Here is a 54,736-nt window from a genome sequence, read left to right as displayed (position 1 = left end):
CCGGCACCATGCCGAGGTCATCGCCGGGCTGCCCTCGCCGCCGGTCGTCGTCGGGCACTCCTTCGGCGGCCTGGTGGCGCAGAAGCTGCACGGGATGGGCCTGACCCGGGCGTGCGTGGCGCTCTCGCCGGCGCAGTTCCGCGGCAACCTGGTGCTGCCGCCGGCGCAGCTGCGCACGGCCTGGCCGGTGCTGTCGCGCCCCGGCCTGCGCCGGCGCACCTGGGCCCACACCCCGGACACCTGGGCGCGCGGGTTCGCCAGCGCCGTGCCGCGCGAGGAGGCCGACCGGCTCTGGACCGACTACGCCATCCCCTCCCCCGCGCGGCCGCTGTTCCAGGCGGGCTTCGCCGCGTTCACGCCGCGCAGCGAGGCCGCCGTCGCGACCCGGCGGGAGCGCGGGCCGGTGCTCGTCGTGGCCGCCGGGCGCGACCGCACGGTGCCCGAGGCGGCCTCCCGCGCGGCGTACCGCATCCAGCGGCGGCACGGCACCGGCGTCACCGAGTTCGTGTCCTTCCCCGACCGCGGGCACTCCCTCGGCGCGGACTCGGGCTGGGCGGACGTGGCCGGCACGGTGCTCGACTTCCTGAGCCGCTCCGGCGTGGGGGCGCCCGCGCCGGTCGGCCAGGCCTGAGCGGCGCCGTGCACTCGGGTCCGACACGCACCGCCGGGATCCTCGCCCCGCTGCGCGGCGGGCCCTATCGGTGGCTGGCGGCGGTGCTGGCGCTGTCGCTGGTCGGCACCGGCACGTGGACGGTCACCTACGTCTTCCAGCTGGTGGCCACCGGCGGCGACGCCGGCGACGTCTCCGCCGTGGCCACCGCGGCGTCCGTAGGCGTGCTGCTCGCCGTGCTGGCGGGCGGCGCGGTCGCCGACCGGGGCAGCCAGCGCGCGGTCCTCGCCGGGGTGGCGGCGGTCAAGGCGGGCGGGACGGCGCTGCTCGCCGCCCTGTCCCTCGGGGAGGCGCTGACGACGCCGGTGCTCGCGGGACTGGCGCTGCTGCTGGGCCTGGCCGACGGCTTCTTCTTCCCCGCCTACTCCGCGCTGGTCCCGCGCACCGTGCCCGTCGCCCAGGTGCTCGCCGTCAACGGGCTGGAGGGCGTGCTGCGGCCGGTCGCGATGCTGGTGGCCGGGCCCGCGCTGGCCGGGCTGGTGGTGCGCGAGACCTCGCCGGGCTGGTCGTTCGCGGTCGTCGCGACCACCCAGGTGGCGGCGGCGCTGGCCGCCGCCCGCCTGCCGCGGCCGGCCCCGGGCCCGGCGGCACCCGCGCACGGGCACTCCGGCGGGAGCCTGCGCGACGTGCGCGACGGCGTCCGCTACGGCCTGGGCACCCGCTGGATCCGGACGACGCTGCTGCTGGCGAGCGCGATCCTCGTGCTGGTGCAGGGTCCGATCGAGGTGCTGCTGCCGTTCGTGGTCACCGGCGCCGGCGGCGGGCCCGGGGCGTTCGCGGCGGTGCTGGCCGCGTTCGGCGCCGGCGGGGTGGTCGGCGCGGTGGTGGTGGCCTCGCGGCCGCTGCCCCGGCGGGACCTGTCGTTCCTCGCGCTCGTGTGGGGCCTGGGCACCGCGCCGATGGCCCTGGTCGGCGTCGCGGACGAGGTCTGGCTGGTGGCCCTGTGCACGGCCGTCGTCGGGGCGACGTACTCGGCCGGCGCGGTCGTCTGGGGGACGCTGCTGCAGGTGCGGGTGGCGCCGGAGTACCTGGGCCGGGTGTCGAGCCTGGACTTCTTCGTGTCACTGGCGTTCCTGCCGGTGTCGATGGCGCTGGCCGCGCCGCTGGGGTCGCTGCTCGGCACCGGGTGGGTGTTCCTGCTGGCCGGCACGGTGCCGCCGCTGCTGGCGCTGGTGGCGGTCACCGCCGGTGGGCTGCGCGCCGACGAGACCGCCGCCCGCCGGGAGCCGGTGGCCGGGTGAGTCCCGGCCACCGGCCTGCGGTCAGCCCGGCTCGACCACTCCGGGGACCCCGCCGGGCACGACGCCGGGTACGCCCGGGCCCGCCGCGCCGGTGGTGAGGACGACGGTCGCCCGGCCGGCCTCGACCGCCTGCAGCGTCCGCAGCGAGAGCAGCGCCGGCTGCTCGGCCACCATCCGCGCGGCGTTGGCCATCGCCCGGGTGGCGGCGACCTCGGCCCGCGCCCGCTCCAGCGCCGCCTGGCCCTGCGCCCGCGCCGTCGCGGCCTCCGCCGCGGCGTGCCGCAGCTCCGCCGGGACCATGACGTCGCGCAGCCAGACCCGCTCGAGCACGACGCCGACGGTCTCCGGCGCGGTGCCCACGCGCTCGCGGACCTCGTCGGCCAGGGTCGCGCGGGCGGCGAGCAGCTCGTCGAGGGTGCGGCCGGCGACCACCTCGCGCAGCGCCACCTGGACCGTGGCGTAGACCAGCGCGTCGGCGTCGTCGACGGCCTCGTGCCAGCGCCGCGGGTCCGCCGTCCGGGCGGTCACGGTCAGGCTGACCCGCACCGACAGCCCGTCGGCGGTGAGCACCTCCTGACCGGGGACGACGAGCAGCCGCGGGCGGACGGCGACCCGCACGAACCGCCGCCTGCGGCGCGCCCGGCGGTGCCGCCCGGTGCCCAGCTCCTCGGCGAAGCGGCCGTCCCGGTAGACCAGGACCCGCTCCCACTCCTGCACGACGACCCGCACGTCCCCGCCTCCTCCCGCTCGCTGACCGGCCGCGCCCGGACGCGGACCGCCCGGCGCCCGGCCGGGCCCGCGGCGGGGGACGCGCGCAGCGCCGCAGACCGCCGGGGGCCGGGATGGCCGGGCGCCGGACGGCGTCGGGAGTCGAACCCGTGCGTCCACAGCGCAGTACCCCTACAGGTGCCCGTGGCCGACGCGCAGGACCTGCGGCGGCGATGCCGCCCGGCTGCTGACCACGGGCCGCAGGAGCGTGCCACGGTCGTCCCCGTCCCGCCGCTGCATTTCCGGGCCGGTTGGCCCGGGGGTCGCGGGGTAGGGGCCGTCGGATACGCGGTGCGGCCGGGCCAGGAGGGCCCGGCCCTCAGGTGGGGAGACGCGATGACACTGCCCGACAGGGACCAGGTCACGGACTGGATCGGCAAGACCGTCGTCGACCGCGACGGCAACGAGATCGGCACGGTGACGGCGCTGCTGGCCGACGAGGACACCGGGCAGCCCGAGTGGCTCTACGCCGAGCACTCCGGGTCGACCGTCGTCGTCCCGCTGGTCGGCGCCGCCGGCTCCGGGGAGCACGTGCAGGTGGCCGTGGAGCGGGGGCTGGTCGACGGCGCGCCGCGCTACGGCGAGAGCCGGGAGCTCAGCACCGATCAGGAGGCCGCGCTCTACCGGCACTACGGCATCCAGGCGACGACGTCGGAGTCCGACAGCCTGCTGCCCGCGGAGGGCGCGGAGCCCGAGGCGGCGACGGTCGTCGGCGGCCCGACCACGGACCCGGTGCCGCTGCCCGACGCGCCGGCCGACGCCGCGCCCGTCGCCGAGGAGCTGCCGGCCCCGCCGCCGGTGGCGCAGCCCGGTGACCGCGACTTCGGCCGCACGGAGCAGCCGGCGGGCGGTGCGGCCGGCCGGATCGGGGCGGCCGTGGCCGCCGCGCTGGCCGTCGGCGCCGTCGTGTTCGCCCTGCTGCGCCGCCGGCAGCAGCCGACGGCCCGGGTCTCCCGGGGCGCGCGGCGGACGGCGCGGAAGGCGCAGCGCTCGGCGTCCCGCTCGGTCTCGCGGGCCGGCCGGGAGACCGGGCGGAAGGCGGCGAAGGCCGGGCGGAAGGCGGCGAAGGCCCGGCGGTCCGCCGCCTCCGTGCCGGCCACCGGCCGCGCGCGCCTCGAGCAGGTGACGGCCGCGGCCGCGCCCGTGGTGACCGGCGCCGTGCACCAGGTGCGCGAGGCGACCCGCTCCGGCGCGGCCGCCGCCGGCCCCGCCGTGAGCGGTGCCGTGCAGCAGGTGCGGGAGGCCACCCGCTCGGGCGCGGCCGCCGCCGGGCCCGCCGTCAGCAGCGCGGCCGCGCAGGTCCTCGGGGCCACCCGCTCCGGCGCCGCCGCGGCCGCTCCCCTGCTCGCCACCACCGGCCACGCGCTGCAGACCGGCGCGAACGCCGGCGCCGAGGTGGCCCGGCAGGCGCTCGGCGCGGGTGCGGGGCTCGCCGCCGCGGCCGTGACCAAGGCCGCCGAGGCCGGCGCCGAGCTCGGGCAGACCGGGCTGCGGGCGGCGATGCGCGCCGAGCGCGCCGTCGGGCAGGTGCCCGAGGAGGTCGCCGAGGCCGGCCACCGGCTGAAGAAGAAGGGCAAGCGCCTCGTGCGGATGACCGCGCTCGGCGCGGGCCTGGGTGCCGGGTACGTCGTGGGAGCCGGCTACGGCGACTACGGGCAGATCCAGCAGCTCGCGGGCCGGGTCACCGGCCGGAGCTGACCGCCTCGAGGTCCGGCGGGTGCGCGGCCAGGAACCGCCGCGCCCGCCGGACGTCGAGCGTCACCGGACCGCGGTGGCGTGGCGGCGGCGCCGGCGGCCGACCAACCGGATCGCGACGAGCGCGCCCAGGCCCCCGGCCACTGCGCCGATCACCAGGTACGCGACGTCCGCACCGTCGGCCCACACCGCGAGCGCGACCAGGGCGAGGACGCTGACCGCCCACACCGGCCAGGCCGCGCGGGCCCGGCGGGCGGTACCGGTCGCGTCGTCCGTCATGCCTGCCGACGGTAGGGCGGCCGGGCGCCGAGCGGGCCGCTGAGCAGCTCCGACACACCTGACCGGGTGAGCTGGGACACGAGTGGCGGGTGTGACGACCGCGTTCTGCGCGGGAGCGCCGTCCGCCGATGGAACGCACATGCGCGCCAGCCACGTCGCCACCGCCCTCGCCGCCTTCGCCGCCGGACTGACCGCCGCCTCGGCCCTGCACCGTCGGGCCGCCCGCCCGGTCGCCGCGCCGGCCGCCGTCGCTGCCGCTCCCGCCGTCGCGGAGCTGACGGTCGTCGTCGAGCAGGACGCCGTCGTGCTGCCCTTCCCCCGTCCGGCGCAGCCGGTCGAGCAGGTCGTCGAGGCGCCCGCCGCCCCGGCCCGCTGCGGCGACACCGGGGGCGTGACGAAGGCCGGCGCGCCCTGCGCCGCGCGCGCCACCAGCGGCGGCCGCTGCCACCACCACCCCCTGGCCGCCTGACAGCTGTCGGTCCCCCGCGGTAGACAGCGGGGGTGGGCACGCGCCGGGGAGCCGAGGTGCTCGGCCGGCGCGCGCTCAACCGGGCCACGCTGGCCCGGCAGCTGCTGCTGCGCCGCGACGAGCGGGACGCCTTCGCCGCCGTCGACCACCTGGCCGGCCTGCAGGCGCAGGAGCCGCAGGAGCCGCACGTCGGCCTGTGGTCGCGGCTGGCCGGGTTCCGCCCGGCCGAGCTCGACGGGCTGCTCGAGTCGCGCCGGGTCGTCCGGACGCAGCTGATGCGCCGCACGCTGCACCTGGTCACCGCCGAGGACTGCCTGGCGCTGCGGCCGGTGCACCAGCCGATGCTGCTCGCGCGGATGACCGGCACGCTCGGCCGCCGCCTGCCCGGGGTCGACCTCACCGAGCTCGCCGCCGCGGGAGAGCCGCTCTTCGCCGAGGAGCCGCGGCTGCTGCCCGAGGTCGGCCGGCTGCTCGCCGGGCGCTGGCCCGACGCGGCGGCCCGCGACCTCGGCGACGCGCTGTCGAGCCTCGTGCCGCTCGTGCAGACGACGCCACGCGGGCTGTGGCGCAGGCAGGCGCCGGCCCGCACCACCACGGTGCGCGCCTGGCTGGGGCGCGACCTGGCCGACGGGCCGCACGACGACGTCCTCGAGGCGCTGGTGCTGCGCTACCTGCGCGCCTACGGCCCGGCCGCGAGCGCCGACCTGCGCGCGTGGTGCGGGCTGTCCGGCCTGCCCGCCGTCGTCACCCGGCTACGACCGCGGCTGCGGTCGTTCCGCGACGAGCGCGGCCGCGAAATGCTCGACGTCGACGACGGACCGCTGCCCGACCCCGGCGAGCCCGCCCCGGTGCGCTTCCTGCCCGCCTTCGACAACGCCGTGCTCGGCTACGACGACCGGTCCCGGGTGGTCGCCGACGAGCACCGCGGGCTCAGCGTGGCGGGGGCCCGCTTCGTGCTGGTCGACGGCATGGTCTCGGCCACCTGGACCAGCGCCGGGCGCGACGACGGCGGCGTCGACGTCGCCGTCTCCCCGCTGCGCGCGCTCACCCCGGCCGAGCGCACGGAGGTCGAGGAGGAGGGCACCCGGCTGGCCGCCTTCCTGGGCGACGGCGTCCCCGGCGCGCTGACGGTCGGCTGACCTCAGCCGGGCACGGGGCAGGCGGCCGCGCCGTCGGCCGCCTCCTGCTCGGTCAGCCCGTCGTAGGGCGACCAGTCCGCGCCGGCGAGGAACTCCGCCCGGGTCACCGGCGGGTCGGGGGCGAAGCCGGCGCCGACGAGGCAGTCCCGCACCGCCAGCAGGTCGGCGTAGCCCGGTGGCGTCGCCGTAGGGGTGACCGAGGGCTGCACGGTCGGAGAGGGCGTGCCCGACGGCGTCGTCGCCGGCGCGCTGGTGCCCGCGGGGCCGGCGCCCTCGCCGTCCGGGGCGGCCAGCCGGCCCGCCAGCAGCGGCAGCCCGCCGACCAGCACGACGACGGCGAGCGCCACCGCGGCGACGGTCGCCCGCACCTGCCGGCGGCGGCGGTGCGCGGCGCGGACCCGCTCCGGGGTGACGACGCCCGGGTCGCCGGCGAGGTCGTCGGCGAGCGCGGCCAGGGAGGCGCGCACGCGGTCGTCGTCGGTCATCGGGTCCTCCTCGGCGGCGCGGTCTCCTCGCCGGCGGCCAGCACGGTCCGCAGGACGGCCAGCCCCTTGCGGACGTGGTTGCCGACGGTGCTCACCGAGCAGCCCATCAGCCGGGCGGTCTCGACCTCGCTGTGGTCGGCGAAGTAGCGCAGTACCAGCGCGGTGCGCACCCGCGGGGACAGCCGCCGCAGCGCGCGGCGCACGTCCTCGGTGACCGCGTGCCCGGTCTGCGGGTCCCCTCCCCCGGCGTCGGGCACCGTGTCGACCGGCCGCTCGGTGCTCGACAGCCGGCGGCGCCAGCTCAGGTGCGCGTTGACCATCACCCGGTGCACGTAGGCGAGCGGGTCGTCGGCGGCCCGCACCCGGTCCCAGCGCGAGTAGCTCCGCAGCAGTGCCAGCTGCACGAGGTCCTCGCCCAGCCCGCGGTCGGCGGTGAGCAGGCAGGCGGTGCGCAGCAGCGCGGCACGGTGCTCGAGGACGAAGTCGGTGAAGCCGTCGTCGTCCCCGGTGCCGCGCATCGGGGACGACCTCACCACGGGACCACCCCCGCGGTGGCGAGGACACCCGCGAGGCAGACGGCCGCGAGCAGCACGACGGCCGCCCGCTCCCACCGGAGGAGCGGGCGGTCGTCGAGGCCCCGCCGCGGACGTCCCACACCAGGGAGACGCGGTGACCCCCCGGTGTGGGCCTACTCCGTGCCGCGGACACGCCCCGCCGGTGCGCCGTGACGGCCGGTGGCGGCCCGGCGGGACCGCTCGTCATCGGCGTCCGGACCCTCCCCGCCCGGGGAGCGCGCGAGGACCCTCGCCGGGGACGTCACCGCGATCCCGGGAGGTCCCGTGCGAACCGTCCGCGTCCTCGTCGTCGCCGGTACCGCCGGCCTGCTCGCCCTCGCCCCGGGAGTGGCCGCGGCCGCGCCCGGCGGCTGCCAGGCGTTCGGTGCGAACGTCAGCACCCTGGCGCAGGCCCTCGGTTCTCAGTTCGGCGCCACGGCCTCCGGGGTCGCCTCGTCGGCGCCCGGTGCGTTCCCCACGCTCGTGGTGCGCCCCGAGCAGGCGAGGTTCTGCGGGACCGGGTGACCGGCCGCGTACCGGTCACCCCGTCCCGCGTCGGTCAGCGGCTGCCGCCGCCGAGCATCGGGTCGTCGCCGTCCCGGCGCGTGCCGTGCTCGACGCCCTCGGTGGACGGGCCCGCCGTGTAGCCCTGGTCGTCGGCCTCGGGCACCAGGACGTCGTCGCGCACGACCGCGTCCGGCGGCGGCTGCTCGACGACGGTGACCTCCTGCGGCTGGACCACGCCCTCCGCCGTGGTCGTCCCGGCCGTGGGCGTCTGCGTGGGCGTGGGCGTCTCGACAGGCGTCGGGGCCGGCGTCGTCGTCTCCTGCTTGCCGGACGTCGCCGCGGCCACCCCGGCCACCGCGGCACCGGCCACCGCCGCCACGCCGGCCGCGACCGCCGTCGGCGAGATCCCCGCCTTGCCCTTGTCACCCGCGGAGCCGTAGGCGTCGTTCACGCCCGGGGTGCCGACGTCGATGTGCTCGTTGACCGACCCGCGCCAGGAGCCCGACGCGTAGCCCTGGCTCTCGACCAGCGACTTGAACCGCTCGAGGTCCGAGCGCACCTGCCGCTCGACGATGCCGAGCTTGTCGCCCACCTGCTCGACCAGGCCCTCCGGCTCGTACTCGAGCTCCAGGTACACGATGGTCGAGTCGGGCCCGGCGGCCTCGAAGCGGACGGCGCCGGCGTTGGTCGCGCCGCTGGTGGCGGCCCAGGCGACCTTCCGGTCGGGGTCCTGCTCGAGGACGGCGGCCTCCCACTCGCGGCGCACGCCGGCGATCTCGGCGACCCAGTGCAGCCGCTGGTCGGTCAGCTGCCGGACCTCCTTCACCCCGCCCATGAAGTGCGGGAAGTCCTCGAACTGGGTCCACTGGTCGTAGGCCGTGCGCAGCGGCACGTCCACCTGGATCGACTTCTCCACCTTGGTGGTCATCGCCATCCCTCCGTCGTCCGACGTCTCGGGAGGGATGTGACCGGCACCACTCCGACCGAAACGGGGATGGGACCCCCGCACGGGGACTTCCCGTGCAGGCACCTGCGCGTCAGGGTGTCGGGGTGACCTCGGAACTGCGGCTGACGACGACCCTCGAGCGGCGCGGGCCGGCGGCGGCGATCGTGCTCACCGACGAGCAGGCGGCCTCCCTCGGCGGCGGCGCCAAGGCCTTCCCGGTGCGGATCACCATCGGCGCCGCGACCGTCGAGGCGCGGCTCGCGCGGATGGGCGGCGAGAACCTCGTCGGGCTGAGCAAGGAGCGCCGGGCCGCCCTCGGGGTGGACACCGGCGACACCGTCGACGTCGTCCTCGCCCACGACGCCGTCGAGCGGACCGTCGAGGTGCCGGACGACCTGGCCGAGGCGCTCGCGGCGGCCGGCCTGCGCGAGGCGTTCGACGCGCTCGCCTACTCGCACCGCAAGGAGCACGCCCGCTCGGTGACCGAGGCCAAGAAGCCCGAGACCCGCGCCCGCCGGGTCTCCGCCGTCGTCACCGCCCTCTCGGGCTAGGCCCGCTCCGCCCGGCCGCCGGAGCGGCCGGGCGCGGGGTGCTCACACGCGGCGCGCGGTGAGCAGCAGGTACTCCCAGTCGAGGACGAGGCCGTCGGTGCCGCGGTCGTAGCGCGCGGCGAGCGCGGCCAGGTCGCGGTCGAGGGCCGCGACCCGGTCGGGGTCGTCGGCGATGTGCCGGTAGACGGCGATCGTCGGCCCGTAGACGGTCTTCCAGTGGTCGCGCCACGCCTCCGCCGAGGGCCAGCCACTCGCGGTCACCACCTGCCGGCGCGCGACGACATCGGTGACCCGGTCGCCGAGCAGGTCGCGGACGTGCTGCTCGTCGCCCCACAGCGGTGGCGGCTGCGCGCCGGGCGGGGGCGGCGGCGCGTACGGCTTCATCGTCGTGAACATCTCGCCGACGAAGCCCTCCGGCGTCCAGCTGACGAGCCCGATCCGCCCGCCGGGACGGCACACCCGCACCAGCTCGTCGGCGGCCCGCTGGTGGTGCGGCGCGAACATGACGCCGACGCAGGACAGGACGACGTCGAAGCTCGCGTCCCCGTACGGCAGCGCCTCGGCGTCCCCCTCCTCCCAGGTGAGCTCGGCGCCGGCGCGGGCGGCGGACTCGCGGCCGGCCTCGAACAGCTCCGGCGTCAGGTCGGAGGCCACCACCTGCGCGCCGGTGAGCGCGGCCGGGACGGCGGCGTTGCCCGTGCCGGCCGCCACGTCGAGGACCCGCTCGCCGCGGCCGATCCCGGCGGCCTCGACCAGGACGCGGCCCAGCTCCGGGATGAGGTCGCGGGCCACCGACGGGTAGTCGCCCAGGCCCCACATCGCCCGGTGCTTCGCCTTGAGGGCGCGGTCGGCGGCGACCGCGTCGAGGGTGTCGGTCATCTCTGTCGTCTCCTCCGTCGTCTCCCGGGTCGTCCCGGCACGCGTCGACGGTGGCCCCGGTGCGTTGCAGATCGGCTGCACCGGGGATGCACGGTCACGCCCGGCCGGTCGCGAGCTCCCCGGACAGGACCCGGCCGAGCGCGGCGCGGGCGGAGGCGACGGCGGCGGCCTCGGCCGCCCGGGGGTCGGCGCGGCGTCCGTTCCCCGGGGCGGTCGGCGGACCGAGCGGCGAGGGCTTGCCGGCGGCGACGAGGTGGCGGTGCAGCGTGGCGGCGTCGGCCGTGGCGGAGACCCGCTGCAGCAGCCGGGCGACGTAGCGCAGGTTGAGCCACTGCTGGGTGGCGTCCCCCACCCGGTCCCAATGCGCGAGGACGGCGACCAGCGCCCGCGCGGCCTCCACCGGGTCGCCGTGCACGGCCCGGGTCGCGGCGCCCTCCATCATCGCGATCCCCTGCCACCAGAAGTTGCGGACGGCGGCCGCCAGTTCCTCCGCCTCGTCGAAGAGCGCGAGGGCGGCGTCGGGGTCGGACTTCTTGAGCACCAGCCCGAGGGCGTAGCGGGCCATCGACAGGGCGGTCGGGTTGGCGGTGGCCTCCGCGACGTCGAGGCTCTCCCGCGCCGCGGCCAGACCCTCCTCGGGGTGCCGGCCCACCGCGTGGCAGACCGCGACGTAGTACAGCGTCCAGACCAGCCGGATGCGGTCGCCGTCGCCGCGGGCCCGCTCCGACTCGGCCACGTAGTGCGCCAGCGCGCGGGCCACGTCGCCCTCGTACAGCGCCACGTCGGCCAGCACGTCGTGCGGGTAGGCGATGCGCGGGGTGCCGGGCGGTGGACGGCGGTCCCCCGCCAGCCGCGCCGTCGCCACGGCGTGCGGGAAGTCGCCCCGGTTCCACGCGCCGCGGGCCGCGGCGCCGACGGCTGCGGCGTAGCTCGGGTGGCCGGGGTCGACCACCGGCAGCAGCTGCTCGGCCCAGGCGTAGGCCTCGTAGCCCACGCGCAGGTGCACGAGCTCCGGCACCGCCGCGACCAGCCGCACGGCGAGGTCCCACTCGGCGTCGGCGGCCGCCCGGGTGAACGCCGCCCGCAGGTCGTCGTAGACGCCGAGGGCCTCCTCGGCCCACGCCCGCTCGTCCGGGCTCTGCAGCCCCGCGCCGGCCCGCTCGGCGTAGTCGACGTGGTACTCCACGTGCCGCCGGGTGAGCGCGGCGGTCTCGCCGGCGTCCGCGGCGCGCGACCGGCCGTAGGCGCGCAGGGTCTCCAGCAGCCCGTAGCGGCTGTGCACCCCGCTGCGGGCCACCACCATCGACCGGTCCACCAGCCGGGTCAGCCGGTCCAGGACGTCGTCCTCGGCGGCGCCGGGATCGGCGACGCCGTGCACCGCCCGGAGGTCCGCCCCGCCGGCGAACACCGACATGCCGCGGAACAGCCGCTGCTCGGGCCCGGACAGCAGCCGGTAGGACCACTCGATCGCGGCGGCCAGGCTCTGGTGCCGGGGCACCGGCCCGCGGCCGCCGCCGAGCAGCGGGCCGTCCTCCAGCCGGGCGGCCACCTCGGCCGGGCTCATCACCCGCATCCGCGCGGCCGCGAGCTCGATGCCCAGCGGCAGGCCGTCGAGGCGGGCGCAGATGGCGGCGACGGCGTCCGCGGCGGCGGGGTCGAGCCGGAAGTCCGGTGTCGCCGCGCGGGCGCGCTGGACGAACAGCGCGGTGGCGTCCGCGAGCGGCAGGGGCGGCACCGGCCGGACCTGCTCGCCGTCGACGCCGAGCGGCTCGCGGCTGGTCGCGAGGACCACGACGCCGGGACAGTGCTGCACGACCTCGCCGACGAGGGCGGCCGCGTGCGCCAGCACGTGCTCGCAGTTGTCGACGACGAGCAGCAGCGACCGCGGGCGCAGGTACTCCAGCACCGTCTGCTCGACCGACAGGCCCGACCGCTGGCGGATGCCCAGTGCCGCCGACACCGCGTCGCCCACCGGGCTGTCCTCGGGCAGGGCGGCGAGCTCGCACAGCCACGCCCCGTCGTCGAAGCGGGCCCGGTCGCGGCCGGCGACCTCCACCGCGAGCCGCGACTTCCCCGCTCCCCCGACGCCGGTCAGCGTGACCAGCGGGCCCTCGCGCAGCGCGGCCAGCACGCCGGCCGACTCACGCTCGCGGCCGACGAAGCCGCTGGCCCGCCGGGGCAGGTTGCCCGGTCGCGGCGTCGCGGTGAGGGCGGGGTCGTGGACGAGGATCCGGCGGTAGAGGTCCTGCGCGGGGGCGGCGGGCTCCACGCCGAGCTCGTCGTCGAGGCGGGCACGCAGCTCGTGGAAGGCGGCGAGCGCGTCGGCCTGGCGCCCGGTCGCGTAGCGGGCCCGCATGAGCGTCACGGCGGGCCGCTCCCAGGACGGGTTCGCGCGCACCAGCGCCTCCAGCTCGGGCACCGCCTCCGCGGACCGGCCCAACGCCACCAGCTCGTCCGCGCGGTCGGCGGTGGCGCCGGTGCGCAGCTCGGTGAGGCGGGCGGCCTCGGGGGCGGCGAACTCCTCGTCGGCGAACTCGGCGAGCGCGTCGCCGCGCCACAGCGCCAGCGCGGCGTCGAGGTCGGCCAGCGCCCGCGCGTGGTCGCCGGTCGCGGCCGCCGCCCGGGCGCTGCGGACCCGCTGCTCGAAGTCGGCGGCGTCCAGCGTCGCCGTGTGCAGGGCCAGGCAGTAGCCGGGCGGGCGGTGCCGCAGCGGGGCGGCGTCACCGAGGACGCCGCGCAGCCGCGAGACGTAGGCCCGCAGGGCGGTCATCGCGCCGTCGGGCGGGCCGTCCCCCCACAGGACCGAGACCAGCCGCTCGGCCGGCACCACCTCGCCGCGGGCGACGAGCAGGGCGGCGAGCAGCGTCCGCGGCTTGTGCCCGCCGATGGCGAGCGCTCCTCCCGGGCCCTCGACCGACAGCGGTCCGAGGACCCGGAAGTGCACGTGTGCTGCGCCTGTCATCGCCGCCTCGTCCCGCACGCGGACCGCTCCCGGCGCGGCCGACCCTAGCGACGGCGCGGGGCGCTGGACAGGCTCCGCGGAGCGCGGGCCGCCGCCGCGGGGGTGGACCCGGCACGGGCTGGGTAGCGGCGTCGGGACGGAGCCCGGCGGACCGAGCCGGGCCGGCGGAGATCGGAGGAGCCATGGGCAAGCTGACGCTGGGGATCGGGCTGGGCATCGGGTACGTGCTGGGCGCGCGGGCCGGCCGGGAGAGCTACGAGCGGATCGTCTCGTCGGCGCAGGGCCTCCTGGGCCGCCCGGAGGTGCAGCAGACGCTGGACAAGGCGCGCGAGGCGGCGCCGGCTCCCCTGCAGAGCAGCATCGACAAGCTGGCGAGCTCGGCCTCGGGCGGCGGCACGTCGTCGTCGGGGACCTCGTCGTCGGGGACCTCGTCGTCCGGCACGTCCTCGAGCGCGCCGTCGTCGTCGGGGACCGCGTCGTCGGGGACCGCGTCGTCGGGGACGGCCTCCAGCGGGACCGCCGCCCTCGGGACGCCCGACGTCGAGACGATCGCGGAGGCCGCCTCCGGGCAGGCCGCGGCCGGGTCCGGCGGCGTGCCGGACCCGCTGGTGCCGCCGGCGAAGTCGAACGGCGGCACCACCCGCTGAGCGGTCACCGCACTCCCCGTCCGCCGGCGGGGGACGACGTCCCCTGCCGGCGGACGAGCCACCAGCCGTACCCGCCGGTCGCGACGACGGCGGTCAGCACCGCCGCGTAGGCCCACAGCGCCGGGCCGGCGACCAGCTCGTCGCGGAACCGGAGCAGCACCGCCCACTGGAAGACGCCGAACGCGGTGTAGGTGACCGCCGGGACGTGCAGCCGGCAGACGTCGGTCTCCCGGACCACCAGGGCGGCGCCGACCCCCAGTGCCACCAGCCACGCCCCCACCACCTGGGCGCTGAGCGGGGTCAGGGCCCACGGCCAGGCGCTGCCCGTGACGTGCGTGCCGTGGTGGGCGCTCAGCCCGCTGGTGAACAGGACGGCGCCGACGGCGCCGAGCACGAGGCCCTGCGCGGCGAGCACCGCCCGGACCCACCGGGACAGGGCGCGGCGGGCGCCGTGCCGGTGGGCCGGCTGCCGCAGGAGCACGACCAGCCCGGCCACCGGGACGGCGAGGTAGACCGCCGTCCAGACCCAGGCCGCCGAGCGCGCCAGCGGGTCCGCGGCGGTGAGGTGCAGCTTGTGCGCGTGCCAGTACGTCGCGGCCAGGGTGAGGACCGTGAAGACGGTGACCGTCACGACCGCCACCCGCACGTGCGCCCAGGAGCGCTGCCGCAGCGCGGCGACCGAGAGGACGAAGCCCGCGGCGTAGGCGGCGCCGAGGAAGGCGACGGTCGGCCGGGCCTGGATGGTCCACGCCCAGGCGTGCTCGGTGTGCCCGCCGAGCCGCAGCAGCTGGTGCGCGGCCAGGGCGGTGAACAGCGCGAACGCGGCCAGCAGGCGCCGGGGGCCGGGACCGAGTCCCGCCTCGCCGGTCTCCGCCGGCTGCTCGCGGACGTCCTCGGGCTCCTCCAGGGTGTCGATGGTGTCGGCCTCGTACAGGTGTCCTGCCATGCGAGGACGGTGGACCCCGGGCGTTGCAGGCCGTCTGCAACGCGGATGGGGCCCTCTGCAACTGGGGCTGTCACACCCGGGGCCGCGGCGGTGTCTCCATGACGACAGCGCCGCACACCCAGGAGGAGACATGGCGAGCAACACCCGCGTCCCGGCGACCCGGATCACCGGCCTGTACGGGGCCCTGCTGAAGGCGGTCAGCCGCCGGATGCTCGGCCAGGTGCCCGAGGGCGCCGCGGTCATGTGGCACCACCCGGCGGTGCTCAAGGACTCGATGTCGTTCGGCCGGAAGGTCGACGGGTGGAACCGGCTCGACGCGGCGCTGGCGACCTACGCGGCCATGGCGTCCGCCGCGACCATCGGCTGCGGCTTCTGCCTGGACCTCCACCACTTCCTCAGCCGCGGCCGCGGGCTCGACGAGGCCAAGGTGCGCGAGGTGCCGCGCTGGCGGGAGTCCGCCGTCTTCACTCCGCTGGAGCGCCGCGTCATGGAGTACGCCGAGGCGATGAGCGCCACGCCGCCGGCGGTCACCGACGAGCTGTCGGCCGCGCTGCTCGACGAGCTCGGGCCGGCCGCGCTGGTGGAGCTGACCGCCAGGATCGGCTTCATGAACGCGAGCGCTCGGGGCAACGTCGCCCTCGGCATCCGCTCGCAGGAGTTCGCGGTGTCGTGCGGCCTGGCGCCGCTGGCGGTGCGGTCGGCGGACGGCGTCGTGCCCGCATGATCGAGGACCCCTTCGCCGCCCACCGCAGCCTGCTGTTCACCGTCGCCTACGAGATGCTCGGCTCCGCGGCCGACGCCGACGACGTGGTGCAGGAGACCTGGCTGCGGTGGGCGGAGGTGGACCGGGCGGCGGTGCGCGACCCGCGGGCCTACCTGGTGCGGATCGTCACCCGCCAGGCGCTCAACCGGCTGCGCACCGTGGCCCGCCGGCGCGAGGAGTACGTCGGCGAGTGGCTGCCCGAGCCGCTGCTGACCAGCCCCGACGTGGCCGACGACGTCGAGCTGGCGGAGAGCGTGTCGATCGCGATGCTCACCGTGCTGGAGACGCTGTCGCCGACCGAGCGGGCGGTCCTCGTACTGCACGAGGTGTTCGACGTCCCCTACGACGAGATCGGCGAGGCGGTCGGGAAGTCGGCCGCCGCGGTGCGGCAGGTGGCGCACCGGGCGCGCGAGCACGTGGCCGCGCGGCGCCCCCGGACGGCGGTGAGCCGGGCCGAGCAGCAGAGGGTGGTGGACCGCTTCCTCGCCGCGGTGACCTCCGGCGACCTCGAGGGGCTGCTCGACGTCCTGGCGCCGGACGTCGTCGTGGTGGCCGACAGCGGCGGGCTGGCGCCGGCGGCGCTGCGCCCGGTGACCGGGCGACTGCGGGTCGCCCGGGCGCTGGCCCGCTTCGCCGAGCTGGCGCCCGGCGTAACGATCACGACGCCGCTGGTCAACGGCACGGTGGCGGCGCGGATCGACGGCGGCGGCCCCTTCGACACGGCGATCACCTTCGTCGTCGAGGACGGCCGGATCTCGCGCATGTACGCGACGCGCAACCCGCACAAGCTGCGCCGCCTCGACGAGCCCGTCGCCCTGCGCCGGTGACTGCTAGCGGATTCCGCGGAGCTCGGGCGGGGGACGACGCGCCCGGCGGGATCTATCGATCCTCGATGGATAATGGGCGTTGGTCGATGTACCGTCGCCGCATGAGAGCAGCCGTCATCGCCGTCGTCGCCCTCCTCGCCGTGGCCATCGGGATCGCCGCCGTCGTACTCGGGGAGGCGGACGACTCCCCCGGCCTGCAGGGCCTGGGCGTCCTGTTGGCCCTGGGTGCGGTCGTGCTGGGCGTGCGGTCGGGACGCCGTGCGAGGTCGCGAGCGGAGGGGCGCCCGGTCAGACGTTGAAGCGGAACGAAGACGGGGTCGTCGGTAGGGGTTGGGCACCGACGAGAAACGCCACTGACCAGCACCTTCTCGGTTGAGCGGTGTTGGCCCTGAGTGGCCAATTTGGGCCGAGTTGCGGACTTCCTGCGGACTGTCTGTCACGCGTTCGGGCGAGTCGCCCCTGCCTCCGCCTCGGTCCACGCGGCCGGCTCATGCGCTGAGCGCTTGAGCATTGAGGATCGACGCACTCGCATAAAGCCGCCCATGCTCACGTGGCTCGGGGCCGGGGTGGCAGCCCTCGCCCACTCCCGTCTGCGATGCCGTCGCCACCTTTGCGACTTCCGCATCGCGGCCCGTCCGTTGCGGAGTAGTCGCCTCATCTGGCCACTCTCGACGACGGAACTAGCACTCCCCACACTGACCACAATCCGGCGCGATCGCATCGCGCTCGGAGCGGTTGCATTGCGCGAACTCAGGCACCATCCTGTAAATCGGATCGTCCGCGAGGGCGCGTTATCGATCATGGGCGCCCCTCACCGGGACATGCGCTTGCGGGCCGAGATTCAGCCGAGGAAAGATGCAGCGATGCGCAATCAGGCAGCCCGAGCTCGCAAGGCCCGCAAACATCGAACCCGTAACGCGCGCTCACAACGGTCAGTTGTGCTTCTACGCTCATTTAAAGACAGCAGCCCGACTTGGACCCTAGCGCTCAACCTTTCGGCACTTCTGGCCGGCGCCAGACTCACCCTTGTCGGATCAGAGGCCGAAGGGCAGGCGTTGCGCGACGCCTGGTCTCAAACTAGGCAAACGCAAGATTCGTTCGAACAGCACATTGAGTTTGTCGCCGCAGATGAAAAATCGTGGCGTAGGCACGTGGTGCAGGCGCTGGGAAAAGCCGACTGCGTCATCCTTCATCTTGCTCCTAAAGGCAGGATGTGGCCAATGATGAGGTTCCCACGCATGCGCGGAGAAGGCTTCGACGACTTCTTCTCCGCTCCACTCATGGAGCTTGTCGCAGGACCCAGCGTGCTCCATGAAATTGGCTACCTGGAGCAACTAAACTTACTGCCGCGCACAATCCTGTGGGTTCATCGCTCTCATGCCGGCTACTTACTCAGACTTATGGCGCACGCGCTTCCCCGTGGCAGGGGTTGGTTCAAGAGGGTTGACGCCACGCATGTTCGTGCGCTTACTCCTAGACTCTCGGCACGTAACCGACAAGTTGGAAAATTGTGCGGGACCCATGGCATGGTCCTGCACCGATCACGCGACGTGAAGAAGTACCCGCGGCGATCCAGGAGTCTACTAGAGCTACGCGACCAAGTTCTGCTGGTCCTTGCTAAGGACGGGCGCATTAAGGATCACTTTCACCCTGTGGCCAGTGACCTTATCGGAAGATCTCCACTGCCCCGACGCCTACCGCCGGATGGCCAATTAAAGGTCATACAGTTCGTGAACGTCGAGGACTTGATGCGAATCCCACCCTTCCGCATCAGCGACGTCGACCCGACTACGGTCTTGAGGTCATTGTCGGCTGAAACGTCAGCGCTTGGATGCCCCTCATGCCGCTGTCCTGTCGAGAAGATCTTTTTCTATACTCGAGATCGCGAATCCTCCATCGTGAGGGGGCGGTGTCAGGAATGTGAAGGTTACATGACACTGGAAGAGGATGGCACACTATTCCTCGTCACGAATCTGCTGTAGGCGATCACCTGTCCATGTCCAATCGGCCGACGACGGAACGTTAGCCGTGCCACTACTGGTTGGCCATGATTGACGCCTCCCGGAACCGGCAGGAGGTCTAGCGCCGACTGGCCCCGTCTGGCCAGACAATTCGAATGTCTCGTCCTCGTGCGCGGGCGTAGGCGACGACGTCCCCAGTACCTCCCTTTCCGGCCGCTTGCTTTCCGTCCCAGACCGCGATCAGGATTTCGCAGCGGTCGGCAACGTCGTGACCGGCGGCCAAGTAGGCGTCTTCGTTCGGTGTCGAGAAGGGCAGGATCGTGGTAGCACCGGCAAGGGCTCGCAAGGCGGTATAGGCGTCCCGCGACGGGGGGGAGACGAAACTCCGCTCATAGCTCTCGCTGGGGATGATGGCGTGCAGAAAGCCGCCGGCTGCTAGGACTGCGAAGCCAAAGATTTGGTCAGCGCCCTCCGCGAGGCTCGTGAGGCCGGTTAAGTCATCCTTTCCCTCGACAGCAAGGATGTCGGCGATGGCCACCGCGACGTTGCGTCGGGTGGCCGACGAGAGACTCTGGTGACCGGTACACCCAATGCGCGTCACAGCAGACCCTTATCGGCCAGTCGCCAGAAATACCGCCCAAGCGGCGTCAGATAGACGTGACCGCTATCCATGGCCACCCAGTAGTGATCCCGCCGCTCGTCTGTGGTGACCAAGTTGGCGTTCCGGAGTCGTCCAACGTAGTCAAACTCTTGCTGCTCGACGCTACCGGGGGTGCCCGGCGGTAGCGGTCGGCCTTCACCCTCGTGGGCGGGGGTCAATTGGAGGCGGTGATGCTCTGACGGGAAGTGATCAGGGAGTCTGCGCAGCAACTCACTGTCCAGCCATGGTGGTCCGATACGCAGTAGCACGGGCTCAGTAAGATAGGTCTTTAGCACCGGACGCTGCTCCCAGGCGTCAAATGCCGGGCTGACGTAGCCATATAGACTGAGCGCAGTCACGTTACCGCGGTGGTCGGTTGCGCCACCCTCCAGACCGTCCAGTAGTATCCGGGTGAACGCGCCATGCCCCCCAACTTCTTGCGCGGGCTCGGTTCCGCGACTAGCAGCCATGATGGTGACATTCTCTCGCACGACGGCCTTGTTGAGGCGGAAGTTTTCGGCCACTCCGGCGGCCTGAAGTCCCGGAGTGTTCCCCGTATCACCGCTAAAGCAGCAGTCGAGGAGGATGGTGACGCTGCGAGCAGGCGAGTCATTGGCTAAGGTGACTAAGTCGTTCATCGAGACACCAAGGCTATTTGGCGCTGCGTCCTGAGTGACGAGGTCTGCACCCCACAAGGTCTGCGCCCCGTGCCCCGCGAAGAAGAACAGCAGGTCGGCGTCGCGGGCATTGGCGAAGAGCGCGGTCAGGGCGCCGCGCAGCCTGTGCCGCGTTATGGTCGCCGAGCCCGCTTCACCGGTGATCAGTTCAGTGCGCCAATTGGGCGACCCGTCGGCGTGCCGAGCGAGCAGATGGCTCAACGCGGTGGCGTCGGCGACACAGCCGGTCAACGATCCGACGGTCGGGTAGTGATCAATCCCAACGAGCAGCGCGCGCTTCACGCGTTCTTCCCCTCGTCCATCATCTGATCAACAGCGGCGGCGATGACATCCCACTTCCACGCGATGGTGCGGTTGCGCTGCAGGCCTACCGGCAGCGCGCTGTTGCTGCCGGCCCCGTCGACATAAACGCCGAAGACGGGAACGTCGAGGTCCTTCGCCATCGCGATCTCCTTGACCACTCCGGTTGCTGTGGCCATGAAGCGTCCGACTAGCACGATGCACATGTTGGTGCTCGCCATCTTGCCCTTGACCAGCCGCTCCCACTCCGCTTGGGGCAGGGCCGTCTTGCTCGACCAGTCATGGACTGTGAAGGGCGTAGGCGAATCGCTCTTCGCTTGGCCGACGAAAAGGATCTTTGAACGCTCGTCATGATCGAAGTCGAAGCTGACAAAAGCGCGGGGGTCGGACATGGGCTCCTCCAGGGCCGAGACAGCCGCTTGATACCACAGCAAGCACTGGCCCAAACACGTAGAGTTACCAACTATCCGAACTGGCGCGGTATCGGATGTCGCCATCGAAGGGGGTGCTTGCGCCACTGGAGCCCGACCATCAAGAACATCAAGTGTCCGCTTCGTCCGGCCTTCCCTGCGGGCCGCCTTGCCGGAAGCTCCGTTGAACCGTGGTGATCTACAGGGTGATGCGGCCAGCCCTCGACCCGCAGGCTGACGGGCAAGACGGGTGGCGTGCACCTCTTGCTGTGAGGGCTCAGCGCGCCTGGGTGACCGCTGGCACAGCACCGAGCGTGCCTCGCGGTAACCCGTCACAACGACTTTCGCTACGCCGAGTGCAAGAGGTATGTCAGTCGAGGTCTGTTGTTCTCGGACGGGTCAGGAGACGGTGAGTCGGGCCGAGCTGGCGGGTATGTGGCCGATGCGTTGTCCACAGGCTGAGCCTGTTTGTCCGGCTGCCCACGCAAGACCGAGGTGGCGCGCTCGAGGGCGGGGAACGGCAGGGCGACCGTCGGGGACAACGTGTCCAGGGGGACGGCGCTGTCGGCTGAGGGCGCGACCTTAACGGGGTCGACCGTCCACACTCCCCGGCATGAACACCACCCACGAAGTGACGTGTCCCGAGCACGGCGACCTCTACCTGGAGGAGCGGCCGGGCGACGACCCCGCCATCGTTTACACCCAGACCGGGCGGACCCGCGAGGACCAGCGCGACCCAAGACTGCAGCGTCGGTGCACGAGATGTTCATGGCAGGAGGACATGGACACCTGAACGGTTGAGGCACCCGGCGCCGAATCAGCCTCGGCAGCTGGAGCACTCGGCGTAGCACCCGAGTGGCGTCTACCAAGGCCGCGTGGCTCCACGGCGATGGACTGCTCGAACGGGACAATCGCAGTGAGCACCGCGGGTAGGTGAACAAGCTTGAGGGACAGGAAGCCGAGAGGGTGGGTCGCTTGCCAACTGGACCACAGCATCAGCGTTACGGAGTGGGCACGGCCGGGGCGGGCACGAGTGAAGACTGTCGCTGCACCATTGGTGAAGACCACAACGACTACGGCGTGCTTATGAGCGAGGTGAGTTTCGCTCACGACGAGGACGACCAAGACAGCGACGAGACGGTCAGCGTGTACGACGCGGCGGAGATCTGGCTTTCCCACGGCATGGACGACGACTACACCCTTGGCTACAGCGAGGACGAGTTGCGGCGCGCGGCTGGTCTGTAGGTCGCGAGGGTCACTTCAGTTAGCTAATCTTTCTGCCGCGTCTTCAGGCGCGCTGTCGGTAGCTGACCACTGGGCCCGCCGAATCCGCCGTCGGCGCCGCTTAGTGCTTCTCGGGTCAGGCGCCTACTGCCTCGCCTGCGGAAGCTCTCAGTCCACCTTGGAGTTGACGCCGAGGCAATTCAACGGTCCGGCGATGACAGTCACCGCGATCGTTGCTGCGCTGGCGCAACCGTTGTCGCCGTTGCTGAAGTACCCACGCTGATCCAGCAGCGATCGCCCCGATGACTAGCCAAGCGATCAGTAGCAGCGCCGCGATGCTTGGCCCCCGCCTCCGCCTCCGGTCTCGCCCTAGCCCCAGCTCTCGTAGTCGTCTTCGCCTCATGCAACCTGCTCTACCCTCACGAGCCCTCGCACCTAGCGCGCTTGGCCTCGAGTCGCGTCCTGCTGGCGGCTGGATCCGACCGACCGGCCCCTGACAAACAGCAGCCGCGCCGAACATCGCTCCCGCAGCCATCAGTCGAGCGGGCGCCAGCGCCTCAAACCCTCCGCCGCCGCAACCGGATGAACCAAGATCACGAGCCGTCACACCTCATGCACCGTCGGGGCGCGCAATACGTGGTGACGAGTAACTGGAGGCTGTGAGCAACCTCGCCGACATGGGCAGCAAGGGGACGGCGGACTACCGAAGGCGACGAGCCGAGGCCGAGCGCCGCCGGCGCCAGACGGTGAAGCGGGCGCATAGGGAGCCGAAGCGATTTGAAGCAGCTGACAGCAAGACGCGCATTACAGGACCGTGGGACGCGGCCACCGATTGCGCCTGGTGCGGCGGAACCATCACCCCACGCAGCCGCGGCCCGATCCCGAAGTGGTGTTCGGCCACCTGTCGGCACCGCGCATGGGAGCAAACTCGGGCCGCAGCATCCGGCCGGTCCGCCGTTGAGGTCGTCGAGCGACGCGTCGAGGTGCCCGTCCCCGTCCCCGTCCCCGCCACACCAGCACGCCGCGACTGGCCCGGCCTGCTCGCCGTGCTCGCGAGCCAAGTCGACGACGGCCGCATCTACGACCGGGACCTGATCGACCTATCCGACGCCCTCAGCACCGTCCTCGAGGCCTACCGCCGCCGCGCCTACGTGCGCAGCGGATCCATTAAGTACCAGCGTCAAGCGCGCGCCCGGCAACAAGCCCGCAGAGGCCAGCTCGGCTGAGCAACGACCTCACGAGCGGAATTGCAGCCCAACTGGAGAAGCGCCCACACGCTGGACCTCAGCTGGTCTCGGTTGACCGGCGTTGGACGCCGTCATCGTCGATTCCTGCCGCGCTGCCAACTTCGGAGGATCCACAGGCCGCACACCGACGAGTCCCGGTCCGGGAACGACCTCATGACGCTCGCGGAAACCGCGGCCTACCTGCGCACCCCGGTCGCCACCCTGCGCTACTGGAGGCACCTCGGCCTGGGGCCGGCCGGTTTTCGGCTCGGTCGGCGGGTCATCTACCGGCGCGGCGACGTGGACCGCTGGCTCTCCGAGCGGCAGGACGCCGAGACCTGCTGACGTCCGCCGTTCCTCGTCCACAGGCCGCCGCGCGTCCACAGATCGCTGTCAAAGTCACCGAACGAGCTCATGCCGCGCTATGCCCGAGGGCCCGGCCCTGCAGCGGGGCCCTTGAGGACGCAGGCGGCGCGCATGGCCAGCATCTCCCGACTGCCCAACGGCAAGTACCGGCCGCGGTACCGCGACGAGCACGGCAAGGAGCACGCCCGGCACTTCGACCGGAAGGTCGACGCCCAGCGCTGGCTCGACGAGGTCACTGCGGCGGTGGTCACCGGCACCTACGTCGACCCGAGCGCCGGCCGGCAGACGTTCGCGGAGTACTACGCCGAGTGGTCCGCTCGGCAGGTGTGGGCGCCCGGGACGGAAGCCGCCATGGGTCTCGCCGCTCGGTCAGCCACCTTCCGTGACGTCCGGATGCGCTCACTGCGGCGCTCGCACATTGAGCAGTGGATCAAGAGCATGGTCACCCGGGGCCTGGCTCCGGGCACCGTGCACACCCGCACCAACAACGTCCGCGCCGTCCTGCGCGGCGCCGTCGCCGACCGGGTCATCCCCCGCGACCCTAGTGAAGGCGTGACACTTCCCCGCCGTCGCCGGGCGGCCGCTGCCATGACCTTGCCGACGCCGGCCCAGGTCGGCGCGCTCGTCCAGTCCGCCGACGCGCCCTTCCGCGCCTTCGTCGGGCTCTGCGCCTTTGCCGGCCTTCGGCTCGGCGAGGCGGCCGCCGTCCGCGTGAGCGATGTCGACTTCCTCCGCCGCACCCTCACCGTCGCCCGTCAGGTACAGCGCGCACCCGGCGGCGCAGTCGACGTCCGGGCACCCAAGTACGGGAGCGAGCGGCAGGTCTACCTCGCGCCCTCACTGGTCGATCTGCTTGCTCAGCACGTCGCCGCCCACTGCCCGGAGGGCACCTGGATCTTCACCGGAGAAGCCGGCGAGCCGCCGCACCAGAACTCGATCGGCTACCGCTGGCGCACCACGCTGAGGTCAGCGGGTCTCGCCGGCGTGAAGCTGCACGACCTGCGGCACTTCTACGCCTCGGGACTCATCGCCTCCGGGTGCGACGTCGTCACCGTCCAGCGCGCCCTCGGGCACGCCACCGCCACCACGACGCTGAATACTTACAGCCACCTCTGGCCGACCGCGGAGGACCGCACGAGGCGCGCGGCCGAGCAGCTCTTTGCGGACAGTTGCGGACTGGGTGCGTTCTCGGGCGCCTGGACGAACCGCTGACCAGCGCGGATGCGCTCAGTCAGACGTTGAAGCGGAACTCCACGACGTCGCCGTCGGCCATGACGTAGTCCTTGCCCTCGATGCGCACCCAGCCGCGGGACTTCGCCTCGGTCATCGAGCCGGCCTCCATCAGCTGGTCGTAGGACACGACCTCGGCCTTGATGAAGCCGCGCTGGAAGTCGGTGTGGATGACGCCGGCGGCCTGGGGCGCGGTGGCGCCGACCGGGATGGTCCAGGCGCGCGCCTCCTTCGGCCCCGCCGTCAGGTAGGTCTGCAGCCCCAGCGTGCGGAAGCCGACCTTGGCCAGCTGGTCGAGGCCCGGCTCGCTCTGCCCGATCGACTCCAGCAGCTCCGCGGCCTCCTCGGCCGGCAGCTCGGCGAGCTCGGACTCGGTCTTGGCGTCGAGCAGGATCGCCTCGGCCGGCGCCACCAGCTCGCGCAGCTCGGCGATGAGCGACTCGTTGGCCAGCTCGTCGGCGTCGACGTTGAAGACGTACAGGAACGGCTTGGTCGTCAGCAGCGTCAGTTCGCGCAGCGGCGCGGGGTCCACACCGGCGCTGAACAGCGTCTGCCCCGTGTTCAGGATCTCGGCGGCGGCCTGCGCGGCGGCCAGCAGCGCGGCGCGCTCCTTGTCCTTGCGCGACTCCTTCTCCAGCCGCGGGATCGCCTTCTCCAGCGTCTGCAGGTCGGCCAGGACGAGCTCGGTGTTGATCGTCTCGATGTCGTCCGACGGCGACACCTTGCCCTCGACGTGCACGACGTCGGGGTCGGTGAACACGCGGATGACCTGGCAGATCGCGTCGCTCTCACGGATGTTGGCGAGGAACTTGTTGCCCAGCCCCTGGCCCTCGCTGGCGCCGCGCACGATGCCGGCGATGTCGACGAACGACACCGTCGCCGGCACGACCTTCTGCGAGGTGAACAGCTCGGCGAGCTTCCCCAGCCGCTCGTCGGGCACGCCCACGACGCCCACGTTCGGCTCGATCGTGGCGAACGGGTAGTTGGCCGCCAGGACGTCGTTCTTGGTCAGCGCGTTGAACAGCGTCGACTTGCCGACGTTGGGCAGCCCGACGATCCCGATGGTGAGACTCACGAGGGTCCAGCCTACGGGGCGCGGCCGGGCGGCCTCAGCGCGAGCGGTCGTGGCCGAAGAAGCCGCGCTTCTTGATCAGCGCGGCCACCTCGGTCGGGACCATCGCCTCCCAGCTCGTGTCCTCGGTCGGGATCCGCCGGAGCACGTCGCGGCTGAGGATCGGCAGGTGGTCCGGCTCGTGGTCGAGGCCGACGAAGCTGCCGCGCTGGTTGAGGTAGTCGAACAGCGGGCGCAGCTGCGGGGCGACCTCGACGGTGTCCACGGTGACCACCCGGCCCTCCTGCAGCATCGGGTAGACGTAGAGCCGCAGGTCGTTCTTCAGCAGCCGGCCGAAGCTCTCCAGGATCCCGCCGGGCAGCGCGGCGTGGGACTCCTCGTCGAACAGGTCGATGAGGCTCGGGACGCCCATGACCATCCCGATGCGGCCGTCGGTGCGCCAGGCCAGGTAGGCGGCCAGCCGGTGGTAGGCGACGTAGTCGGAGATGAGCACCGTCAGCCCGCACGCGGCGAGCAGGTCGGCGCGGGCGAGGAAGTCCCGCCGGTCGACGACGTCCCCGCCGGCCCGCAGGTTGGCCATCGTCAGCTCGCCGAGCAGCAGGATCTCCCGGCCGGCGACGGCGGGGTCGGCCTCGAACCGCGCGCGGGCGGCCTCCAGCATGGCGATGTTGACCACCGTGGGCGGCCGGAAGCTGCCGCGCTCGACCAGGATCGCCTTCTTGCGCAGCACCTCGCTGGGCTGCAGGACGTGCCGGTCGGGGCCGAACATCGCCGCGCCGGAGAGCCCCAGCTGGACCAGCTTGAGGGCCATGACCCGGTTGTCGACGGCGCGGAACTCGATGCCCGACAGCTCGATGAGGTCGACCTCGATGCGGCCGGTGGTGAGCCGGTCGAGCAGGCTCTCCACCAGCGTCTCGGGCTGGTGGTGCTGGAAGAACGCCGCGTGCAGCAGGTTGACGCCGACGACGCCGAGGGCCTCCTGCTGGAGCGCGGCCTCGTCGTCGAGCATCCGCACGTGCAGCACGACCTGGCTGGGCTCGTCGCGCGGGTGGGACTGGAACTTCACGCCCATCCACCCGTGGCACTCGTTGCCGCCGCGGTAGCTGCGGGCCACGACGGTGTCGGCGAAGGCGAAGAACGACGTGTCGTCGCCGCGCTGGTCGGCGAGCCGGTCGACGTTGAGCTGGAACTCGTGGTCGAGCATCGCCTGCAGGCGGCCCTTGGACACGTAGCGGTCGCTCTTGCCGTAGACGGCGTCGCTCACCGACATGTCGTAGGCCGACATCGTCTTCGCGACGGTGCCCGCCGCGCCACCGGCCCGGAAGAACCAGCGGGCGACCTCCTGGCCGGCGCCGATCTCGGCGATGGTCCCGTACCAGCGCGGGTCCAGGTTGACCTGCAACGCCTTCTGCAGGGTGTCGACGCCGGCGTCCATGACGATCCCCTCGCGGTGCGGCCCGGGTGCAGCGCGAGCGTAGCCAGACCCGGGCCCCGCCACCCGGTCACGCGGGCACGGCCGTGGCGGCGCGGGCGGCCCGGCGCAGCCCGGGCGCCAGCACCAGCGACACCAGCACGGACGCCGCGGCCAGCCCGGCCATCACCGCGCCGGGGGCCGACAGGTCGGCGAGCGCGCCCGCGGCCGCCGCGAACACGCCCTGCCCCGTCATCCGCAGCGCCGACTCCACCCCGAGCACCTGCCCGCGCAGTTCCCCGGGCGTGAGCGCCACCAGCCACTCCTGCTGCGCCAGGGCCGCCGCGTAGCCCACCGTCGCCACCCCCACCAGCACGGCGGCCAGCGGGATGCCCGGCGCGACCGCGAAGGCGAGGAAGGGGACGGCGAGCAGCAGTCGCAGCGCGGTGTTGCTGCGCCGGCGGGCCGCGGGCGTGAGGAAGCGCCCGACCACCAGGTCGCCGGCCATCATCCCGGCGGCGCCGGCCACCAGGAGCCAGCCGGCCCGCTCCCCCGCGTACGGCACGAACAGCGCCTCGCAGCCGACCACCAGCCCGTTCGGCACGCACAGCGCCACGAGCAGCGTGCGGGTGTCACGGTGCGCCAGCAGCAGCCGGTTGCTGCGCACGGTCTCGGCGAGCCCCGCTCGCCCGGACCGGCGCGGCGCCCGCTCGGCGACCCCGAGCCGCAGCACCGGCAGCGCGGCCGCCGACACGAGCGCGGCCAGCACGAACACCTGCGCCGTCGTCAGCGCGGTGAGCAGCAGCCCGCCGACGGCGAAGCCGACCACCTGGAACGCCCCGACGGCGACGTTCATCGTCGAGCGCGCCAGCGGGTAGGCGGCTGCCGGGACGACGTCGGTCAGCAGGCCCCACCGCGCGCCCGACCCGACCGAGGTCACGTAGGCGACGCCGACGACGAGGAGGAGCCGCACCGGCGTCGGCAGGCCGGGCAGCGCCTGCAGGGCCAGCGCCGCCGTGGACGCCGCCGCGACCAGCAGGAGCGTGCGCCGCGGCGGGCTCGCGTCGGCCGCGGACATGAGCGTCGTCGCGCCCAGCGCCTGCGCCGCGGACGGGCCGAACATGGCCACCGCGGTGAGCAGTGCCGAGCCGGTGGTCCGGTGCACCAGCGTGGCCAGGGCCAGCGACGACGTCGTCGAGGCGGCGGTCGTCAGCGCGCCCGCGGTCCACAGCGCGCGGAACTCCGGGGACGCGAACAGCGCCCGGTAGGTGAGCACGGGCCGACGGTGCGGCAGGGGACGCCGGGGACCCACCGTTTCGCCTACGGTCGAAAGGTGGGTGAGTTCATCGTCGACGCCGACGTCATGGCGCGCGCCCGCTTCGGCACCAGCCAGCTCACCGAGACCCTCGCCGCGCTGAAGATGCTCCGCTCGGCCGCGGTGCCGCCGTGGCACCGGCCGTGGGCCGACGTGCACGCGGCCGCGTTCCGCGAGCGGCTCGCCGGCGACCCGGTCGGCACCGCCCTGCTCGACGCCGCCTTCGGCCCCACCTGGACCGCCGACTTCCTGACCGTGCCGCCGTCGGCCCCCGACCTCACGATCGACGAGGAGCTGGGCTTCCTGGAGTCCCTGGACGACGGCGCCGTGCGCGCCGACCTCGAGGTGGCCACCGGCCCGCTGACGCCCGCGCTCACCGCGACCGGCCTCGCCGCCACCGCCGCCGCGCTGCTCCGGTGGACGTGGGCGCACACCGTGCGCGACGAGTGGCCGCGGCGGCTGCGGGTGCTGCGCGCCGACGTCGTCTCCCGCACCGCCCGCCTCAGCGGCGGCGGCTGGTCGGCCGCGCTCGACGGCATCTCCCCCGGCGTCCGCTGGCTGGCCAACGGGCGGCTGCAGGTCAACGCCGCCCCGTACCCGCCGCGCGACGTCCGGGGCCGGGACCTGCTGTTCATCGCCGCCACCGGGCCGGGCGGCTGGGTGAGCTGGCGGCTGCCCGACACCTACGCCGTCGTCTACCCCGTCACCGGCGTGCTCGCCGGCGGCCCGGCGCCGCTGCCGGACGCGCTGGTCCGGCTGCTGGGCCGCACCCGCGCCCGGCTGCTCGCCGCGCTCGACGCCCCGCAGAGCACGACCGCGCTCACCGCCCGGACCGGGCTGCCGCTGGGCAGCGTCGGTGGGCACCTGCGGGTGCTGCTCGACGCCGGGCTCCTGGAGCGGCGCCGGTCGGGTCGGGAGGTCCTCTACTGGCGCAGCGACGCCGGCCGCACCCTCCTGGCCGCCGCCGACGAGGGCCATTAGCGCGACAAGGGCCCTCGTCCTAGCGAGGCGCCCCCGGGCCGGGGAGGAGGCCGCGCTCGACGGCGACCATCACCGCGCGGGTGCGGTCGTCGACGCCGAGCTTGGCGAACACCCGCAGCAGGTGCGTCTTCACCGTGGCCTCGCCGATGAACAGCTCCCGGCCGATCTCGGCGTTGGTCAGCCCGCGCGCCACCCCGGCGAGCACCTCCAGCTCGCGGGCGGTCGGCGCCTCGACGGCCGGCGCCCGCATCCGCGACACCAGCCGGGCGGCCACCGGCGGCGCGAGCACCGTCTCCCCGCGGGCGGCCGCGCGCACGGCGTCGGCCAGCTGGGGCAGCGGCGCGTCCTTGAGCAGGTAGCCGGTCGCCCCGGCCGCCACCGCCCGCACGATGTCGGCGTCGGTGTCGTAGGTGGTGAGCACCAGCACGCGGACGCCGGGGTGCGTGGCGGCCAGCCGCTCGATCGCGGTCACGCCGTCCATCCGCGGCATCCGCAGGTCCATGAGCACGACGTCGGGCGACAGCGCGGCCACCTGCGCCAGCGCCTCCAGCCCGTCGCCGGCCTCCCCGACGACGTCGAGGTCGGGCTGCGCCGCCAGCCAGCCGACCAGGCCGCCACGCACCACCGGGTGGTCGTCGGCCACCAGCACCCGGATGGTCACGCGCCCGGCACCCGCACCGTCACGCGGGTGCCCGAGCCCGGCGCCGAGGCGACGTCGACCTCTCCCCCGACCTGCGCCACCCGCCCGCGCAGCCCCTCCAGACCCGAGACCGTCACCGCCGCCGGGTCGAAGCCCACGCCGTCGTCCTCCACGTGCACCGACACCTGCCCGCCCACCCGGGCCAGCCGCAGCACCACCGCCGAGGCCCCGGCGTGCCGGCGCACGTTCGTCAGCGCCTCCTGGGCCCCGCGCAGCAGCACGACCTCCTCGTCGGTGCGCAGCGCCGCCCCGCCGTCCAGGGCCGGGTCGTCGAGGGCCGCCGTGTCCACCCGCACCTCCAGCCCGGTCTCCCGGGCGAACCGCTCCGCCAGCCGGCGCAGCGCCTCCACCAGCGTCGCCCCGTCGAGCGCCACCGGCCGGAACGCCGCCACCACCGCGCGGGCCTCGGCCAGGTTGTCGCGCGCGACCTCCTCGATCACGGCCAGCTTCTCGCGGGCGGCGTCGGGGTCGGCCGGCACCAGGGCGGCGGCGGTCTGCGACAGCACGACGATCGACGTGTAGCCCTGCGCGAGCGTGTCGTGCACCTCCTGCGCCAGCCGCTCGCGCTCCGCCAGCACCCCGCGCTCGTGCTCGGCGGCGGCCAGCTCGGAGCGGGTGGCCTCCAGCTGCGCGATCAGCGACGCCCGCTCGGCGCTCTCGTGCAGCACCCGGCTGATCCACACGCCCAGCGCCAGGCTGAACCCGATGCCGATGCCGGTCTCCAGCAGCACGTCGGCGGCGTCGCGGCCGCCCGGGTCGAGCACCGGGCCCGCCGCGCTGGCCAGCCCGAGCAGCAGCGTCCAGGTGATGCCGGTGAGGGTGCCCTGGACGGCGAACCACACCTGCGGGTAGGCGAGGAAGAGCAGGAACAGCAGGCCCGGCGCGAGCCAGCCGAGCAGGCCCAGGGCGACGACGAGCACCAGCAGGTAGGCCACCGCCCGCCGCGGGGCGCCGGCGCCGATCGCGGGCACGCCGAGCAGCGCGTACGCGACGGCCAGCCCGCCGAGCACGGCCAGGGCCGCCGCGCGCCGGTCGTCGTCGACGGCGTCCCCGACGGCCGCGCTGAGCACCGCGAGCCCCCACACGACGGCGGAGATGAGGTGCACCCCGGTCACCGTGGCCCGCCACCCGCGCTCGGGCAGCGGCTCGCCGCCGTCGTCCTGCGGGGGGACGACGGCGGCGGCCAGGCGGCGGGGCAGGCTCACGCCGCCCGACGCCAGCGGAAGGTCCGGGCGCACACCACGGTGCCGATGATCACCCATGCGGCCAGCACCAGGGCGGTCCGCCCGTGCTCCCAGCTGCCGGCCTGCTCGGCGACGGCGGCCGAGTCGGGCAGGAACACCGACCGCATGCCCTGCACCAGCCACTTGAGCGGGAAGGCCGCGGCCACGCGGTCCATCCAGTCCGGGAGGTCCGAGCCGATGAAGAACACGCCGGAGATGAACTGCAGGACGACGGCGAAGGCGGGGATGCCGGTGCCGGCCGAGCGGGCGCTGCCGATGACCGTCGCCACCGCGAGGCCGAGGACGGTGCCGGCGAGGATGCCGAGCAGGACCACCCAGGCGAACGTCACCCAGCGCCCGGGGTCGGTGGGCAGGGCGACGTCGAAGGCCGTGGCGGCCACGGTGAGCAGCAGCGCCAGCTGGACGGCGGTGGTGACGACGACCTGCCCCGCCTTGCCGATCGCGTAGGACAGCGCAGGGGTGCCCAGGGTCTGCAGGCGGGCGAGGTCGCCGCGCTCGCGCTCCTCGGCGACGGCGGTGCCGACCGCCTGGAAGCTGGTGAGCATCACGCCGGTGGCGGCGATGCCGGCGAGGAAGTACTCGCGGAAGCCGATGCCGGGCAGCACGACCTCGTCGCCGAAGACCGACCCGAAGATCGCCAGCATGATCACCGGGTAGGCGAAGGAGAAGACCACCTGGCCGGGGTCGCGGGCGAACAGCCGCAGCTCCAGGCCGATGCGGGCCAGCCCGATCGCGGCGGCCGACGGCGGCGCGGGCCGGGTGGCGGGGACGGTCCGGGTGGCGGTGCGGGCGGCGGTCATCGGGTCTCCCCCTCGGCGGCGGCGACGAGCTGGAGGTAGACGTCCTCCAGGTCGGGTCGGGTGACGGTCAGGCCGGGCACGTCGCCGGTCGGCGAGGCCGCGACCAGGTCGCGCAGGACGGCGGCCGGCTCGGGCGTGGTGACCTCGCGGTACTCGCCGTGCTCCAGCCAGCGGACGGTGGCCACCCGGCGCAGCTCGGCGCCGAGGTCGGCCGGGGCGGCCACCTCGACCAGCCGGCCGGCGCTGATGACGCCGACCCGGTCGGCCAGGTGCGCGGCCTCGTCGAGGTAGTGGGTGGTCAGCAGGACGGTGGTGCCGCGGGCGCGCAGGCCCTCCACCAGCGTCCAGAACTGCCGGCGGGCGACCGGGTCCATGCCGGTGGTCGGCTCGTCGAGGAACAGCAGCTCGGGCCGGCCCTGCACGCCGAGCGCCACCTCCAGCCGGCGCCGCTGCCCGCCCGACAGCCTGTCCACCCTGGTGCGGGCGGCGTCGGTCAGGCCGACGTCGGCCAGCAGCTCGGCGGTCGGCACGGGTGCGGCGTGGTAGCGGGCGAAGTGGTCGAGGGTCTCGCGCACGGTGAGCGCGTTGCCGCTGCCGGTGCTCTGGCCGACGACGCCCAGGCGCCCGCGCCAGGCCCGGCCGCCGCGGGCGGGGTCCTCGCCGAGGACGGTGACGTCGCCGCCGTCGCGCCGGCGCACGCCCTCCAGGACCTCGACGGTGGTCGTCTTGCCGGCGCCGTTGGGCCCGAGCAGGGCGAACACCTCGCCGCGCCGGACGTCGAGGTCGACGCCGTCGACCACCGTCCGGTCGCCGTACCGCTTGACCAGCCCGCGCACGCGGACCGCCGCTCCGTCGTCGAACGCCGCGGCCGCGGGGGCCGGGGCGGGGCTCGTGGCTGTCATGGCACGAGCCTGTCGCCGCGCGCCGGGCGCGGGGACGCCCGCGCGGTGGGTCCGCCGTCCACCGTCCGGTGGACGCCCCGGGTCCGCCGGAGGGGCTAGGGCCCCAGCACCGGCCGCCCGGCGAGGGCGGAGACCACCTCGACGGCGTCGTCCCACCAGCGCTCGTAGTGGTACGGGTCGGCGTTGCGCTGGGTGCGGTGCGCGGCGATCGTCGGCTCCAGCGACCGCCAGCCGGGCACCTCCCGCAGCGCGCGGAAGAAGTTGGTGGCGCTGGTGGTGGGGTCCATCCGGTCGGCGTAGCTGCCCCAGGCGCCGTTGTCCCGCTGCTGGAACAGCCCGCGGGAGTCCGGCCCGGCGGCGTCGCCGCGGTCGAGCACCCGCAGCGACGACTCCCCCATCGCCGTCATCACGCCGATCACCTGGGCGCAGGTGTCGAGCCCCAGGTCGGCGCCGGCGTTGACGATCGCCGCGGCGTTGGCCAGCTGCTCCGGCCCCCAGCCGGCCACCGGCCCGGCCGGCAGCGCGGCCGGGTCCACCCGCACCGCCGGCCCCGCCGAGGCGCACTCCGCCGACGGCGGCCCCTCGCCCCCGGTCTGCCGGGTCACCAGCAGCGTCCCGAGCACCACGAGGACGGCCAGCACGACCGCGGCGACGGCGACCAGGCGGCCGCGGTCGGGCACGGGGGTCGGCTGCACACCCCGGTCAACGGACGACGGCGTGCGCGCGTCCCCGCGGGCTCACTGGACCGGCGCGTCCGGCGGCGGCAGCGAGTACCGCAGCTGCTCGTCGACGGAGGTGACGCCCTCGACGGCGAGCAGGCTGGGCCGGGCGTCCGGCGGCGCGGAGCCGGTGATCAGGCCGAGCGAGCCGAGCACCCGCTCCACCTGCATCCCGGACTCGCGCAGCGCCGAGGCGACGGCGTCGAGGTCGGACAGGTGGCCGTCGTCGACGGTCACGCTGTACCGCGCCAGCGGGGAGCCCACGCCGCGGAGGCTAGTCCTCCTCAGGCCGACCCGGCTCCCTCCTGGGGCGCGAGCACCAGCCCGCTGCCGATGTCGACCGACGGCTCGGCCAGCCGGCTCGCGGCCTGGGTGAGCGTGGCCCACAGCTCGTAGCCGCGCCGCCCGGTCGCCTCGGCCCACAGCGCCGCCAGCCCGGCCACGTGCGGGGTGGCCATGCTCGTGCCGCTGATCGTGTTGTAGCGCTGCGGCAGGGGCCAGGCCGAGTAGACGTCGACCCCGGCCCGGCGACGTCGACCTCCCCGCCGGGCGCGGCCAGGCTGCGCGCGGAGAACCAGGCGGTGCGCAGCGCGGCGTCGACCGCGCCGACGGCCAGCACCTCCACGCTGTTGGCCGGCGCCCCGACGAAGCCGTACTCGCCGTTCTCCCGGTCGGCGTTGTTGCCGGCCGCCGCCACGATCAGCGAGCCCTGCTGCAGCGCCCGCCGGCCCGCGGCCGAGTACGGCGGGTGCGCCTCGGCGACGTCGGCGCCCAGCGACATCGAGATGACCGCGCAGCCGTTGGCCACCGCCCAGTCGATGCCGGCCAGGATGCCTCCGTCCTCGCCGCTGCCCTCGTCGCTGAGCACCTTCCCGACGTAGATCTCCGCGCCGGACGCGACGCCGTACCGCGGCCCCTGCGGCGGGGACTGCGGCCCGCACGCGGTGCCCACGCAGTGGGTGCCGTGGCCGTGGCCGTCCTGCGCGCTGTCCACCCCGGCCACGAAGGACTCGGCGGTGATGCCGCGGCCCGTGAAGTCGGGGTGGGCGAGGTCGAGCCCGGTGTCGAGGACGGCCACCCGCACCCCCGCGCCCGTGTACGGCGACGTCGTCGCCCGGACCGCCTGCACGCCCCAGGTGGCCGCCTCGGTGTCGGCGAAGGCCGGTGGTGGGGGCACCTCCTCGCCGCCCGCGCCGGCGAGCCGGCCGGCCAGGTCGGTGACGCCGTCGCGGTAGCCGCGCACGTACTCCTCGGCGGGCAGCACGTGGTGCACCAGCTCCGGCGACACCGACAGCACCGGCGGCCCGGCCGACCGCAGCGCGCCGACCTGGTCGGGTGGGGCGGCGACGACGGCGATGCCGAGCCGGGCGAACACCGTGGCCCCGGCCTCGCGCAACGCCTGCGCGGGCACCCGGCCGGCGGTGAAGTCGCGGGAGTCGGCGACGTCGGTGATCCCGGCCGCCGACCAGTCGACCCGCGGGTCGCCGGGATCGGCGAAGACCACGACCTGCCGGCCGGTGGTGGGCGCCCCGAGGCGCCTCGCCGGGCGCTCCGGCTGACGGTTCGGCGGACGGATGCCCGGGCGCGGTCCGATCACGGTTCCCCCTGTCGACGCGGGGCCGGCACGCCGCCGTCCCCGGTGGGCGCAGTCTGGTGGGCGGCACCGACAGCCGCCCGCCGACGACGTCCGGCGGCGCCGTCCGAAATCCGCCAGTCAGGGGCTCCCGGCGGTGCCATGCTCGACGCGTGCCCACCTCCCTCGACGCCGAGCGCTGCTACCGCGCGGTCGCCAGCCGGGACGCCCGCTTCGACGGCTGGTTCTTCACCGCCGTGCGCACCACCGGCATCTACTGCCGTCCCTCCTGCCCGGCCCGCACGCCGGCCGCGGCCAACGTCAGCTTCTTCGGCACCGCCGCGGGCGCCCAGGCCGCCGGGTTCCGCGCCTGCCGCCGCTGCCGCCCGGATGCCGTCCCCGGCTCGCCGGAGTGGGACGTGCGCGCCGACGTCGTCGCCCGCGCCATGCGCCTGATCGCCGACAGCGAAGTGGAGCGGGCCGGCGTCCCCGGGCTGGCCGCGCGGCTGGGCTACTCCGAGCGCCAGGTGCACCGGCTGCTGGTCGGCGAGCTCGGCGTCGGCCCGCTCGCCGTCGCCCGCGCCCAGCGGGCGCAGACCGCCCGGGTGCTGATCGAGACCACCGACCTGCCGATGGCCGACGTCGCGTTCGCCGCCGGGTTCGCCAGCGTGCGGCAGTTCAACGACACCGTCCGCGAGGTGTTCGCCTGCACGCCCAGCGAGCTGCGCCGCCGCCGGTCGGGCGGCGAGACCGGCGCCCCGGGCTGGCTGACGCTGCGGCTGGCCGCCCGCGCCCCGTTCGACGCCGCCGAGGTGCTGCTCTTCCTCGGCCTGCACGCCGTCCCGGGGCTCGAGGAGTGGGACGGCACGACGTTCTCCCGCGTCCTCGACCTGCCCGGCGGGCCCGGCGTCGTCCGGCTGTCCCCCGCGCCCGACGGCGGCGCCGCGGTCACCGCCCGGCTGCTGCTCACCGACCTGCGCGACCTGCGCGCCGCCGTCCCCCGCTGCCGCCGGCTGCTCGACCTCGACGCCGACCCGGCCGCCGTCGACGACGTGCTCGGCGCCGACCCCGCGCTCGCCCCGCTGGTGGCCGCCGCGCCCGGACGCCGGGTGCCCGCCTCCCCCGACGCCCCCGAGACGGCGGTCCGCGCGGTCCTCGGCCAGCAGGTCTCGGTGGCCGGCGCCCGCACGCTCACCGCGCGGGTGGTGACCCTGGCCGGGACGCCGCTGGCCGAGCCGGTCGGCACGCTCACCCACGCCTTCCCGCGGCCGGAGGCGCTGGCCGCGGCCGACCTGTCGACCGTCGGGCTGACCGGCGCGCGCAGCCGCACGCTCACCGGGCTGGCCGCCGCGCTCGCCGAGGGCCGCGTGGCCCTCGACCCCGGCTGCGACCGCGACGCCGCCGTCCGCGACCTGCTGGCGCTGCCCGGCATCGGCCCGTGGACCGCCGCGCTCGTGGCGATGCGCGGCCTCGGCGACCCCGACGTCTGGCTGCCCGGCGACCTCGCGCTGCGCCGGTCCCTGGCCGGGCTCGGCAGCTCCGACGCCGACGCCGCGCGCCGCTGGCGGCCCTGGCGCTCCTACGCCGTCCTGCACCTGTGGGCGCTCGCCGCGCCGCACCTGTTCACCCGCCACCCGGCTCCCGCCCCCGCCGATCGGAGTGCGTCATGACCCCGTCCGCCCGCTTCGCCACCGTCGCGACCCCGCCGGGGCCGTTCACCGTCGTCGTCACCCCGGGCCCCGACGGCGGCGACGTCGTCCTGGCCGCCGGGTGGACCGGCGACGTCAGCGACCTGCTGCCCGTCGTGCACCGCGCGCTGCGGCCCACCTGGGTCGAGCGGGTGGAGCACCTGCCGGTCCTCGACGTCGTGGAGGCGCACGCGGCCGGCGACGTCGGGGCCATCGACGCCGTCCCCGTGCGGCAGCGCTCCGGGCCGTTCCTGGAGGACGCGTGGGAGGTGCTGCGCACGGTGCCCGCCGGGCAGCCCGACACCTACGCCGAGTTCGCCGCCCGCTGCGGTCGGCCCGCGGCGATCCGCGCGGCGGCCAACGCCTGCGCCCGCAACGCCGCCGCGCTGTTCATCCCGTGCCACCGCGTCCTCGGCTCCGACGGCGGCCTCGGCGGGTTCCGCTGGGGCACCCCGGTCAAGCGCTGGCTGCTCGACCACGAGGCGGAGCACGCCCCCGTCCCCGCGTAAGTGGGCCTTTGTAGCGCTATTGGCCTCACCTCCCCGGGGTTGTCGGTGGCGTCCTGCACCCTGCTGGGGTGGACGCCGCCTCCCTGCTGCTCGGCCTGCTCCTCGGCGTGCTGCTCGGGGCGGCCGTCGCCCTCGGCGTGGTCGCGGTGCTGTCCCGCCGCCGGCCGGCCGACGACGCGCTGGAGCCGGTGCACGAGTCGCTCGACCACCTGCACCGCCTGCTCGCCGGCATCGAGCGCGACCGCGCCACCGCGCACGGCGAGCTGCGCGAGCAGATGGGCACCGTCGGGCAGACCAGCGCGCTGCTGCGCCAGGAGACGGCGGCGCTGGTCACGGCGCTGCGCACCCCGCACGTGCGCGGCCGCTGGGGTGAGGTGCAGCTGCGCCGGGTGGTCGAGGTGGCGGGCCTGCTCGAGCACTGCGACTTCGTCGAGCAGCCGTCCTCCACCAACGACGAGGGCGCCGGCGTCCGCCCCGACCTGGTGGTCACCCTCGCCGACGGCCGGCAGGTCGTCGTCGACGCGAAGGTGCCCTTCACCGGCTACATCGAGGCCGTGCAGGCCACCGACCAGGCCGTCCGCGACCAGCGGGTGGCCGCCCACGCCCGGCAGCTGCGCACCCACGTCGACCAGCTGGCCGCCCGCCGCTACCCCACCGCGTTCCGCCCGGCCGCGCCGTTCACCGTGCTGTTCGTCCCCTCCGACGGGTTCCTCACCACCGCGCTGGAGGCCGAGCCCGCGCTGCTCGAGCACGGCTTCGCCCGCGACGTCGTCATCGCCACCCCGAGCACGCTGCTCGCGCTGCTGCGCACCGTCGCGCACTCCTGGCGGCAGGAGCGCCTCGCCCGCGACGCCGACCAGGTCATCGAGGTCGGCCGCCGGCTGCACGCCCGGCTCACCACGCTCTCGGGCCACCTGACCCGGCTCGGCTCGGCGCTGGGCACCGCGCTCACCCGCTACAACGAGACCGTCGGCTCCTACGAGCGCTCCGTGCTCGCCGCCGCCCGCCGCTTCGACGACCTCGGCGTCGGCGAGACCGCGGTGCCGTCCCCGCCAGAGGTCGAGGCGGTGGTCCGGCAGCTGCGCCCGGCCCCGGACGACGACGTCCTGCCGGCCGACGACGAGCCGGTCGCCGACGCCGTGCCCATCGCCGACGCCGTGCCGATCACCGACGCCCTCCCCCGACCCGACGAGCTGCCGCTGCGCCGGCTGCCCGGGCTGGGCCGCCCCTCCGGCGCCGGATGACGTCCCGGGGTCGGCCGGCCCCGGCGGTCGCGCTGGACCCCTCCGTCACATCCACCCCGCCCCTCACCGAGAGTTGCCAAATCGATCCGGCGACGTGTCGCGCGTCGACGACACGATGTGCCCCGGCGGGCGGCTCCCCGTCGCTACGGTGAGCACCGACATCGGCCCGCCCCGGGCCGGTCCGGACGGGGAGGTACGCCATGGCCTCGGCGAGTGCAGCCGACACCTGGCGGGACGGCGGAGGCCGCGGCGAGCGTCCCCACGCCGGCCCGCAGGCCCCGCGCCCGGACCTGCCGCGGCTCGACGCGACGCCCGCCCGCGCGGCGCGCATGTCGCTGCCTCCGGTGCCGCCGCCCCCGCCGCGCCGCTCCGGCGCCCCGGCCCCCGACCGCCGTCCCGGCACGCCCGGTCCCGCCGCGGGCCCGGCGCCCGGCTGGGGCTCCGGCCGTCCGGTCGCCGACTCGCGCCCGCCGGCGGCCCGCCCGCAGCAGCGCACCCCCTACCCTGGCGTGCACCCGCTGGCCGACCGGGACGCCCCGGAGCCGCCGCGCCGCGGCCGCGCCGCCGAGCGCCCGCGGGAGACGCCGCGCGAGACCCCGCGGGGCTCCTCGCGGACCGCGCCGGCGCCCGCGCCCGGCCTGCGCGGCAGCCTCGCCGTCCTCGGCATCTTCGTCATCACCCTCGCCGGCGGCGCCGTCGACTCGTTCCTCGACGTCGGCCTCGGCACGCTGACGCTGGTCACGCTGGTCGCGGCCTCCGCCGTCGCCACGCTGCTGGTCCGCAAGCGCGACCTGCTCACCGTCGTCGTCGCCCCGCCGCTGGTGTTCGTCGCGGTGGCCGCGGTCAACATCGGGCTGGCGCCGTCGGCCGACTTCAGCGTGCCGACGATCGCCACCGTCCTCATCCGCGGGTTCCCCACGATGGCCGTCGCCACCGGCGTCGCGATCGTCCTCGGCATCATCCGCTGGGCCGCCCGCCGCTGACGGCCCCGGAACGCACGAAGGCCCCCCTCCCGGTCGGGAGGAGGGCCTTCGTGCGTTCAGGGGTCAGCGCGCGGGGCGGGCGGACTCCCCGCGCTCGGGCCGCAACTCGCGCGGCAGCGCGAACACCAGCCGCTCCTCGGCGGCCTTGACCGACGAGACGTCGGGGTAGCCGCGCTCGGCCAGCCAGTCGAGCACCTCGCCGACCAGCACCTCGGGCACCGACGCGCCGCTGGTCACGCCCACGGTGGAGACGCCCTCGAGCCAGGCCGGGTCGATCTCGGAGGCGTAGTCGACCAGGTGCGCCGCGCGGGCGCCGGCCTCCAGCGCCACCTCGACCAGCCGCACCGAGTTCGACGAGTTGGTGGAGCCGACGACGACCACCAGGTCGCAGTCGGGCGCCATCTGCTTGACCGCCTGCTGCCGGTTCTGCGTGGCGTAGCAGATGTCGTCGCTGGGCGGGGACTGCAGCCCGGGGAACCGGGTCTTCAGCTGGTCGACCGTGGCCAGCGTCTCATCGACCGACAGCGTCGTCTGCGACAGCCAGACCACCCGCTCGGGGTCGCGCACCTGGACGTTCGCGACGTCCTCGGGCCCGTCGACGAGCTGGATGTGCGACGGCGCCTCGCCGGAGGTGCCCTCGACCTCCTCGTGCCCGCGGTGGCCGATGAGCAGGATGTCGTAGTCGTCGCGGGCGAACCGCTTGGCCTCCTGGTGCACCTTCGTCACCAGCGGGCAGGTCGCGTCGATGGTGCGCAGCTGCCGGGCCGCCGCCTCCTCGTGCACCGCCGGCGAGACGCCGTGGGCGCTGAACACGACGACCGAGCCCTCGGGCACCTCGTCGGTCTCGTCGACGAACACCGCGCCGCGCCGCTCGAGGGTGGCCACGACGTGCTTATTGTGGACGATCTGCTTGCGGACGTAGACGGGCGCGCCGTGCATCTCCAGCGCCCGCTCGACGGCCACCACCGCCCGGTCGACGCCGGCGCAGTAGCCCCGGGGATCGGCCAGCAGGACCCGTCCGCGCTGATCAGCCATGCCCCCACTGTAGGTCGCGCGCGACCCCCGGCCGGGCTGCCGAGGGGAGTCGTGACACGACGCACGCCGCCCGACCGGGTGTCCGCGGTCCGGGCCGTGCTGCCGACGCCGACGCGCTGCGGCAGGCTGGGCGCATGTCCCGTGAGATCCCCGAGCCGGTCCGCGCCGCCGCCGGACTGGCCGCCACCGTCCTCGACGAGGCCCGCCGCCTCCCCGAGACGCTGCCCGGCCTGCCCGTGCGCCTGGTCGGCATCGCACTCCAGACCGCGATGAAGCTCCAGCAGCACTGGTCGGGGCTGGTGGCCCGCGGCGACGAGCTGCTCACCGGGCTGCGCGGCGACCGCGAGCCGGGCATGGCCACCTTCGACGACGACGACGAGGACGCGCGCTCCGGCGAGGCCCTGGTCGCCCAGCCGATCGACGTCCTGCGCACCTCCGCCTTCGACCGCGCCCCCGACGTCGACACCACGGGCATCTCCGACGCCGAGGTCGCGGGACTCCCCGAGGACCCGGCCGCCGACGCGGTCGTGGCCGCCGTCGAGGACACAGCGGCCGTGCTCGACGAGACCGAGACGCTGACCGAGGTCGACGTCATGGAGATCGACGTCGACACCGACGCCGCCGGCCTGGTCGACGACGAGGTGGCGGGCCTCCCCCAGGACCCGCCGCCGGCCGCCGTCGTCGCCGCGGTCGAGGACGTCACCGACCAGGTGCTGGGCACCGAGGAGGCCGAGGCCGCGCTCGACGACGCCGACTCCGCGCTCACCGCCGAGGACGCGCTGGAGAGCGCGCTGCTCGAGGCCGAGGGCAGCGACTCACCCGCGGTGCCGGCCGTCCCGGACGACGCGCCCGCCGCCAGCGACCCGGGCGGCTCCCCCGTCGGTGAGCTCGCCGGCGCCCCCGACGTGGGCAGCGACGACGCCGCGACCCCCGACGCCGCCGACTCCGGCACGCCCGACACCGAGATCGGCACCGCCGACGACGCGGCCGGCACGGACACCGCGGGTACGGACACCGCCGCCTCCCCCGACGCCGGCGTGCTGGGCGAGGACGCTGAGTCCGACGCGGCCGCGGCCGAGGACGCCGCCACCGAGGTCGACGTGATCACCCCCGACGGCCAGGTGACCACCGTCGAGGGCACCGTCACCGACGAGGGCGTCGTCGCCCCCGAGGACGGCGACGGGCAGCCCGCCGACGGCCAGGGCACCGCGACGGGCGAGGCGAGCGACGTCGTCACCGGTGAGCACGCCCGCGTCGACGAGGAGCTCGGCGCCGAGGCGGGCCCGGGCGAGGACTCCGGCGCGGCCACCGACACGGTCGAGCCCGAACCCCTGACCGACACGCCGGCCGACACCGCCGAGACGGCCGGCGACACGGCCACCGACGAGGGCGGCACGCCCGTGGCCGCCGCGACGGGCGTGCGCACCGACGTCGGGGACGCCGACACCGCCGAGGAGGACGCGGCGATCGCCGAGGGCGCGGTCGTGGACGCCGTCGGCGGGGAGTCCGACGCCCCCACCGACGACCCGGAGGGCGGCAGCGAGCTGTCGGGCTCGCAGGCCGCCGGGGCCGCGCCGGTCGACGGCTACGACTCCTTCACCGTCGCCCAGTTGCGCGGCCGGCTGCGCGGCTACCAGCTGGCCACGGTCGGCGACCTGCTCGCCTACGAGGAGGCCACCCGCAACCGGGCGCCGTTCGTCACCATGCTGCGCAACCGGCTGGAGAAGCTCGAGCAGCAGGCGGCCGACGCGAGCCCGCTGCAGCCCCGCGGCTAGCGAGCACCGCTTCCCCTCCCGGCGACCCGGGACCCCTCGAGGGTCCCGGGCCGCCGTGTCGGTACCGCCTGGCAGGCTCGACCCCCGTGACCGCTCCGTCGACCCCCGAGGCCCCGTGGCCCGTGCGCACGGTGGCCCGGAAGGTCGCCGAGTGGATCGGCCGGCTCGGCGAGGTGTGGGTCGAGGGGCAGGTCGCCCAGCTCTCCCGCCGCGGCGCGGCCACCGTCTTCCTCACCCTGCGCGACCCGGCGGCCGACCTCTCGGTGCCGGTCACCTGCGCCCGCGACGTCGCCGACCGGCCCGGCCTGGAGCTCACCGAGGGCGCGCGGGTGGTCGTGCGCGCGCGGCCCGACTACTACATCGCCCGCGGCTCGTTCTCGCTGCGCGCCACGGAGATCCGCGCCGTCGGCCTGGGCGAGCTGCTCGCCCGGATCGAGCGGATCCGCCGGCTGCTGGCCGCCGAGGGCCTCTTCGACGCCGCCCGCAAGCGCCCGCTGCCGTTCGCGCCGGCCGTCGTCGGCCTGGTCACCGGCAAGGACTCCGCGGCCGAGCGCGACGTGCTCGTCACCGCAAGGCGGCGCTGGCCGGCGGTGCGCTTCGCCGTCCACCACAGCCTGGTGCAGGGCGTGAACGCCGCCGGCTCGGTGATCGAGGGCCTGCAGCGGCTCGACCGCGACCCGGAGGTCGAGGTCATCGTCGTCGCCCGCGGCGGCGGCTCGGTCGAGGACCTGCTGCCCTTCTCCGACGAGGGGCTGGTGCGCGCCATCGCCGCCTGCCGCACGCCGGTGGTCACCGCCGTGGGGCACGAGACCGACACGACGCTGGTCGACCACGTCGCCGACGTCCGCGCGGCCACCCCCACCGACGCCGCGCACCGCGTGGTGCCCGAGATCGGCGAGCAGCGGCGGCTGGTCGACGGGCTGCGCGCCCGCGCCCGCCACCTGGTGTCGGTGCGCCTCGAGCAGCAGGAGCGGTGGCTGGAGAACGTCCGCAGCCGGCCGGTGCTGGCCGACCCGCAGCGGCTGCTGCACGGCCGGGCCGACGACGTCGCCGCGCTGCGCGACCGCGCCCGGCGCACGCTCACCCACCGCGTGGAGACCGCCGAGCGCGACCTCGAGCACGCCCGCGCCCGGGTCGCCGCCCTCTCGCCGCAGGCGACGCTGCAGCGCGGCTACGCCCTCGTGCAGCGCGCCGACGGGGCGCTGGTCCGCGACCCGGGTGAGGTGTCCGACGGCGAGGCGCTGTCGGTGCGGGTCGCGGGCGGCCGGCTGCCCGTGCGGGTCGACAGGGAGGATGGGCAGCCGTGAGCGCACCCGAGCAGCCGACCCAGAGCTACGAGCAGGCCCGCGAGGAGCTGGCCGACGTGGTGCGCCGGCTGGAGGCCGGCGGCCTCACGCTCGAGGAGTCCCTGGGGCTGTGGGAGCGCGGCGAGCAGCTGGCCGAGCTGTGCCGGCACTGGCTCGACCGCGCCCGCGAGCGGCTGGCCGCCGCCGCCCCGGGCGAGCAGCAGGAGAGCTGAGCGGGGCTCAGCGCACCACGACGGGGGCGACGGAGCCCGCCACCGTCTCGAGCTCGTCGTCGTCGGCCGAGCCGGTGACGACCGTGGTCACCTCGCCGTCCTCGAGGGTGAGGACCGTCTCGCCGCGCTCGCTGGTCAGCCGCGTCCAGGTGCGCCCGCCGAGGTCGACGGTGCCGTCCTCGGTGGCGTCGTCGAGGACGGCGGTGAGCTCCTCGGCGCGCGGGTCGTCGGTGGTGACGAAGCCCGCGTACTCGTCCGACGGCGTCAGGTAGCCGATCTCCAGCGTCACCGGCGCCCCCTCGGCGGCCTCGCCGGCGTCGGTGCGGGCGCTGGTGGGCCGGTAGCCGTCGGGCAGCTCCGCGGGCGCCTCGAGTTCGTAGCCCGCGCGGGACGCCGCGAACTGCACGGAGCTGCCCGGGTCGACCGTGCGCACCGGATCGGTGCCGCTCTGCCGGAGGGCGATCCAGCCGACGACCAGCAGGCAGATGAGCACCAGCGGCGCCAGCGACCGGATCATGTTGGCCGCGCTCATCCGGTTGGCCCGCTCGACCGCGGTCGGCGCGGGGGGCGGCTGCTCCTGCGCGGGCTGCTGCTCGGGGGCCTGCTGGCCCGACGGGCCGGAACTGGTCATGCCCCTAGGATCGCAGCACCGATCCAGAACCCCGCCGCCCCGCATCGGGGCGGCGCCGCGCGTCCGACCGGCAACGGTGCCGGTCGATGGAGGTCCCCGTGACACTGCCCGTACCCGACGGCCCCGTGGCCCAGGCCCCGCGCGTGAGCACCTTCCGCACCGACCGCCCCGCCCCCGACCGCAACCTGGCCCTCGAGCTGGTGCGCGTCACCGAGGCCGCCGCCATGGCCGCCGGCCGCTGGGTGGGCCGCGGCGACAAGAACGGCGGCGACGGCGCCGCGGTCGACGCCATGCGCGCGCTGATCGGCACGGTGAGCATGCGCGGCGTCGTCGTCATCGGCGAGGGCGAGAAGGACCAGGCGCCGATGCTCTACAACGGCGAGCAGGTGGGCGACGGCTACGGCCCCGAGTGCGACGTCGCCGTCGACCCGATCGACGGCACCACGCTGATGGCCAAGGGCATGCCCAACGCCATCGCCGTCATGGCGGTGGCCGACCGCGGCGCCATGTACGACCCCTCGGCCGTCTTCTACATGGAGAAGATCGCCGTCGGCCCGGCCGCCGCCGACGCCGTCGACATCACCGCCCCGGTCGCGGAGAACATCCGCCGGGTGGCGAAGGCCAAGCACAGCTCGGTCGCCGACGTCACCGTCTGCATCCTCGACCGCCCGCGGCACGACCAGCTGGTGCACGAGGTCCGCGAGGCCGGCGCCCGCATCCGGTTCATCTCCGACGGCGACGTCGCCGGCGCGATCGCCGCCGCCCGGGAGGGCACCGGCGTCGACATCCTCATGGGCATCGGCGGCACGCCGGAGGGCATCATCGCCGCCTGCGCGCTCAAGTGCATGGGCGGTGCGCTGCAGGGCCGGCTGTGGCCCAAGGACGACGAGGAGCGGCAGAAGGCGGTCGACGCCGGCCACGACCTCGACCGGGTGCTGCAGATCGACGACCTGGTGCGCGGCGACGTCTTCTTCGTGGCCACCGGCATCACCGACGGCGAGCTGCTGCGCGGCGTGCAGTACCGCGCCGGCGGCTGCACCACGCAGTCGCTGGTCATGCGCTCGCGCTCCGGCACCATCCGCTCGATCGACAGCCTGCACTCGCTGGAGAAGCTGCGCGCCTACTCGGCGGTCGCCTTCGACCCGCACCACGACTGACGCAGACCGCACACACGAGGACGGCCCCGGGGCGATCGCCCCGGGGCCGTCCTCGTGTGTGCGTGGCTCAGCCGAGCCGCTCCTCGCAGGTGCCGAGGCTCTCGTAGGCCACCCGGCCGGCGCAGGTCCCGGCGTACTGCTCGTACTCCGAGTCGACCGGGGTCGCCCCCCAGAGCTCGTCGCAGGAGGCCCAGTCGCCGGCGAAGCACGCCTCGGCCAGCGGCTGGTACCGGCCGGAGGGGTCGTCGCCGAGGTCGCTCGGCGGCACCGGGTCCGACGTCGGGCCCGCGGCGCCGCCGCTACCCGACCCGAGCCGCAGCTCGCAGGTCCCGGCCTGGTACTCGACCCGGCCGCCGCAGGTGCCGCCGTACTCCTCCCACGCCGAGTCGATCGGGGTGTCGAGCCACAGGTCGTCGCAGGCGGCCAGGTCGCCCGCGAAGCAGGCGTCGGCCTGCTGCTGGAAGTCGCCCTCGGTGTCCTCGCCGAGGCCCACCGGGGGCTGCCCCGCCGGGAGGGCCCCGCCGCCGCCCCCGCCGGGGGTGGTCGAGGAGGACGAGGACGAGGACGACGAGCTCGACGAGGAGCTGGAGCTCGACGAGGAGGACGTCGTCGTCGAGGCGGTGGTCGTGGTGGTCGGGTCGGCGACCGTGGAGCCCTCGTCGTCGCGCAGCAGGAAGAACAGCAGCACGCCGAGGCCCGCGATGAGGACGACGCCGACCACGGTGAGGATGACGGCGAGGTTCTTCTTCGGCTTCGGCGCCGGCTGGCCGTAGGCGCCCTGCTGGCCGTAGGGCTGCTGGCCGTAGGGCTGCTGCCCGTACTGGCCGTACTGGGCGTTCGGGTCGTAGCCCTGCTGCCCGTACTGCTGCCCGTACTGGGCGTTCGGGTCGTAGCCCTGCTGGCCGTACTGCTGCCCGTACTGCTGGCCGTACTGGGCGCCCGGGTCGTAGCCCTGCTGCCCGTACTGCTGCCCGTACTGGGCGTTCGGGTCCTGACCCTGCTGCCCGTACTGCTGCTGCCCGTAGGCGTTCGGGTCGGGCTGGCCGAAGGGGGCGGTCTGCTCCCGCGGGTCACCCGGCTGGCCGTACTGGCCGGCCTGGAACTGCGAGGTCGGCGGCGCCGGCTGACCGAACTGCGCGGTCGGGTCGTCGGACTGCCCCCAGCCCTGCTGCCCGGGCTGCTGGCCCGCGGGGTCGTTGCCGCCCTGCGGCGGCGTCGGCGGCTGGGACATCTGCAGACTCCTCGGTTCTGGTCGCTGGCGGGGCCAGGCTAGGTCGGGCGATCGGGACGAGCGAGCACCGCCCGGTCACGGGTGAGCGGCGGAGGACGCCACCCGCCCCACGGCTCACGTCAGCCGCGGGGCCCCCTCCGGTGACGTCCCGAACGATCCCCTGACGTGCTGGAACGGACTGGTGCGCGACTTGGGCGGGCCCCCAAGCGCGGCCCCGTCCAGGGCACCGCCGCGAGCGTGCGAGCGGTGGGGAGGACGGGCTCCTCCCTCAGTCCAGTTCGGTGCAGTACGGCACGGTCCATGCCTTGACCCGGCCGCCGCAGGTGCTGCCGTACTCCTCGTAGTCCGACAGCGGCGCCGACTCCATGTAGAGGTCGTCGCAGGACTGCAGGTCGCCGTCGAAGCACTCCTGCGCGTAGGCGTCGAGCACCGGGTCGGGGCCGAGCTCGCCGGGCGGCACGGGGTCGGTCTGCTCGACCGGCCCGAGGCCGCCGACGGCGTAGGGGTCGGCGTACCAACCGGCGTCCTCGCTGACCCCGCCGAACATCGCCTGGCCGATCGCCTCGCCGGCGGCGGTGCCGGCGTCGTCGGCCGCCCCGCGCAGCAGCAGCGCGCCGACGACGGCGGCCAGCACCATGCCGATGACCAGACCCGCGACGACGACGGCGATCCCGCCGGGGCCGAGCGGGCGCGGGGCCGGCACGGCGGGCACCGGGGGCGCGGCCGGGACGGGGCGGCCGACGGCCGGCTCCCAGGTGCCCCACGGCGTCCAGCCGCCGGTGGGGGCGGTGCCGTACGCGGGGTCGTGCGGAGGTGTCACGGGGGCTCCTCGGGCGGGGTGGTCGGGCGACGCTAGCCACCCCCGGGGCCGCCGTCCCGCATCCGGACCGGAGCCTCCCCACATGGAGCGGGACCGGGCCTCTCTAGGGTCACGCCAGCAGCAGCGAACCCACCGACACCACACGGGAGCCAGCGTGGCCACCGAGCAGGAATTCCGCGTCGAGCACGACTCCATGGGGGAGGTCCGCGTCCCCGCCTGGGCCAAGTGGCGGGCCCAGACCCAGCGCGCCGTCGAGAACTTCCCGATCTCCGGCACCCCCATCGAGCGCGAGCTCATCGCCGCGCTGGCCGCCATCAAGGGCGCCGCGGCGCGGGTGAACGCCGACCTCGGCGTCCTCGACCGCGGCGTCGCCGACGCGATCGCCGCCGCGGCCGCGGAGGTCGCCTCCGGCACGTGGGACGACCACTTCCCCATCGACGTCTTCCAGACCGGCTCGGGGACGTCGAGCAACATGAACACCAACGAGGTCCTGGCCACGCTCGCCACCGAGGCCTCGGGCACCCCGGTGCACCCGAACGACCACGTCAACGCCTCGCAGTCGTCCAACGACGTGTTCCCCTCGGCGATCCACGTGGCCGCGACCCGGGCGATCGTGCGCGACCTGGTGCCCGCGCTGCAGCACCTGGAGGCCTCGCTCTCGCGCAAGGCCGGGGAGTTCCGCGAGGTCGTCAAGAGCGGCCGCACCCACCTGATGGACGCCACCCCGGTCACCCTCGGTCAGGAGTTCGGCGGGTACGCCGCGGCGGTCCGCTACGGCGTCGAGCGGCTGCAGGCCTCGCTCCCCCGCATCGGCGAGCTGCCGCTGGGCGGCACCGCCGTCGGCACCGGCATCAACACCCCGCCCGGCTTCGCCGCAGCGATCATCGAGCGGCTCGCCGGCGAGCTGGACCTGCCCCTGACCGAGGCCCGCGACCACTTCGAGGCGCAGAGCTCGCGCGACGGGCTGGTGGAGGCCTCCGGCCAGCTGAAGACGATCGCCGTCGGCCTCGTGAAGATCGCCAACGACCTGCGGTGGATGGGCTCGGGCCCGCGCACCGGCCTCGGCGAGATCCAGCTGCCCGACCTGCAGCCGGGCAGCTCGATCATGCCGGGCAAGGTGAACCCGGTGATCCCCGAGGCGGTCATCCAGGTGGCCGCCCAGGTCATCGGCAACGACGCCGCCGTCACCTACGCCGGCACCACCGGCGTCTTCGAGCTCAACGTGACGCTGCCGCTCATGGCGCGCAACGTGCTCGAGTCGATCCGGCTGCTGGCCAACGTCAGCCGGATCCTGGCCGACCGCTGCGTCGACGGGATCGTCGCCAACGTCGAGCAGTGCCGCACCTACGCGGAGTCCTCGCCGTCGATCGTCACGCCGCTGAACAAGTACATCGGCTACGAGGAGGCCGCGAAGGTCGCCAAGCAGTCGCTGGCCGAGCAGAAGACGATCCGCCAGGTGGTGCTCGAGCGCGGCTACGTGGAGCAGGGCAAGCTCACCGAGGCCCAGCTCGACGAGGCCCTCGACGTCCTGTCCATGACCCACCCCTGACGGGTCGCCGGTCCGCTCCGGCGGGGTGGGCGGGAGCCCGCTCCACCCCGCCGGGGGACGGTCGCTGTCGTCGGAGTGGCCGGACGGCGATAGCGTCGGCCCACCATGACCGAGACAGCCAGCACCCCCGAGGTATCCCTCCGGCACCCGGGGGGTGAGCTCCCGCTGCGCACGGTCCCGGCCACGGAGGGCGCCTCCGGGCTCGACGTCTCCAAGCTGATGGCGACGACCGGACAGGTCGCGCTCGACGTCGGCTTCGTGAACACCGCCTCCTGCACGTCGGCGATCACCTACATCGACGGCGACGCGGGCGTCCTGCGCTACCGGGGCTACCCGATCGACCAGCTCGCCGGGAAGGCCAGCTTCCTCGAGGTCACCTACCTGCTGATCCACGGCGAGCTACCCACCGCCGACCAGCTGGCGGCCTTCGACGACAACCTGCGCCGGCACACCCTCCTGCACGAGGACCTCAAGCAGTTCTTCCAGGGCTTCCCGCGCGACGCGCACCCGATGCCGGTGCTGTCCTCGGCGGTCAGCGCCCTGTCGACCTTCTACCAGGACTCGCTGGACCCCTTCGACCCGCGGCACGTGGAGATCTCCACCGTCCGGCTGCTGGCGAAGCTGCCCACGATCGCCGCCTACGCGTACAAGAAGTCGGTCGGGCAGCCGTTCCTCTACCCCGACAACTCCCTCGGCCTGGTCGAGAACTTCCTGCGGATGACCTTCGGCTTCCCGGCCGAGCCCTACGAGGTCGACCCCGACCTCGCCGCCGCCCTCGACATGCTGTTCGTGCTGCACGCCGACCACGAGCAGAACTGCTCGACGTCGACCGTGCGCCTGGTCGGCTCCTCCCACGCCAACCTGTTCGCCTCGGTCTCGGCCGGCATCAACGCGCTGTTCGGCCCGCTGCACGGCGGGGCCAACCAGTCGGTGCTGGAGATGCTGGAGGCCATCCAGCGCGACGGCGGCGACATCGGCCGGTTCGTGGCGCGGGTGAAGGACAAGGAGCCCGGCGTCAAGCTCATGGGCTTCGGCCACCGGGTCTACAAGAACTACGACCCGCGCGCGGCGATCGTGAAGCAGACCGCCGACACCGTGCTGGACAAGCTGGGCGGTGACAACCAGCTGCTGGACCTCGCGCGCCAGCTCGAGGAGATCGCGCTGTCCGACGACTACTTCGTGCAGCGCAAGCTCTACCCGAACGTCGACTTCTACACCGGCCTCATCTACCGGGCGATGGGCTTCCCGACGCGGATGTTCACCGTGCTGTTCGCCCTCGGCCGGCTGCCCGGCTGGATCGCCCAGTGGCGGGAGATGATCGAGGACCCGACGACGAAGATCGGCCGGCCGCGCCAGGTGTACACCGGCGAGACCGAGCGCGCCTTCGTCCCCATCGGCGAGCGCTGACGGGCGGGCGCCATGGGCGGTGATCCGGCCGAGGACGTCCTGGTCCTGCCACCCATCCCCCTGGCCACCGGCCGGGTGCTGCGCGAGGACGACCGGACGCTGGAGGTGACCGCCGTCGAGGTGGTCGTCTCCACCGCCGACGGCACGCAGCACCGGATCGCGCTGGTCCCCCGGCACGGCGCCTGGTGGGCCCCCGACCGCTGACCTCCCCGGGCGGCCCCGCGGGGACGCACCGCGCACCTCCGCGGGACCGCCCGGCACCCCGGCCGGTCCCCCGACCGGGCGGAACCCCTCCCCCCATGGGGTGAGACCCGCTCCCCCGTCCCTCCTCCGGGTCCCCCGGACGGTCGATCTGACGGCGAGCGCTCCAGCACGGAGCGCGGCCAGCCAGCCGAGACCGCCCGGGGGACCAGACCGTGCCCGCTCCACGCACGACCGCCTCCCCGCGCACCTCCGCTCCCCGCCGCGAGCTCACCCCCCGCGAGGCCGAGGCCCTGCGCGCCCTGCTCGCCGCCCGCGCCGCCGGCACCCCCGGCACCGCGACCGCCCGGCCCGCGACCGCCCGGCCCGTGGCCAGGACGACGTCGGCGGGCAAGAAGAAGACCGCCCGGAAGAAGGCCCGGCGGGCCCCCGCCCGCCGCCCGGCGTCCGCTCCCCGCGAGCGCGGCCCCTGGCGCACCCGGCTGCTCGTCGTCGGCCTGGCCACCCTGCTCGTGCCGGCGGTGAGCGTGCTCCTCGCCCCCGCCACCTCCGCGCCCGGCTCGGCCACCATCGCTCCCGACCCCACGGGGCTGGCGCTGGCCGCCCGCAGCACCCTGCTGCAGGACGCCGACGCCTACCGCCGGCTGCAGGCCGAGATCGACGGCCGCCGCGCCGAGCTGGCCACCGCCGAGGCCGCCGAGCTGGCCGCCCGCGCCGCCGTCGCCGCCGAGCAGGTCACCGTCGGCGACGTCGCGGCCGACCTCTACCGCGCGAGCGCCACCGGCCGGATGCCGGTGCTCGGCCTCGAGGCCACCACCCCCGGCACGACCTCGGGCGTCCTGCAGCTGCAGGCGCTGGCCGACCGGGCCGCCGTCGAGCGCGAGGCCGTCGTCGTCCGGGCGCAGCGGGCCGAGGCCGCCGCGGAGGCCGCGGCCGCCCGCGTCTCCCGGGCGCAGGCCGCCGTCGACGCCGCCACCGCGCAGGCCCGCACGCTGCTGGCCGGCGTCCGGGAGACCGCCGACGACCTCGGCCTCGACGTCGCCGCGCAGCTCGCGGCGCTGGACACCGTCCCGTCGGCCGGCGCGCAGCAGCAGCGCAACGCCGCCGCGCTGCAGCGCTGGCAGGGGTACCTCGCCGAGCTGGCGTCCGCCGGGATCGAGCCGCCGTCGGCCGCCGAGCTGGCCGACCCGGCCGCGCTGCCCGCCGGTTTCTCCCCCGCCCTCGACGCGGCCGGCCAGGCCGTGCCGGGCGTGGCCTGGGCCGTGGCGGGCAACCGCCCGGTGACCGTGCTCCCCGCCGAGACCGTGGCCGCCGTGAGCAGCGCGCTGGCGCAGGCCGGGCGGCCCTACGCCGAGGGTTCCGCCGGGCCGGACGCCTACGACTGCGGCGGGCTGACCGCGGCGTCGTGGCTGCTGGCCGGGTACGACCTGCCGGCCACCGCCGCCGGGCAGTGGGCCGCGGCGACCGTGGTCCCGGCCTCGCAGATCCAGGTCGGCGACCTGGTGGTCTCCGACGGCGGCCAGGACGTCGCGCTGTACCTGGGTTCCGGCGAGGTGCTGGGCGCCTCGGCCGCCACCTACCGGGTCGGCGTCCACCCGCTGCCCGAGGACGCCCGTGCCGTGCGGGTGACCCTGCCCGCCCCGGCGCAGCCGAACGCGCCGTTGCCGGCGACGGCGTCGGGCCGCGGTGCCTGCGGCGCTCCCCCGGCGCCGGCCGGGCCGGTCAGCCCCGCCTGGGGCGGCTGGACCAACGGCCGGATCCCCGCCGAGGCGCTGTGCTCGATCGCCCGCGGTCACGCGCTGCGCTGCGACGCGGCGGCCGGGTACGCGGCCCTGGCGTCGGCCTACGAGGCGGAGTTCGGCACGCCGCTGTGCATCACCGACTCCTACCGGTCGATGGCCGCGCAGCAGGACGCCTTCCGCCGCAAGCCGGCCCTGGCCGCGGTGCCGGGCACCTCGAACCACGGCTGGGCGCTGGCGGTGGACCTGTGTGGCGGCGTGCACGTCGCGGGCACCGCGCAGTGGACCTGGATGACGCAGAACGCGGGCCGGTTCGGCTTCGTCAACCCCGACTGGGCCCGGCCCGGCGGCGAGAAGCCCGAGCCGTGGCACTGGGAGTTCGGCGACCTGCTCGACTGAGGAAGGACCAGGCAGAGGAAGCTGTCCGCACGTCCTGGCGCGCAGGACGTGGGCAGAGCTTCCCATGCCTCGTTCAGAGCCAGCGGAGGGCGGCGAGGCCCGACCAGGGCAGGCGCACGCAGGCCTCCCCGGTGAGCCCGGCGAGCCGGTCGGCCACGCCCTCGGCGGCGCAGGCCACCGGGCTCATCGGAGTCACGACCACCTGGGGCTCGCGCAGCCGCAGGCCGGCGTCGGCGATCCGCCCGAGCAGCCGCTCGGGCGCGGCGAGCGCGGCGGTGGCCAGCATCGGGGCGCCGGGGTGCGACCACAGCGCCACCGGGCCCTCCACCCGCAGCACGCCCCCGGCGTCGGCCGCGCGGGCCGTGGCGTCGGCGCGGGTGCGGGTGACGACGGCGGCGTCGGCGCGGTCCGACGGCGTCCACGCCACGGTGCGCTCACCGCGGCGGACGACGACCCGCCAGCCGACGGCCGACCGCCCGTCGTCGGTCCAGTCCAGGACGGCGACGCCGGCGCGCAGGGCGGCCCCGTCGGTCACCGGGCGGCGGGCGACCACGCGGGTCAGCGCCTCGCCGACGCCGTCGGGGGTCGGGGCGACGCCGGCGTCGGTCATGTCCTCGGCGAGGTCGCGCAGCGACAGCCGGGTGCGGCGCTCGTCCTCGGCGAGGACCAGCACCGGGCCGCGGGCCGGGTCGCTCAGCACGGCGGCGCGCAGGCCGCCGGTGGCGAGGCCGGGCAGCACCGCGGCGGCGGCGGCCCGGACGTCGTCGACGGCGACGGGGGCCGGCCGCAGCCGGGCGAGCAGCCCGGCGGAGGCGCGGGCGGGGCGCTCCGGCCTCACGCGCGGCGCCCGGCGAGCGTGGCGCGCAGCGGCGCGGACAGCGACCCGAGGGCCAGCACGCTGGCGTGCTCGGCGGCCGACAGCCGCACGGGCAGGACGTCGTCGGCCCAGCCGGTCACCCGGCGGACCCGGGCGGCGGGCGCGGGCCAGACCGCGTCGCGGGCGGCGGCCACGTGGAGCTCGGTGAGCACGTCGGCGAGGTGCACCGCGGCGACCGGGTGCAGGAGGCCGGCGGCCAGCTCGGCGCGGACGACGCCGGCGAGCTCCTCGCGGTCGTCGCCCGACAGCCAGTGCGGGAGCAGGACGACGGCCGGGTCACCCGCAGGCAGCACGCTCACCGCTTCCCCTCCCCGTCGGTGCCCACGGGTCCGCCCGGCCGGCTCGTGCGGCACGTCGGCGGGGCCCCGTGGTCTTGCGTCTCCTACATCGGCAGTCCGGCGCCGGGATGGACCCGGTGGAAGCGGACTCCTCCGTGCCGTTTACCCGCGCGTCACTCGGAGAGCTCGGTGAGCCGGTCCTTGAGGGCGCGCTCGACGCGGTCGGCGTGGACGTTCATGTTCCGGACCGAGGTGCCGAGGTCGGCCGAGACCTGGGTCTTCGTCTGCCCGCCCCAGGTCGTCAGGTACCAGGTGGCCCAGCCGAGCACGTTCGGCTGCGCGGCGCGCTGGCCGCGGGCGGCGGTGGGGTCGGGGGCGCAGGCGGCGGTCAGCGCGTGCGACAGCAGCGTCTGGTCGGCCTCGTCCATGATCTGGTCGGGCGCCTCGTCGCTGTCGGGCACGAGCACCTCGGCCGCGCCGTCGGGACCGCCGTCGAGCGACTGCAGGTTGCGCAGCCCGTTGAGGGTGGCGACGGTCTGCGAGTTGCGGCGCAGCGTGGCGACGCTCTGCCCCATGTACTCGGCGAGCTCGCGCTCGCTGGGCCGGCGCTGGTGC

57 protein-coding genes and 1 pseudogene (2 of these 58 running past the window's edge) are annotated in these 54,736 nt (G+C 75.3%); 29 read left to right on the top strand and 29 right to left on the bottom strand.

From position 1 onward, the window contains the following. Together BUE37_RS03830 and BUE37_RS03825 are read left to right on the top strand one after the other, a co-directional pair. A protein-coding gene (locus tag BUE37_RS03830) for an alpha/beta hydrolase (protein WP_073418714.1) crosses the window boundary here: on the top strand, positions 1–631 show its 3' portion. The gene continues 200 nt to the left of window position 1, outside the view; the window shows 631 of its 831 coding nt (coding positions 201–831); the start codon falls outside the window, past its left edge; its stop codon occupies positions 629–631. A gap of 8 nt (positions 632–639) precedes the next feature. Further along, a complete protein-coding gene (locus BUE37_RS03825; RefSeq protein WP_073418713.1) occupies positions 640–1,911 on the top strand; it encodes an MFS transporter in 1,272 nt (423 codons plus the stop codon). 21 nt (positions 1,912–1,932) lie between these two features. Here BUE37_RS03825 and BUE37_RS03820 read toward each other — a convergent pair whose 3' ends face one another. Next, a complete protein-coding gene (locus BUE37_RS03820) occupies positions 1,933–2,640 on the bottom strand; it encodes an SPFH domain-containing protein (protein ID WP_073418712.1) in 708 nt (235 codons plus the stop codon). Positions 2,641–3,015: 375 nt separating this feature from the next. Between BUE37_RS03820 and BUE37_RS03815 the strand changes: the two genes are divergently transcribed. Continuing rightward, on the top strand, positions 3,016–4,377 hold the full coding sequence (locus tag BUE37_RS03815) for a PRC-barrel domain-containing protein (protein WP_073418711.1): 1,362 nt from the start codon (positions 3,016–3,018) through the stop codon (positions 4,375–4,377). A 60-nt stretch (positions 4,378–4,437) separates the two neighbouring features. On the opposite strand, the gene BUE37_RS03810 is transcribed toward BUE37_RS03815, so the two are convergent. After that, a complete protein-coding gene (locus tag BUE37_RS03810; RefSeq protein WP_073418710.1) occupies positions 4,438–4,653 on the bottom strand; it encodes a hypothetical protein in 216 nt (71 codons plus the stop codon). Positions 4,654–4,792: 139 nt separating this feature from the next. On the opposite strand from BUE37_RS03810, the gene BUE37_RS03805 reads away from it, so the two are divergent. Then, positions 4,793–5,122 carry a hypothetical protein gene (locus BUE37_RS03805; RefSeq protein WP_073418709.1) on the top strand — a complete coding sequence of 110 codons (330 nt, stop codon included), beginning with the start codon at positions 4,793–4,795 and terminating at the stop codon, positions 5,120–5,122. Between the two features lie 32 nt (positions 5,123–5,154). Continuing rightward, the gene (locus BUE37_RS03800) at positions 5,155–6,261 is read left to right on the top strand and encodes a winged helix DNA-binding domain-containing protein (RefSeq protein WP_073418708.1); all 1,107 of its coding nucleotides are present in this window, start codon (positions 5,155–5,157) and stop codon (positions 6,259–6,261) included. A 2-nt stretch (positions 6,262–6,263) separates the two neighbouring features. On the opposite strand, the gene BUE37_RS03795 is transcribed toward BUE37_RS03800, so the two are convergent. Both BUE37_RS03795 and BUE37_RS03790 read right to left on the bottom strand, forming a co-directional pair. Continuing rightward, positions 6,264–6,746: a hypothetical protein gene (locus BUE37_RS03795; protein WP_073418707.1), complete on the bottom strand. Its 483-nt coding sequence runs from the start codon at positions 6,744–6,746 to the stop codon at positions 6,264–6,266. Then, a complete protein-coding gene (locus BUE37_RS03790) occupies positions 6,743–7,264 on the bottom strand; it encodes a SigE family RNA polymerase sigma factor (RefSeq protein ID WP_073418706.1) in 522 nt (173 codons plus the stop codon). The genes BUE37_RS03795 and BUE37_RS03790 overlap by 4 nt, the downstream gene beginning before the upstream one ends. Positions 7,265–7,585: 321 nt before the next feature. Between BUE37_RS03790 and BUE37_RS03785 the strand changes: the two genes are divergently transcribed. Next, positions 7,586–7,825, top strand: coding sequence for a hypothetical protein (locus BUE37_RS03785; RefSeq protein ID WP_073418705.1), 240 nt, complete (start codon positions 7,586–7,588; stop codon positions 7,823–7,825). A gap of 34 nt (positions 7,826–7,859) precedes the next feature. On the opposite strand, the gene BUE37_RS03780 is transcribed toward BUE37_RS03785, so the two are convergent. Continuing rightward, positions 7,860–8,735, bottom strand: a complete 876-nt coding sequence (locus BUE37_RS03780; RefSeq protein ID WP_073419541.1) for an SRPBCC family protein — start codon at positions 8,733–8,735, stop codon at positions 7,860–7,862. 122 nt (positions 8,736–8,857) lie between these two features. Between BUE37_RS03780 and BUE37_RS03775 the strand changes: the two genes are divergently transcribed. Then, positions 8,858–9,304: a YdeI/OmpD-associated family protein gene (locus tag BUE37_RS03775; RefSeq protein ID WP_073418704.1), complete on the top strand. Its 447-nt coding sequence runs from the start codon at positions 8,858–8,860 to the stop codon at positions 9,302–9,304. Between the two features lie 42 nt (positions 9,305–9,346). Here the strand turns inward: BUE37_RS03775 and BUE37_RS03770 are convergent, their stop codons facing one another. Together BUE37_RS03770 and BUE37_RS03765 are read right to left on the bottom strand one after the other, a co-directional pair. Next, positions 9,347–10,183 (bottom strand): class I SAM-dependent methyltransferase, encoded by an 837-nt coding sequence (locus tag BUE37_RS03770; protein ID WP_073418703.1) that lies wholly within the window; start codon positions 10,181–10,183, stop codon positions 9,347–9,349. Between the two features lie 94 nt (positions 10,184–10,277). Beyond that, a complete protein-coding gene (locus BUE37_RS03765) occupies positions 10,278–13,145 on the bottom strand; it encodes an AfsR/SARP family transcriptional regulator (RefSeq protein ID WP_073419540.1) in 2,868 nt (955 codons plus the stop codon). Between the two features lie 182 nt (positions 13,146–13,327). On the opposite strand from BUE37_RS03765, the gene BUE37_RS23640 reads away from it, so the two are divergent. Next, positions 13,328–13,792, top strand: coding sequence for a hypothetical protein (locus BUE37_RS23640; RefSeq protein WP_073418702.1), 465 nt, complete (start codon positions 13,328–13,330; stop codon positions 13,790–13,792). A gap of 4 nt (positions 13,793–13,796) precedes the next feature. On the opposite strand, the gene BUE37_RS03755 is transcribed toward BUE37_RS23640, so the two are convergent. After that, positions 13,797–14,738, bottom strand: a complete 942-nt coding sequence (locus BUE37_RS03755) for a hypothetical protein (protein WP_073418701.1) — start codon at positions 14,736–14,738, stop codon at positions 13,797–13,799. 130 nt (positions 14,739–14,868) lie between these two features. Here BUE37_RS03755 and BUE37_RS03750 point away from each other — a divergent pair, with 130 nt between their 5' ends. The 3 genes from BUE37_RS03750 (at position 14,869) to BUE37_RS03740 (ending at position 16,627) form a co-directional block, all read left to right on the top strand. Beyond that, positions 14,869–15,462 carry a carboxymuconolactone decarboxylase family protein gene (locus BUE37_RS03750; protein WP_073418700.1) on the top strand — a complete coding sequence of 198 codons (594 nt, stop codon included), beginning with the start codon at positions 14,869–14,871 and terminating at the stop codon, positions 15,460–15,462. Continuing rightward, positions 15,459–16,328 carry an RNA polymerase sigma-70 factor gene (locus tag BUE37_RS03745; protein WP_073418699.1) on the top strand — a complete coding sequence of 290 codons (870 nt, stop codon included), beginning with the start codon at positions 15,459–15,461 and terminating at the stop codon, positions 16,326–16,328. Before BUE37_RS03750 ends, BUE37_RS03745 begins: the two co-directional genes overlap by 4 nt. Before the next feature lie 101 nt (positions 16,329–16,429). Further along, positions 16,430–16,627: a hypothetical protein gene (locus BUE37_RS03740; protein ID WP_083628451.1), complete on the top strand. Its 198-nt coding sequence runs from the start codon at positions 16,430–16,432 to the stop codon at positions 16,625–16,627. Between the two features lie 1,780 nt (positions 16,628–18,407). On the opposite strand, the gene BUE37_RS03735 is transcribed toward BUE37_RS03740, so the two are convergent. From BUE37_RS03735 to BUE37_RS03725, 3 genes are read right to left on the bottom strand one after another with little or no spacing between them, the layout of a single operon-like run. Further along, entirely contained in the window at positions 18,408–18,827 is a 420-nt protein-coding gene (locus BUE37_RS03735) for a hypothetical protein (protein WP_217651112.1), read from the bottom strand. Positions 18,828–18,886: 59 nt separating this feature from the next. Continuing rightward, positions 18,887–19,888, bottom strand: coding sequence for a caspase family protein (locus BUE37_RS03730; RefSeq protein WP_073418696.1), 1,002 nt, complete (start codon positions 19,886–19,888; stop codon positions 18,887–18,889). After that, entirely contained in the window at positions 19,885–20,298 is a 414-nt protein-coding gene (locus BUE37_RS03725; protein ID WP_073418695.1) for a TIR domain-containing protein, read from the bottom strand. The genes BUE37_RS03730 and BUE37_RS03725 overlap by 4 nt, the downstream gene beginning before the upstream one ends. 631 nt (positions 20,299–20,929) lie before the next feature. Between BUE37_RS03725 and BUE37_RS03720 the strand changes: the two genes are divergently transcribed. From BUE37_RS03720 to BUE37_RS03700, 5 genes are all read left to right on the top strand, one after another. Next, positions 20,930–21,109: a hypothetical protein gene (locus BUE37_RS03720; RefSeq protein ID WP_073418694.1), complete on the top strand. Its 180-nt coding sequence runs from the start codon at positions 20,930–20,932 to the stop codon at positions 21,107–21,109. Positions 21,110–21,324: 215 nt separating this feature from the next. Continuing rightward, complete coding sequence (locus BUE37_RS23250; RefSeq protein ID WP_139252808.1) at positions 21,325–21,561, top strand: hypothetical protein; 237 nt, start codon at positions 21,325–21,327, stop codon at positions 21,559–21,561. A gap of 638 nt (positions 21,562–22,199) precedes the next feature. Beyond that, the gene (locus BUE37_RS23245; protein WP_139252807.1) at positions 22,200–22,766 is read left to right on the top strand and encodes a hypothetical protein; all 567 of its coding nucleotides are present in this window, start codon (positions 22,200–22,202) and stop codon (positions 22,764–22,766) included. 174 nt (positions 22,767–22,940) lie between these two features. Continuing rightward, positions 22,941–23,111 (top strand): helix-turn-helix transcriptional regulator, encoded by a 171-nt coding sequence (locus tag BUE37_RS03705; protein WP_073418692.1) that lies wholly within the window; start codon positions 22,941–22,943, stop codon positions 23,109–23,111. A gap of 132 nt (positions 23,112–23,243) precedes the next feature. Further along, on the top strand, positions 23,244–24,344 hold the full coding sequence (locus BUE37_RS03700) for a tyrosine-type recombinase/integrase (protein ID WP_073418691.1): 1,101 nt from the start codon (positions 23,244–23,246) through the stop codon (positions 24,342–24,344). Positions 24,345–24,363: 19 nt separating this feature from the next. Here the strand turns inward: BUE37_RS03700 and ychF are convergent, their stop codons facing one another. The 3 genes from ychF to BUE37_RS03685 form a co-directional block, all read right to left on the bottom strand. Further along, positions 24,364–25,437: a redox-regulated ATPase YchF gene (gene ychF / locus BUE37_RS03695; protein WP_073418690.1), complete on the bottom strand. Its 1,074-nt coding sequence runs from the start codon at positions 25,435–25,437 to the stop codon at positions 24,364–24,366. 34 nt (positions 25,438–25,471) lie between these two features. Continuing rightward, on the bottom strand, positions 25,472–26,869 hold the full coding sequence (locus tag BUE37_RS03690; protein ID WP_073418689.1) for a nicotinate-nucleotide adenylyltransferase: 1,398 nt from the start codon (positions 26,867–26,869) through the stop codon (positions 25,472–25,474). Positions 26,870–26,936: 67 nt separating this feature from the next. After that, positions 26,937–28,121: an MFS transporter gene (locus tag BUE37_RS03685; RefSeq protein ID WP_073418688.1), complete on the bottom strand. Its 1,185-nt coding sequence runs from the start codon at positions 28,119–28,121 to the stop codon at positions 26,937–26,939. Positions 28,122–28,178: 57 nt separating this feature from the next. Here BUE37_RS03685 and BUE37_RS03680 point away from each other — a divergent pair, with 57 nt between their 5' ends. Beyond that, positions 28,179–29,141 (top strand): ArsR/SmtB family transcription factor, encoded by a 963-nt coding sequence (locus tag BUE37_RS03680; RefSeq protein WP_073418687.1) that lies wholly within the window; start codon positions 28,179–28,181, stop codon positions 29,139–29,141. Between the two features lie 19 nt (positions 29,142–29,160). Here the strand turns inward: BUE37_RS03680 and BUE37_RS03675 are convergent, their stop codons facing one another. The 8 genes and pseudogenes from BUE37_RS03675 to BUE37_RS24735 all read right to left on the bottom strand — a co-directional run. Beyond that, a complete protein-coding gene (locus BUE37_RS03675) occupies positions 29,161–29,802 on the bottom strand; it encodes a response regulator (protein ID WP_073418686.1) in 642 nt (213 codons plus the stop codon). Further along, positions 29,799–31,046 carry a sensor histidine kinase gene (locus BUE37_RS03670; protein ID WP_073419539.1) on the bottom strand — a complete coding sequence of 416 codons (1,248 nt, stop codon included), beginning with the start codon at positions 31,044–31,046 and terminating at the stop codon, positions 29,799–29,801. The genes BUE37_RS03675 and BUE37_RS03670 overlap by 4 nt, the downstream gene beginning before the upstream one ends. Next, positions 31,043–31,885, bottom strand: a complete 843-nt coding sequence (locus BUE37_RS03665; RefSeq protein ID WP_073418685.1) for an ABC transporter permease — start codon at positions 31,883–31,885, stop codon at positions 31,043–31,045. The genes BUE37_RS03670 and BUE37_RS03665 overlap by 4 nt, the downstream gene beginning before the upstream one ends. Beyond that, positions 31,882–32,787 (bottom strand): ABC transporter ATP-binding protein, encoded by a 906-nt coding sequence (locus tag BUE37_RS03660; protein WP_073418684.1) that lies wholly within the window; start codon positions 32,785–32,787, stop codon positions 31,882–31,884. The genes BUE37_RS03665 and BUE37_RS03660 overlap by 4 nt, the downstream gene beginning before the upstream one ends. Before the next feature lie 95 nt (positions 32,788–32,882). Continuing rightward, the gene (locus BUE37_RS23635; protein WP_073418683.1) at positions 32,883–33,482 is read right to left on the bottom strand and encodes a hypothetical protein; all 600 of its coding nucleotides are present in this window, start codon (positions 33,480–33,482) and stop codon (positions 32,883–32,885) included. A gap of 42 nt (positions 33,483–33,524) precedes the next feature. After that, the gene (locus BUE37_RS03650) at positions 33,525–33,770 is read right to left on the bottom strand and encodes a hypothetical protein (RefSeq protein ID WP_083628252.1); all 246 of its coding nucleotides are present in this window, start codon (positions 33,768–33,770) and stop codon (positions 33,525–33,527) included. 20 nt (positions 33,771–33,790) lie between these two features. Further along, complete coding sequence (locus BUE37_RS24740) at positions 33,791–33,964, bottom strand: hypothetical protein (RefSeq protein WP_281248063.1); 174 nt, start codon at positions 33,962–33,964, stop codon at positions 33,791–33,793. Positions 33,965–34,077: 113 nt separating this feature from the next. Further along, positions 34,078–34,584, bottom strand: a pseudogene (locus BUE37_RS24735) (S8 family serine peptidase); the annotation flags it as partial. Between the two features lie 668 nt (positions 34,585–35,252). Between BUE37_RS24735 and BUE37_RS03640 the strand changes: the two are divergent. The 4 genes from BUE37_RS03640 (at position 35,253) to BUE37_RS03625 (ending at position 39,503) form a co-directional block, all read left to right on the top strand. Further along, positions 35,253–36,749, top strand: coding sequence for an AlkA N-terminal domain-containing protein (locus BUE37_RS03640; RefSeq protein WP_073418682.1), 1,497 nt, complete (start codon positions 35,253–35,255; stop codon positions 36,747–36,749). Further along, positions 36,746–37,276, top strand: a complete 531-nt coding sequence (locus BUE37_RS03635) for a methylated-DNA--[protein]-cysteine S-methyltransferase (RefSeq protein ID WP_073418681.1) — start codon at positions 36,746–36,748, stop codon at positions 37,274–37,276. Before BUE37_RS03640 ends, BUE37_RS03635 begins: the two co-directional genes overlap by 4 nt. Positions 37,277–37,344: 68 nt before the next feature. Continuing rightward, positions 37,345–38,520: a DNA recombination protein RmuC gene (locus tag BUE37_RS03630; RefSeq protein WP_083628251.1), complete on the top strand. Its 1,176-nt coding sequence runs from the start codon at positions 37,345–37,347 to the stop codon at positions 38,518–38,520. Between the two features lie 200 nt (positions 38,521–38,720). After that, a complete protein-coding gene (locus BUE37_RS03625) occupies positions 38,721–39,503 on the top strand; it encodes a DUF6542 domain-containing protein (RefSeq protein WP_073418680.1) in 783 nt (260 codons plus the stop codon). A 63-nt stretch (positions 39,504–39,566) separates the two neighbouring features. Here the strand turns inward: BUE37_RS03625 and BUE37_RS03620 are convergent, their stop codons facing one another. Further along, on the bottom strand, positions 39,567–40,538 hold the full coding sequence (locus BUE37_RS03620) for a 4-hydroxy-3-methylbut-2-enyl diphosphate reductase (protein ID WP_073418679.1): 972 nt from the start codon (positions 40,536–40,538) through the stop codon (positions 39,567–39,569). A gap of 134 nt (positions 40,539–40,672) precedes the next feature. Here BUE37_RS03620 and BUE37_RS23630 point away from each other — a divergent pair, with 134 nt between their 5' ends. The 3 genes from BUE37_RS23630 to BUE37_RS03605 all read left to right on the top strand — a co-directional run bounded on the left by BUE37_RS23630 (position 40,673) and on the right by BUE37_RS03605 (position 43,832). Next, positions 40,673–42,313 carry a hypothetical protein gene (locus BUE37_RS23630; protein ID WP_175562783.1) on the top strand — a complete coding sequence of 547 codons (1,641 nt, stop codon included), beginning with the start codon at positions 40,673–40,675 and terminating at the stop codon, positions 42,311–42,313. An 86-nt stretch (positions 42,314–42,399) separates the two neighbouring features. Next, positions 42,400–43,620, top strand: a complete 1,221-nt coding sequence (gene xseA / locus BUE37_RS03610) for an exodeoxyribonuclease VII large subunit (RefSeq protein ID WP_073418678.1) — start codon at positions 42,400–42,402, stop codon at positions 43,618–43,620. Next, a complete protein-coding gene (locus tag BUE37_RS03605) occupies positions 43,617–43,832 on the top strand; it encodes an exodeoxyribonuclease VII small subunit (RefSeq protein WP_073418677.1) in 216 nt (71 codons plus the stop codon). The genes xseA and BUE37_RS03605 overlap by 4 nt, the downstream gene beginning before the upstream one ends. Positions 43,833–43,839: 7 nt before the next feature. Here the strand turns inward: BUE37_RS03605 and BUE37_RS03600 are convergent, their stop codons facing one another. Then, the gene (locus BUE37_RS03600) at positions 43,840–44,463 is read right to left on the bottom strand and encodes a DUF4245 domain-containing protein (protein WP_073418676.1); all 624 of its coding nucleotides are present in this window, start codon (positions 44,461–44,463) and stop codon (positions 43,840–43,842) included. Between the two features lie 98 nt (positions 44,464–44,561). Here BUE37_RS03600 and glpX point away from each other — a divergent pair, with 98 nt between their 5' ends. Then, positions 44,562–45,620 carry a class II fructose-bisphosphatase gene (gene glpX / locus BUE37_RS03595; RefSeq protein ID WP_217651111.1) on the top strand — a complete coding sequence of 353 codons (1,059 nt, stop codon included), beginning with the start codon at positions 44,562–44,564 and terminating at the stop codon, positions 45,618–45,620. A 67-nt stretch (positions 45,621–45,687) separates the two neighbouring features. On the opposite strand, the gene BUE37_RS24730 is transcribed toward glpX, so the two are convergent. Then, complete coding sequence (locus BUE37_RS24730) at positions 45,688–46,851, bottom strand: hypothetical protein (protein WP_073418674.1); 1,164 nt, start codon at positions 46,849–46,851, stop codon at positions 45,688–45,690. Positions 46,852–47,119: 268 nt separating this feature from the next. Beyond that, positions 47,120–47,671, bottom strand: coding sequence for a hypothetical protein (locus BUE37_RS03585; protein WP_073418673.1), 552 nt, complete (start codon positions 47,669–47,671; stop codon positions 47,120–47,122). 154 nt (positions 47,672–47,825) lie between these two features. Here BUE37_RS03585 and BUE37_RS03580 point away from each other — a divergent pair, with 154 nt between their 5' ends. The 4 genes from BUE37_RS03580 to BUE37_RS03565 all read left to right on the top strand — a co-directional run bounded on the left by BUE37_RS03580 (position 47,826) and on the right by BUE37_RS03565 (position 52,966). After that, on the top strand, positions 47,826–49,220 hold the full coding sequence (locus tag BUE37_RS03580) for a class II fumarate hydratase (protein ID WP_073418672.1): 1,395 nt from the start codon (positions 47,826–47,828) through the stop codon (positions 49,218–49,220). 105 nt (positions 49,221–49,325) lie between these two features. Next, positions 49,326–50,627 carry a citrate synthase gene (locus tag BUE37_RS03575; protein ID WP_073418671.1) on the top strand — a complete coding sequence of 434 codons (1,302 nt, stop codon included), beginning with the start codon at positions 49,326–49,328 and terminating at the stop codon, positions 50,625–50,627. Between the two features lie 12 nt (positions 50,628–50,639). Continuing rightward, positions 50,640–50,831, top strand: coding sequence for a hypothetical protein (locus BUE37_RS03570; protein WP_073418670.1), 192 nt, complete (start codon positions 50,640–50,642; stop codon positions 50,829–50,831). Positions 50,832–51,043: 212 nt separating this feature from the next. Next, on the top strand, positions 51,044–52,966 hold the full coding sequence (locus tag BUE37_RS03565; RefSeq protein ID WP_083628249.1) for an NlpC/P60 family protein: 1,923 nt from the start codon (positions 51,044–51,046) through the stop codon (positions 52,964–52,966). A gap of 73 nt (positions 52,967–53,039) precedes the next feature. Here BUE37_RS03565 and BUE37_RS03560 read toward each other — a convergent pair whose 3' ends face one another. The 3 genes from BUE37_RS03560 to BUE37_RS03550 form a co-directional block, all read right to left on the bottom strand. After that, positions 53,040–53,804 (bottom strand): hypothetical protein, encoded by a 765-nt coding sequence (locus BUE37_RS03560; RefSeq protein WP_073418669.1) that lies wholly within the window; start codon positions 53,802–53,804, stop codon positions 53,040–53,042. Then, the gene (locus BUE37_RS03555) at positions 53,801–54,142 is read right to left on the bottom strand and encodes a hypothetical protein (protein WP_073418668.1); all 342 of its coding nucleotides are present in this window, start codon (positions 54,140–54,142) and stop codon (positions 53,801–53,803) included. The genes BUE37_RS03560 and BUE37_RS03555 overlap by 4 nt, the downstream gene beginning before the upstream one ends. A 152-nt stretch (positions 54,143–54,294) precedes the next feature. Beyond that, positions 54,295–54,736 carry the end of a sigma-70 family RNA polymerase sigma factor gene (locus tag BUE37_RS03550; RefSeq protein WP_073418667.1) on the bottom strand. Its footprint extends 677 nt past the window's final position, so 442 of the gene's 1,119 nt are visible here — the last part of the coding sequence; its start codon lies off the right edge, out of view; it ends in the stop codon at positions 54,295–54,297.

Source organism: Geodermatophilus nigrescens (assembly GCF_900129495.1).
GTDB lineage: Bacteria > Actinomycetota > Actinomycetes > Mycobacteriales > Geodermatophilaceae > Geodermatophilus > Geodermatophilus nigrescens.
The sequence above is the reverse complement of the archived record's forward strand: the minus strand, read 5'-3'. Positions and strand labels throughout refer to the sequence as shown.

Bases quoted from the DNA above. Each gene is read 5' to 3' on its own strand.
- BUE37_RS03815 (WP_073418711.1), top strand. From the start codon at position 3,016: ATGACACTGCCCGACAGGGACCAGGTCACGGACTGGATCGGCAAGACC.
- BUE37_RS03810 (WP_073418710.1), bottom strand. From the start codon at position 4,653: ATGACGGACGACGCGACCGGTACCGCCCGCCGGGCCCGCGCGGCCTGG.
- BUE37_RS03805 (WP_073418709.1), top strand. From the start codon at position 4,793: ATGCGCGCCAGCCACGTCGCCACCGCCCTCGCCGCCTTCGCCGCCGGA.
- BUE37_RS03795 (WP_073418707.1), bottom strand. From the start codon at position 6,746: ATGACCGACGACGACCGCGTGCGCGCCTCCCTGGCCGCGCTCGCCGAC.
- BUE37_RS03790 (WP_073418706.1), bottom strand. From the start codon at position 7,264: ATGCGCGGCACCGGGGACGACGACGGCTTCACCGACTTCGTCCTCGAG.
- BUE37_RS03780 (WP_073419541.1), bottom strand. From the start codon at position 8,735: ATGACCACCAAGGTGGAGAAGTCGATCCAGGTGGACGTGCCGCTGCGC.
- BUE37_RS03770 (WP_073418703.1), bottom strand. From the start codon at position 10,183: ATGACCGACACCCTCGACGCGGTCGCCGCCGACCGCGCCCTCAAGGCG.
- BUE37_RS03765 (WP_073419540.1), bottom strand. From the start codon at position 13,145: ATGACAGGCGCAGCACACGTGCACTTCCGGGTCCTCGGACCGCTGTCG.
- BUE37_RS23640 (WP_073418702.1), top strand. From the start codon at position 13,328: ATGGGCAAGCTGACGCTGGGGATCGGGCTGGGCATCGGGTACGTGCTG.
- BUE37_RS03755 (WP_073418701.1), bottom strand. From the start codon at position 14,738: ATGGCAGGACACCTGTACGAGGCCGACACCATCGACACCCTGGAGGAG.
- BUE37_RS03750 (WP_073418700.1), top strand. From the start codon at position 14,869: ATGGCGAGCAACACCCGCGTCCCGGCGACCCGGATCACCGGCCTGTAC.
- BUE37_RS03745 (WP_073418699.1), top strand. From the start codon at position 15,459: ATGATCGAGGACCCCTTCGCCGCCCACCGCAGCCTGCTGTTCACCGTC.
- BUE37_RS03740 (WP_083628451.1), top strand. From the start codon at position 16,430: ATGAGAGCAGCCGTCATCGCCGTCGTCGCCCTCCTCGCCGTGGCCATC.
- BUE37_RS03725 (WP_073418695.1), bottom strand. From the start codon at position 20,298: ATGTCCGACCCCCGCGCTTTTGTCAGCTTCGACTTCGATCATGACGAG.
- BUE37_RS03720 (WP_073418694.1), top strand. From the start codon at position 20,930: ATGAACACCACCCACGAAGTGACGTGTCCCGAGCACGGCGACCTCTAC.
- BUE37_RS03705 (WP_073418692.1), top strand. From the start codon at position 22,941: ATGACGCTCGCGGAAACCGCGGCCTACCTGCGCACCCCGGTCGCCACC.
- BUE37_RS03700 (WP_073418691.1), top strand. From the start codon at position 23,244: ATGGCCAGCATCTCCCGACTGCCCAACGGCAAGTACCGGCCGCGGTAC.
- BUE37_RS03690 (WP_073418689.1), bottom strand. From the start codon at position 26,869: ATGGACGCCGGCGTCGACACCCTGCAGAAGGCGTTGCAGGTCAACCTG.
- BUE37_RS03665 (WP_073418685.1), bottom strand. From the start codon at position 31,885: ATGACCGCCGCCCGCACCGCCACCCGGACCGTCCCCGCCACCCGGCCC.
- BUE37_RS03660 (WP_073418684.1), bottom strand. From the start codon at position 32,787: ATGACAGCCACGAGCCCCGCCCCGGCCCCCGCGGCCGCGGCGTTCGAC.
- BUE37_RS24740 (WP_281248063.1), bottom strand. From the start codon at position 33,964: ATGGCCACCCCGCACGTGGCCGGGCTGGCGGCGCTGTGGGCCGAGGCG.
- BUE37_RS03635 (WP_073418681.1), top strand. From the start codon at position 36,746: ATGACCCCGTCCGCCCGCTTCGCCACCGTCGCGACCCCGCCGGGGCCG.
- BUE37_RS03625 (WP_073418680.1), top strand. From the start codon at position 38,721: ATGGCCTCGGCGAGTGCAGCCGACACCTGGCGGGACGGCGGAGGCCGC.
- BUE37_RS03620 (WP_073418679.1), bottom strand. From the start codon at position 40,538: ATGGCTGATCAGCGCGGACGGGTCCTGCTGGCCGATCCCCGGGGCTAC.
- BUE37_RS23630 (WP_175562783.1), top strand. From the start codon at position 40,673: ATGTCCCGTGAGATCCCCGAGCCGGTCCGCGCCGCCGCCGGACTGGCC.
- BUE37_RS03600 (WP_073418676.1), bottom strand. From the start codon at position 44,463: ATGACCAGTTCCGGCCCGTCGGGCCAGCAGGCCCCCGAGCAGCAGCCC.
- BUE37_RS24730 (WP_073418674.1), bottom strand. From the start codon at position 46,851: ATGTCCCAGCCGCCGACGCCGCCGCAGGGCGGCAACGACCCCGCGGGC.
- BUE37_RS03575 (WP_073418671.1), top strand. From the start codon at position 49,326: ATGACCGAGACAGCCAGCACCCCCGAGGTATCCCTCCGGCACCCGGGG.
- BUE37_RS03570 (WP_073418670.1), top strand. From the start codon at position 50,640: ATGGGCGGTGATCCGGCCGAGGACGTCCTGGTCCTGCCACCCATCCCC.